A 57,671-nucleotide genomic window follows, 5' to 3' on the forward strand; every position below is an offset into this window, starting at 1 on the left:
TAGTTGGCAATCCCCTGAACTCCCTCGTGCTCTGCACGGCACGGAGTGCTATGAATACTCCACAGCTTCAAGCTGTGGGGGGCTAGAAGGGAGAATCCCCCGGTTTCTAACCGGGGGAGTGTCAACCCCCTGGGAAGAATTTTGGACTTCAGCTGACATGGCTTGGTCGCTTGTGCAAATGGTGGGCAGCCTGAGGTCAGACAAGAATGCTAGTTACGTTCCCCAGCAAGAGATGAGCTGCACCGGTCGGGATCCTCTCCACCCTTCATACCCAGGGCTAAGGCAAGGTTCATCAAGGTATGGCGCAGCTGATCGAGGTTCTCGCCTGTGGTGGAGGAGACAAAGAGGGCCTTGGGATAGAGCAAGCGCACATCCTCCAGCCATTCCGGATCCACCCGGTCAATTTTGTTGAAGACCAGTTGTCTTGGCCCGGTTGCCAGCGGCATCTCATCCAGCAACTTCTCGACGGCTGCGATCTGGCCCTCCCAATTGGGGTGAGAGAGATCCACCACATGCAACAGCGCGTCGGCTTCGGTAACCTCTTCCAAGGTGGCTTGAAAGGCATCCACCAGTTGTTCCGGCAATTCTGTCAAGAAACCAACGGTGTCGGTGAGCAGCACCGCCTGATGATTGGGCAGATTTAAGCGCCGAGTGGTGGGATCCAGGGTGGCAAACAATTGGTCTGCCGCATAAACCTCGGAATGGGTAAGGGTATTGAGCAGCGTGGACTTGCCGGCATTGGTGTAACCCACAATCGCCACCACCGGAATTTGGGATCCCTCCCGCCGTTGCCGCAGCCGTTGCCGATGGTTTCTCAGCTCTTGCACCTGTTGCCGCAATTTGCTGATGCGCCGTTGGATGGCCCGCCGTTCCATTTCCAGTTGCGTTTCCCCAGGACCCCGGGTACCGATCCCGCCGCCCAACCGTGACATGGTTCGCCCTCGACCGGCCAAGCGGGGCAGCAAATACTCCAGCTGAGCCAACTCTACCTGCAATTTCCCGGCCCGGGTTCTGGCCCGTTGCGCAAAAATATCCAGAATCACCTCGCTGCGATCCACCACCCGCACCCCTACTGCTGCCTCTAGGCTGCGCACCTGGCTGGGGGTGAGTTCCCGGTCAAAGACCACTAGGTTGGCTCCCAAATCCTGCACCAGCAAAGCCAACTCCTGCACTTTACCGGAACCAATCACGGTCCCTGAACTGGGGCCTTCCCGCTTTTGCCACAAAGTTTGTAGAACCTGACCCCCGGCGGTTTCCACCAAGCGGCCCAACTCTGTCAAGACATCCATCAGGTCTTCGCTGCTTTGTCCCGATTCCTGGAGACCCACCAGAATCGCGCGATCCTGATCCAGATCCACCTGACGGACAGTCAATTGGCGCCGAAACTGATCTTCAAGAGCCTCTACCAGCTCCTGCAGATCTTGCTCCGCCAGAAGGCCCAAGGGCAAGGGATCCGATACCAACCAGCGGCTGTCTCCATTCGGTAGCAAATGGGCCAGATAGGCGCGCTCGATAAATCCCGTGGCTGTACCCCCCCGACGCAGATGTCCGCTGGATTTGGAGACGGAGAGGGTAATCAAGGCATCCAACCGCTGCAGAGCCATAGCGGTGAGCGCCTTTTGTCCTGGCCCTTCCAACCCGGTTTGGGTGGTGATACAGCGAATGCCCGAGAGTCGTTCCGCTCCTTGGCGGGGCAGCTCCCAGGCGGGAATCTGGGTTTCAAAGGGGGATCCCACCCCGACTCGAATCACCTGGCCGCGTCGGTTCAGGTAGACGCTGATCGGTTGATAATCCAGCTCTTGGCAGATGGATCCCAGCCGTTGGGCAAACTCAACCGTCACCAGGCTACTGGGGGGCAAGCGCAGTTGGTAAAGCCGTTGCAGTTGCTTTTGCTGGTAGGGCTTTAACCCTTTACCGTGGGCATTGGCGAAGCGTTGGCTAGGTTGGTTGGAAGCAGTGCTAACCCTGGGCATAGGGGCGGCAAGAAACCCAAAAAAGAGCTTTTATCTACCATACACGCCGGGGCTTGTAGATCCCGGAAATTCTGAGCCTCGGAGCTGTAGGGATCCCGTTACACAACTTGACTTACGACTTAAACAGTGTGACGAGGACAGAGACTGGTGCCCCGCAGGATGGCAGATTCCAAGTTCACCTCCGTCAGGTTGGTTTTGTGCAGATTGGCGCCGCTGAAGTTGGCATTGTCACAATGGCTCCAGCGCAGATCGGCCTCCGTCAGGTTGGCTTCGGTTAACTCTGCCCAATCCAATTTTGCCCCTCGCAAACAGGCCAGATTGAGCTGCGTATCCATGAGGTTGGCCCGTAACAAATTGGCTCCGGTCAGGTTGGCGGCGGTGAGATTGGCCCGCAAGAGGTTGGCCTCCCGCAGGTTAGCCCCAATCAGATTGGCCCGGTTGAGGTCAGCATCCGAGAGATTGGCCTGAATCAACTCTGCTTGTTCCAAATCTGCACCCTGTAGACGAGCAAAAGCGAGTCTGGCCTGGTTCAGAATCGCCCGAGAAAGGCTGGCCTCACTTAAATCTGCCTCCACAAGGTTGGCCTCTGTTAGGTTCACCCCTTTTAGGTAGGCTTTGTGTAGGTTGGCCCCGCTCAGACTGACAGCATGTAAGTTGGAACGACCCAAATTGGCTTCGGTGAGTAAGGCTTGATTGAGATTAGAACGCCACAAATTGGCCCCACTTAGGTCAATGTGATCCAAAGTGGCTGCTGATAAATTCGCACCGGTAATCTTGGCCCCACTGAGGCACGCACCCGATAATTCCACCTGATGAAGACAAGCACCATTCAAATCCGTGCCGACCAAAATAGCCCCATTAAGATTCGCCCCTGCTAAATTGGCTTGACTGAGTCGTTCTCCACTTAAATCCACACCCTGAAAATCCCGTTCACCGGAATCGTAGCGGAGCAAAAATTCTCTGGCATTCATCTGCTCTGGCTCCTTATTTGATCTTCTTTTTTGATCTTTTAAGCCATCCATCACAGACAGAATCCAACTCCTCTGCCCATGAAAAGGCTCTTTTATCTGTGAGATTCAAATGCAAAATTCTAAAAAAAGGCAACCTGATGACAGCTCGTTAAAAACCATCATCTTTTTGCTATAAAATTAAGTTTCATTCCATAACTTTATCCTGCCTCTCGGTGAAAAATCTCAGTTTTGCAATTCGTTTTCTCATTAGTTAATATATGTTTATATTCGATTGGCATGAACTGTGGAGGCAGCCTTTGTTCGGTGCTGTCAGGGATCTGGATTTCTGGGGGTTATCTAGATAACGGAAGCGCGTCGGTAAGAATAGAACTCAGCCCCCCTTCGAACCCCTAGTATGCTCCCTGAAGCTGAGATCCTCCGCATTGCCCGCGACCTCCTCTACAACCGTGCCATGGTTTACTACCAAGACAAGCCGATCGGCACCTTGGCCGCGATCCCTCAGAAAACCCATGCCTATGTGGAAGGCCAACTCAAAGTGGTGGGATCCAACCCCGACCTCAACTATCACGAAGTCTTCATCCGGGACAATGTACCGACGATGGTGTTTTTTCTGCTGGATGGACGGGCAGACATCATGCGCCGATTTTTGGATACTTGCCTCAGTTTACAGAGCACACATCCTCAAACGGCAGGCACTTTCCCCAGCAGTTTTACGGTAGAGGGGGATCGCTTGCTGGGGGACTATGGCCAGCGGGCCATTGGACGGGTCACTTCGGTGGATGCCACGCTTTGGTGGCCGATCTTGGCTTATGTGTATGTGCAACGCAGCCAAGATGAGGATTGGGCTCGGCAGCCACAGGTACAAAATGGCCTGCAACGCTTTTTGGATTTAATTCTGCATCCAGGGTTCCGAGATGCGCCGACCCTACATGTGCCAGATGGAGCCTTTATGATTGACCGCCCGATGGATGTCTGGGGCTGCCCGCTAGAGATTCAGGTGTTGCTCTACGGGGCTTTGTTGAGCACGGCAGCCTTGATCCGGTTGGATTTGAAAACCAAAGAGGGCTGGAGAGCGGATCCCTTTGCCCAAAAACAAGCGTGGCAAATTGAGCAGGTGGTGAACTGGGCTAGACGACTGCGGCGCTATTTACTGAAACATTACTGGGTCAATACTCATACGGTGCAGGTTTTAAGGCGGCGACCGACTGAACAGTACGGGGATGCAATAAGTAATGAATACAACATCCAAACCGAAACCATCCCCCATTGGTTGCAGCACTGGCTGGGATCCCGTGGGGGGTATTTGATTGGCAATGTGCGCACAGGCCGCCCAGATTTTCGTTTTTTTTCGTTGGGGAACTGCTTGGGGGCGATCTTCGACGTGCTTTCTCGTGCGCAACAACGGGCTTTGTTCAGCCTGATTTTGCACAACCGGGGTGAGTTAATTGCGGAAATGCCCTTACGCATTTGTCATCCACCTTTGGATGATGCCGACTGGCGTAACAAAACTGGCTACGACCCGAAAAACCGCGCTTGGTGTTACCACAATGCCGGACATTGGCCTTGCCTGCTTTGGTTTTTGATTTTGGCGGTACTCCGTCATCAACAGGGATCCGGTCCCGATTTCGGTTTGCGCAGTGGTTGGCTCTACTTGCCGATGCAGGATCTGTTGCAGGAGTCTTATCAGAAGTTGCTGAAACGGTTGCCAGAACAGAAATGGGCAGAATACTTCGATGGCCCAACGGGAGTGTGGATGGGGCAACAGGCACGGCTCTACCAAACCTGGACAGTGGCAGGGTTGCTGCTGGCTCATCATCTGCTCAAGGTGAACCCGGAGGATGCCAATGTGTTTAACCTGCCCAAGCTCGGATCCCTGTATCGAGGTTGTCAAGAAGAGGGATTTGGGCAAAGTTCCAAAGCCTAGTCCCTGAAGCGAGCCGGGCAAGGTCTTGGAAGGTGACACAGCAATGTGGTTTTGGATCGGTGCTCATCCGGTGATCATGATGAGTAAGAGCACTCTATGGATGAGATCTGAAGTTGCTATGCCGATCGAGATTGTTCATGTGAGCTAGGTTAAGGCTCAGCAAGAGATGGTTTGGAGTTTAGCCTTGATTTTGCACATCGTTTTGGTTGCTCCGGAAATCCCCGCCAACACAGGAAATATCGCCCGTACCTGTGCCGCCACCAACACACCTTTACATTTGGTGGATCCCTTAGGATTTCGCCTCTCGGATCGCTACCTGAAACGGGCGGGGTTAGACTACTGGCAGCATGTGCAACTCCATCGATACCCCTCTTGGGCTGCTTTGGTGGAAACTCATCCAGAGGCACGGTTCTGGTGTTTTAGTGTGCGCGGTAAAGCCCTCTATACCGAAGTAGCTTATCAACCGGGGGATTGGTTGGTGTTTGGCAGTGAAAGTCGGGGATTGGATCCCATGTTTCTGGAAAACTATCCCAGTGTGCGGATCCCGTTGAGTGGGCCGGTACGCAGCTTAAACCTGAGTAATGCCGTAGCGATTGCTTTGTTTGAAGGATTGCGTCAACAGGGATCTCTATCCTCACTGCCGATTCACCCCAAGTAAACACGATCACGCCCCAACCTACAGTGTCTAGATTGTGCAAATTAGGAGGTTTTACTGGGTCAGTTTCTATCGTGAAACCTTTTAATCCCTTTGGTTGATAGCCGTTACGGTTGTCCAGACTCGATCCGTCACCCGGAGAAACCCTGTATCCTGGAGATCAAGAGGCTCCGGCAGAAATCAATAGACCGGATTTGGGCCCTCTCCGTGGTAGCTTATGTTGACTTGGATTCCATGAGTGCGCTTCTCTCCCCGGCGACTGATTTGCTGGATGAGTTGCGAGAGCTTTTCCCTTTTGCGCTGGATGACTTTCAGATCCAGGCCATTCAAATCCTGGCCGCAGGGGAATCGGTGGTGGTGTGCGCCCCAACGGGATCCGGCAAAACCTTAATTGGGGAATATGCCATCTATCGGGCCCTCGCCCAAGGCAAGCGGGTTTTTTACACCACCCCGCTTAAGGCCCTTTCCAACCAAAAATTCCGGGATTTTGGCCAGCAATTCGGCGCGGACAAAGTGGGTCTGCTAACGGGGGATATCTCCATCAACCGAGAAGCCCCGATTTTGGTAATGACCACCGAGATTTTTCGCAATATGCTCTACGGCACGCCCATCTCGTTGGCAGCCCTAGCTGAGGTAGATGCAGCAGAGGCCCTAACAGGGGATCCCTTGCAGGATGTGCAGGCGGTGATCCTAGACGAATGCCACTACATGAACGACCAGCAGCGGGGCACCGTCTGGGAAGAATCGATCATCTATTGTCCCCCCACCATCCAGCTCATCGCCCTTTCCGCCACCATCGCCAACAGCGACCAACTTACCGATTGGATGAACCATGTGCATGGCCCCACCCATCTCATCGACTCCGATCATCGCCCCGTTCCTTTACAATTTCACTTCGCCAATCACAAAGGGTTGTTTCCATTACTGGAGCAAACTGAGTCGGGCCAGTGGGTCCGCAATCGTCGCTTGAGAAGCAAACGGCCCAACCCCCACGAGCGTTCCCGAGCAGGGGTACCCGATATGACGCAGGTGTTGGAAAACTTGCGTCAGCGGGATATGCTCCCCGCCATCTATTTCATCTTCAGTCGCAAAGGCTGCGATATGGCAGTGGCCAGTGTGGGTGCTCTCGATTTAATGGCCAATGATGAAGAACGACAACGGCTGGCCCAGCAGATCGACCAGTTTTGTCGGGAAACGCCGGAAGCCGTGCGGCAGGATCACCTGGATGCCCTTTATCGCGGCATCGCCGCCCACCACGCTGGGATGTTGCCCGCCTGGAAAGGGTTGGTGGAGCATCTGTTTCAGCAGGGGTTGGTGAAGATCGTCTTTGCCACGGAAACCTTGGCCGCCGGGATCAATATGCCCGCCCGAACCACGGTGATCTCGGCCCTCTCCAAACGCACCGATACGGGCCATCGTCTCCTGACGGCTTCTGAGTTTATGCAAATGTCGGGTCGGGCCGGACGACGGGGCAAGGATGTGCTCGGCCACGTGGTGACGGTGCAATCTCCCTTTGAAGGGGCACAGGAAGCCGCTCGACTGGCCACCGCCGGGCCGGATCCTTTGGTGAGCCAATTTACCCCCACCTATGGCATGGTGCTGAACCTGCTACAAAAGCATTCGCTAGAGGCGGCTCGGGATCTGATCAACCGTAGCTTTGGCCAGTATTTGCTCTCGTTGCAAAAGTTGCCGGAGCAGCAGGAGCTCCAACACACCCGCACCGAATTGGAGGAGTTGGATCGCACACTGGGGGAAATCTCCAGCGAGGATGTTACCCGCTACGAAAAAATGCAGGCCCAACGGCGGGAGGAACGGCGCATTTTGCGCTACCTGGTCAAACAACGGGAAGCGGAGCCGGATCCGACTCTACGGCTGTTGGCCTTTCCCCACATCCAAGCGCAAGAGGAAAAAATTCGTGCCTTGGAAAGCCAGATTCTGGCCAATCCCGCCCACAAAGTCGGTAAAAAACTGCTGGGTTTGCAGGAAAAGCGACAACGGCTGGTGAAACGCTTGGAGCATCTGGAGCGCCAAAGTGGCTCGGTACAGGAGTTGCGCTGGCAGCAGTTTATGGCTTTGGTGCAGGTTTTGCAGGACTTCGACTGTTTGCAGGGTTATCAACCCACAGCCAGTGGAGAAGTGGTGGCAGCTCTACGGGGGGACAACGAATTGTGGCTGGCGCTAGCCTTGCTGTCGGGGGAATGTCAGGGTTGTGCTCCCCATCATTTGGCCGGGATCGTCGCTGCTTTGGTGACGGAGTCGCCTCGTTCGGGTACCTACAGTCGGCTGCATACTTCCGGGCTGGTGGAGGACGTGTTGCACGGGTTACGGGGGTTGCGACGGCAACTGTTTCGCAGCCAACGGCAACATCAGGTCTTTCACATGCCGATTTGGTTTGAACCGAGTCTGGCGGGGATCGTCGAACATTGGGCGCAAGGGATCCCTTGGGAAACCCTGGAAAGCCATACCAACCTCGATGCCGGCGATTTGGTGCGCCTGATCCGCCGTAGCCTGGATTTGCTCTCCCAGATTCCCCATGTGCCTCACCTACCGCAGGAGCTGCGGGAGAATGCCCGCCAGGCCCAGAACATGTTGGATCGCTTCCCGGTTAGCGAGTTGATCTGAATCTCACCTGGAATAAACCCGAAACAAAGATTTACAGTCTGACTATTGCAACTAATTCTCAAATAAGCGTACCCTAACTTAGGCGGTCTTATTGAGTTGGCTTCTCATTTAGTGCCTTTTAAGACCAAGATTTGCTGCCTCTATTTCTGTCAGAGGTTGTTTTTTATCGACTATCTGGACGGGTTTTCACCCCAAAGAGGGAGAAAGGCCAGCTTTGGTCAAAGGATTGGGATCCCTCAAAATTGACACTAGCTACCATTAGGAGTTGTTACCATGCAAACCTACGACAATCCGCAGGTCACCTATGAGTGGTACGCGGGCAACGCTCGTTTCGCCAATTTATCGGGTCTGTTCATTGCTGCTCATGTGGCTCAAGCTGCTCTGACCACCCTTTGGGCTGGGGCTTTTACCCTGTTTGAGATCTCTCGCTTCAATCCCGAACTGCCGATGGGAGAGCAGGGGTTGATTCTGCTGCCCCATTTGGCCACGTTAGGCTTTGGGGTTGGTGAAGGGGGGCAGATCCTGGATACCTATCCCTATTTCGTCATTGGGGTGTTGCACCTGATCTCCAGTGCTGTTTTGGGGGCAGGTGCCCTCTTTCACACCATCAAAGGGCCGGAAAACCTCAAAGACGCCGAGGGCAGAGCCAGACGGTTCCATTTTGAATGGGATGACCCAGCTCAGTTGGGCATGATTCTGGGCCATCATTTGTTGTTTCTCGGGGCCGGTGCTTTGTTATTGGTGGGCAAAGCCATGTACTGGGGCGGATTGTACGACTCAACTCAGCAGGTGGTTCGAACCGTCGCCCCCACCTTGGATCCCTGGGTGATCTATGGTTATCAAACCCACTTCGCCAGCATCACCCGTTTGGAAGACTTGGTGGGGGGCCATCTCTTTGTCGGGATCCTGCTGTTGGCGGGCGGCATTTGGCATATTCTCACCCCTCCTCTTCCCTGGGCCAAGCGGGTGTTGATCTTCTCGGGTGAAGCGATTTTGTCTTATGCCTTGGGAGGCATTGCCCTGGCCGGATTTGTTGCTGCCTACTTTTGCGCCGTCAATACCCTGGCCTACCCGCCGGAATTTTATGGCCCTCCTCTGACGGTGAAGCTGGGCATTGCACCCTATTTTGCGGACACGATTAAGCTGCCCCTGGGGGCTCATACCGCCCGTGCTTGGTTGGCCAATGCTCATTTTTTCCTGGCTTTCTTCTTCTTGCAAGGGCATTTGTGGCATGCGTTGCGAGCCATGGGTTTCGACTTCAAACGAGTGGAGCGAGCGTTAAATGCAGCAGGGTCAGCTTCCTCTTGAGGGTTAACCCTTAGGGAGCAGGTGTTTTTGAGGATGGGGGTAAAGCAGCTGTGGATCAGTGGGATCCCTGTCCTCTGCTTTTTTTACTGAATCTTTTACTGAATCGGAGTTATGGGTATGAGTTTGAGCTTGATTGAACCCAGGCCAGCAGGGGTGTTGTGGTTAAGTGTGTCGCCCAGCCTGAAACTTTTTGATCAGCCACTATTACAGGACTTGCGAACCTCTTGCCCTGTTGCCCACTGGGAGTATCACCAAAACCAGGATGAGCCCAGCGGTCTAGAACCTGCCCTAGTCTTACTGGGTGAGTACCTACACACTTTGCCGCGACCGGTTCATGTGATTGGGCATGGCTTGAGTGGGGTACTGGCCTTACTGTTGGCGGCTCGGCACCCGGAAAGGGTACGTTCCTTAACGATGCTAGCGGTAGCTGGACAGCCGATGGCCACTTGGCATGCTCATTTCTATGTGCAGCGGCAGTTGTTGCTCTGTAGCCGAGAACAGTTGCTTATCCGCACCGCAAAAATCCTTCTGGCTGAGCAGGGGTGGGAACGGGTACGGCCGCTGGCCATGGCTCTGGCCAAAGAGTTGGATACTTCTCCCGTGCCTCATTCCGTGTTTCGGGTGGTGGGGATCCCTGTTCCCCGGGTTGCCGTGCCCATGTTGGTGTGTGGCAGCCAAGATGACCCGATTGTGGATCCGGTTGGATTGGCCCAGTGGCAGGATCACCTAAAGCAGGGGGATCATCTGTGGAGCTGTCCGGCGGGTCGGCATTTTTTCCACTATTTCTTCCCCCACAGGGTGGCATCGCAGGTACTAGAGTTTTGGCGTGGGTTGGGAGAACTCCCTTTAGCCCACTCGATGAATCCTTTGGCTTCTGAGGGATGATATGACGTCTCTTCCACCTCCCCTGAGCATGATAATCGCCTGGCTGTTGCTGCTGCTGCCCTTGTGGACGATTGCCAGAGCGGTTGCTGCCATTCTGCATCAAGCCCAACAAATGCACCGCATCCCCTGCCATCACTGCCGGTTTTACAGCGGGGATCCCTACTTAAAATGCACGGTACACCCTCGTCATGCCTTGACCGAATCCGCGATCAATTGCCCTGACTTTAAGAGGTAAGAGTCTTTAGGGGAGCGTCGGGAGTCTGTCACCCGGATGGAAGGAACTAGCGTCCGAGACGATGAGAGACAAGCTCTACTGGAGAAGAACACATCTAAACTAAAACTGTGGTTCATGCCAGTGGCCCCTTGGAGCCTCACTCAAGCAACTTGGCTCGTTGAAGCGTCAAAAACTGCCGGCTCCATAGCAGGTGGCAGTCCATGCTATCGATTTGGAGAGACCCCGATGCAGCAAAATGGCTTCTTTTGGAAACGGCGGCAGGTATTGGCCTCTTTAGGGCTGGGATCCCTTGGGGCTTGGGCTTTGGGGCAGCGGCCTCTTTTTGGCCAAGTTTCTGCCCAAGAGAATCTCGGATCCCTGACCTGGGCGGACATTCTGGCACAAGCCCGGGGTAGCCAGGTGAATTGGGCGATGTGGAGCGGGAGTGAAGCGATTAACGGCTTTGTGGATGGCTGGGTCAAAACACAGTTGCGGGAGCGCTATGACATTCGTTTGAATCGGATCCCGTTGACCGACACTGTAGAAGCCGTGAACAAAGTGATCGGAGAAGTGCAAGCCGGATTGCGCAGTGGCGGTAGCATCGACCTGATCTGGATCAACGGCAACAACTTTCGTACCCTCAAACAGGGAGATTTGCTCTATGGCCCGTTTGCGGAGAAATTGCCCAGCCTTGAGTTTTACAATCCTGACGATATTGCCACAGATTTTGGTTTGCCCATCGAAGGCTATTCTGCCCCCTATACGGGCAACTATTTTGTGATGGCCTACAATGCCGAGCGCGTTCCCAATCCGCCGCGTAGCTATGCTGAATTGCTGACCTGGGCAGAAGCCAATCCGGGCCGTTTTACCTATGTGGCCCCACCCGATTTTCACGGTAGCCGCTTTTTGTTGGGGGCATTTTATGGCGTTACGGGGGGGTATGCCCAGTACAGTGGCCCAGACTTTGATGCCGATCTATGGGCTAAGCAATCCCCTGCTGTGGTGAATTATCTGAAAGAGCTGGATCCCTTTTTGTGGCGGCAAGGACAAACTTATCCGCCTACATTTGCCCGCTTAGCGGAGCTGTTTGCCAATGGCGAAGTTTGGCTGATTCCTACTTTCATCGATCAAGTGATTTTGCGTAAAAACAATGGACAATTTCCCGCCAGTACCACTCCCTACGGGATCCCGGGCACCAGCTTGATCGATCCCTCTTTTACTGCCATTCCTGTCAATGCCGCCAATCCCTTTGGGGCAATGATCTTGGCAGAGGTGTTGGCCAGCCCGGAAGGTCAACTGGAGAAATTCAAGCCAGATGTCTGGGGAGATTTACCCCTCATCGACATCAGCCGTGTGCCTGCCGAGTTCCAGACGCAATTTGCCCAGTTAGAAGCTGCCGCCGGGATCCCGATTCAAGAGGCGATTGCCGGGGCTGTGCCGATTGTCAATTCTGAATATACGGTGCAATTGGAGGAAGCTTGGCAGCGCCAGGTGTTGCCCGGCTAGAGAAGTTAGGGGTTGGTTGTTAGGGGAGTAGCTGTTGTTGGCAAGCTTAGGGGCAGCCAAACACGAAAGTGAGTCCACCCCTCCAAGCTGGCGACCGAGATGTTTCCCCCCATTTCCACCACCAGTTTTTTGACCAGAGCTAAGCCCAAGCCCGTGCCTCCATGTTTCCAGCGATCCGATTGCGGGATCCGATAAAACTTGTCGAAAATTCGCGGTAGCTCCGCTTTTGAGATCTCGGTGCTATTGCTGAGGGTAAAGAGGATCCCTTGTTGGTCGGAAGTGAGGCGGAGGTGAATTGCTCCTTCGGGGGCCGTATATTTCACCGCATTGTGGAGAAGTTCCCGTAGAACGCGGCTGAGACTGTTGGGGTCAGCCCATAGGGTAGGGATCCCTTCAGTCATGTGCAATTGTAGGTGTTGGTTTTTGAATTGGGCCAAAGGTTGGATCCCGCTCAGCAGTTCTGGCAGGTAGCGAACCAAGTTGATCTCTTCTGGATTAAACAAATAGCCTTCCACTTCTAGCCGCTGCATATCCAGCAAGTCATTGATCAAGGCAATCTGTCGGTCACATTCTTGCAAAGCTGTGGTGAAATAGTGCTGCCGTTTCTCAGGGGTGTTGGCAATTTGTATCATTCGGAGCGCCATGCGCACATTGGTCATGGGGGTGCGTAATTCGTGAGAAACGGTGCTGATAAAGTCATCCTTAAGTAAATTGAGTCGTTCCAATTCCGTCACTTGGGCCTGAGCTGCCTCATACAAACGGGCCTGACGAATCGCCAAAGCACACAAATTGGCTACCTGCTGAACCAACTGAATTTCCTGCTCCGAAAAAATCTGCTCAGGTGCGCGTTCCACATTCAATGCCCCTAGCAGCTCATCTTCATCCAAAATGGGACAGTTGAGGAGGGTCACCCAGAGACTATCTATTGAGTCGTAGAAACAGCACTGAATCGCTTGTCCTTGCCCCAGAGAATTTAAAAGGAAATCACCTATTTCTCGAATAGGATAGCTTCGACCAACTACAGAAGGTGAAATACGGGAACATGCATAGCGTGGGATGAAAGTGGAAAAGTCATCTGAGAAAAAGCCAATGTCGCAACCTAGTAAATCTAGAGCTGCCATCATATCTTGAACAATAGAGTTAAGAATCTCTGCCTCATCTAAACTAGCCACAACTTTGTTGCTGATGGAGCGTAAAAACCCCTCAAAATGCAATGACTGTTGTAACTTGGCTGTGCGCAGTTCTACCTGTACTTCCAAGTCATTATTTAGGTTTTGTACCTGTTGGTAGAGCTGAGCCTGTTGTAGGGCAATGGCCAGTTGTTCAGATAGCTGCATTAGGATCGATTTTTCCCAATCTTGCCACTGACGCAGTCCCCGGCACTGATGCGCAATTAACAAGCCCCAAAGGTATTCTTTGTCTTCTTCAGTATGAGTTTCTAAATCCGGACTTTTGGATTGCCAAATCGGCACAACCAAATTAGCACGTACCTGTATATTCCTGAGGAAATTGGCATGACAAGGCTGGATTGGAGCATCTTCGATATCTGCAATAGAGCGCACTTTCCTCCGAGCAAATGACTCCCGATTCAGTTGGGCTAAACAGGGATCCGCAATTGTTTGATTCAAAATTGAAAACTCTGGCCGACTGACAGATTCCACTTGAATGTAGCCACTATGATTGGACTGTAAGCGGTAGATCACCACCCGATCTGCTTGCAACAACTGTCGTACTTCTGTGACCGTAGTTTGCAAGATTTCCATCAGATCCAAAGAGCGGCGGATACGCTCGGTGATCCGACTCAGTAAACGTTCCCGGCCCGCCTGTAGGCGCAGCGTCTGTTCGGCTCGTTTCAGAGCTTCTTCCGCTTGTATGCGCAGGGTGATATCGGTGAACGTGCAGATCACTTGCCAGACTTGTCCCTGTTCATCCAGCCTTGGCTCCGCATTCACCAACAACCAGACCCGATCCTGCAAACGCGGTCGATAGACTCCCATCACCACATCCCGCACCGGTTGGCCGGTAGCAATGGCTCTGGGTACAGGGTGCTCCGGCCCCGGGAAGGGTGATCCATCCTCATGAATCACATTCCATTCGGGATCAAAAGAAGAACGTCCTAGCAATTGCTCCTCGGTCAAGTCCAACAATTCCAGAGCTTTGGGGTTGCACAACAGCATTTCGGCTTGTCTGCCCTGCAGCAGAACCCCGACATTGAGATCTTCAATTAAAGTGCGGAAGCGTTCTTCGCTCTCTTGGAGAGCCAAATCCGCCACTTTCTTTTCAGTGATATCTCGTCCAACCGAAAGAATTTCTACCAATTGTCCCCGCTCGTCAAAAATGCCCTGATCAACCCAGTTTACGTATCGCTTTTGCCCTTCTGAGTTGAGATAGGTGCGTTCGGTAGTGCGGGTGGGCTGGGTGGGGTTGAGGGCGGCCAATTCTGCTAAGAGGGGATCCCGTTCTGCTTCGGGTAGAGCATCGATCCAAGGCTTCCCCAGTACTTTATCCCGCTCCAAACCAAAAAAGCGCAAATAGGCTTCATTACAAAATCGAAGACGGGTATCGAGGTCATAGCGGCAAATCAGTTCCGACTGCTGTTCTACGACGTTTTGATATTCCTGTTGCTGTTGCCGTAAACGATGCAGCACCTCTTGGTGGGCGGTTGCCATCCGCTGCCAAGCAGAGGCGAGCGTTTGCACCTCCTGAATCGGGCCGGGATCCATCCGGGGCCAGGGATGGGATCCATCCGGGATAAATTCTTCGGCAGTTTGTTTGAGACGGCGAATCGGGCGGGCGAGCCATTCGGTTAAACCCATGCCTATCCCCAACAAGCCCAATAGGATCCCACCCCCAAGCAGTCCAGCCTGTTGAGCAGAGCGGTTGACTTCTCCCAAAATGTCTGATTCTGGGATCCCGCGTACCAAGTAAAAGGTTGGGCCCCATTCATCGGGTATTGGTTCCACCTCAATTAAATGGGTTTGTCCCTGAACAGGTAAGCGGAAGAACGCCTCAGAAGTGACCGCTGACAACGATCCAAACTGCTTCTCAAGAACTGGAATAACCACCTGTAAAATCGGGTGCCTGCTTTCTAGATCCTCCTGTTCAGCAATCAAGCTGGCTCCATTGTCCGCAAGCACCTGCCCTCGTGAATTCAATAAAAAACTCGTACCAGGATTGTTTTGATCCAGAGTATCCAGAAGGGCTTGCAGATTGTCAACGGAAGTAGCAGCAGCCAAACTCCCGTACAGGGTGCCGTTTTCGCCGGTTAAGGGTAACCCCGTCAGAATTAAAAGCTGGGGTTCAGAAAAAAAACGACTGACAACCTGACTGCGAGCCATGCCCTCTGTCTGGACAATCTCAGCGAACCAAGGTTGTTGTCGTACATCTGAGAAGCCCAACGTGCGAGTATTGCCGGTGGGATCCCCAGTTTTGGGATCCAATTCCCGCCCTCGCACTTCCCCTGGTAAAGCTCCTTCCGTGTGGTAAACCCAAATCGTTTGATCCTGAAGGCGATGCGCCATGACAAAGCCACCACCGGCGGACACAAAACCGAGATAATCCACTTCAGGAAAGCGCTGTAGTTGTTGAGCGAAGTAATCTTCTAAAAAAAGGAGATCGGTAGAACTTAGACTGAGCAGATTAGGCAAAAGTCCCCAGCGCACTGCGTCCCGATTCATGTGATTGATTTGAACCGGTGCCCGCAAATAGCCCTTCAAGGTGTCTTCAATGCGGTCATTGACCGCACGGTTAACCTGTTGGGCCAGTTGTAGCGCTGTTTGCCGTCCAGACCGCCAAGAAAGATACCCCACGCCGCCTACACCTACGCCCACCGCCAGCAGCATCGGTAGCAGCAGGGCAGCCCGTAAGGGAATGCGTCTAGAGGCGGAAGCAGAAGGCTGAGGTAAGAATTTCATCGTTAGGCAAGTCGAGCAAGCAGGTGCAGAAAAATTAAGCTTGCGGGGGCTGCAAAGCGCGTTGCAAAGAGCTAAGACTCACCTCCGCCACAATGGCTAGCAGAGCCACTGGGATCGCTCCCACCAGAAGGATAGCGTTATCGTAGAGGGCAAACCCTAATGTGATAAAAGTTCCTAACCCCCCCGCACCAATGAATGCGGCCAAGGTGGCACTGGCGATGACCTCAATCGTGGCGGTTTTAATGCCAGCTAAGACCACGGGTAATGCGAGAGGAATTTCAATTTGCCGCAAGACTTGACCAGAGGTCATGCCCATCCCGAAAGCTGCTTCTCGAATGGCTGGCTCAATCCCCCGAAATGCAACATCGGTGCTGATCAAAATGGGGGGCATGACCAAAGCGGTTAGGGCAATCACGGCAGAGCGAAAACTAAGACCAAAATAAGGGATCGCCAAAAATAAAATTGCTAAGCTAGGGATCACTCTGAGGCCATTAAAGCCATTGATGACCACTAATGAAAACGCCTGTGACCGAGAACTGAAAAAGCCCAAAGGCAACCCAAAAATCAGACCAATGACCAGAGGCACGGCTACCAATTGTAGGTGTTGAACAAGAGCCTGAAGCAGCATCTCGCTGTTGTTTTGGGCATAGCTGAGGGCGCGATTCAAAAGAGCCATAAGACATTAAAAATAAGAAAGATCACCAGATTGCATCCATTCGTTATCTACGTTATCTGGCCAACAAAGGGTGTGACCAGGATAACAGCCCTAGCATAGCACTTGAAGTAAAGTTAAAAAGCAGCTTGAAATGTTCAAAACTGTGAAGCTGAGATACAGATGGGATACAGACGTTATTGGGTTACTTTCTATGACACCCCGTGGCTTCAAACCTAAAGTTGGGCAGAACTCCAACCGCAGGGATCCCTTCCCCGATCCCAACTCCTCCACCATTAGCTTGGCTCCCTATGTGCGCACTTTACCGGTGGTCATTGATGCCATGTTAGATCTGGCTCAGGTGGGAAGTGAAGATACCCTCTACGACTTGGGCTGTGGGGATGGTCGGGTGCTGATACGGGCGGCCCAACGGTTCGGGACGCGGGGGGTAGGAGTCGATATCGACCCGGAGCGGATTCTCGAGGCTGAGCAACAGGCCCAGGCAGCAGGGGTACAGGATCGGGTGAACTTTCTTCAACAGGATCTGCTCACCTTGGATCTAGCCCCAGCGACCGTGGTGAGTTGTTATCTGCTGCCCCGCTCCAACCTATTGATTCGAGACAAACTCCGCTCGGAATTACAGGCTGGCGCTCGTCTGGTTACCCATTCGTTTGATATGGGGGATTGGATCCCGACCGCCACCACCACCGTATCGGATGTGATCAACACCTACACCATCTATCTTTGGCAGATTGAATCCCAACTCAGTCCTGGGGATCCCAATCCATAGCCTGCCAGAAGGCCGGGGACGGTTGGTGCAACACAATGCGGTTACCCTCGGGATCCACAAAATCCACCTCCTGCCCGTGAAAGTCCTGCCGAATCGGAGAAACAGCAATCCGATGGTCTTCTAGCAGCGCTTGGATTTCCGACAGGGATCCCTGGAGATCCTCCACCTGCAAACATAGACTCACAGCTCCCGCCTGGCCCACAAAATCCGGATGATGACTGCGATACAGGCCCAACCGCAATCCCGGTAGCCGAAACTCCACATAGACCGGATCCCCTGACGTGGGCAATTGAACCTGCGGCGGGATCCCCAGCAAAGACTGATAAAAGTGACAGAGGCGGGGCAAATCGGGGGTGGCCAGGCTAGTCAAAGCCGCAGGGATCCGCATCACCAGGAGAGTATCAGAGCCCCGATTCTAGCCCAATAGCTCGCCCACCTATGACCTGACTCGGGTGGCTACTGTTCGGCGAAAATTGAATGTGAATTGGAAACGCATCTCAATGCTGTTGCAGTTCTGTTACATGCAGCTTGCCTTCGTCGCAAGACCGATGTACACTGCGAGCACTAAACTCTAAAAGCCGACAGATTTACCGTAGAATAGAGGCTCAAATGCAAATGCCTATGTCTGCCCGAATCCCTGCTGCTCGGCCATCTGCTTGGGCTTCATCTCGGTCTGTTCCCTCCCCCGTTCCAGAGGCTCTGTATGGGATCCCTGGACTGGGGCAACAGCTATCCTTTCGGTCTTTGCTCTGCTGTCTGTTGGTTTGTCTGTGATGCGTTTGCGAGGTTGGTTCTGATGTCTTTCTCTTCAATGCTGCGCACCGCTACGCGATCGGTGCGCTCCTGGGTGACCCGTCACCTACGCCAGCTTCAGGCGGTACTCTTGGTTCTCCCTGTGGCTCTGCTGGGTCTGTCTCTAACTCATGCTCCTGCTCAACCTGCCAAAGCCGCCAGCGGGGTAGGGATCCAGTTTGTTTCCCCCGACTGGGTCAGTGCTCACGCCGAGGATGCCAACCTGCGCATTTTGGATGTGCGGATTGCACCTTTCGCCTATTTCAGTGGCCATATTCCCGGGGCGGTTCACATTCCCGACAACGCCTTCCGCGGCCCCGATGGCAAGTTGCCAGTGCAGTATTGGCCCAATGACAAACTGCAAAGCCTTTTCCAGCAGGTGGGGGTGACGGACGATAGCCAGGTGCTGATTTACTCCGATGGCAATGATGTCTTGGGGGCAACAATGGTGGCTTACTTGTTGGAACGGGCTGGACACCCAGGGGCGGCGGTGTTGAATGGTGGCTTTAAGGGCTATCAGGCGGCAGGCTTGCCGGTGACCAAGGAGTTCCCTGCTTACGAGCCGGGACGTTTTACCCTGAAGGATGATCCCTCCCTGCGGGTCACCTTGGAAGAGGTAAAAAATTTAATCGGCAAAGCAGGGGTGACCTTTGTGGATCCGCGCCCGGCGGATTTGTTTGCGGGTGATGTGGATATCTGGGCTCGCAACGGCCACATTCCCGGCGCTAAAAACATTCCCTGGCCCACCTTCACCATCGGCGAAGAGAACTTCCACCAGCTCAAGCCACTCGCGGAAATTCAAGCCCTTTTGGATGAACGGGGCGTGAAAAAAGAAGACCAAATCATTGTCACCTGCTCCACCGGACGGGAAGCGACTCTGCAATACGCGGTGCTGAAGTATCAGCTCGGCTACCCGAATGTGCGGGTTTATGAGGGATCCTGGACGGAATATCAACAGTCCGGCTTGCCTGTGGAAACCGGGCCTGGGGCTTAGGGCACTGGCCTCACTGAGCTTATGGATCGAAACAATCAACGATCTAAGCTGAATCCAGTGAATCCAGTCATGCAGCCAAGCTGAGGGGATCCCTTCGGCTTGGTTTTGCTTCGAAAGGTTGTGATGATAGCGGAGGTGAAATGCGGACACAATCGCTGACGAGATGGGTTTGGGTGGGCCTGTTGGGACTAGGACTGACCCTGGGTTGGGGGATCCCGGCACAAGCCAGTTGTAGCTACATTCCCGACTACAGCACCCAAGAGTATCGCCCCCTCCCTACCGTCACACCTGACCCCAGCGATCTGGATCCCGGTTTGGAGGCTCCCTCCCTCTCCGAGGATTCGGCCTCTGAAAGCAGGGATTCTGTCCCCCTGACGCGCAAGGAGCAGGGCAATTGGCTGCAACGACTCTGGCGTAACCTATTCGGCTAACCCGGTTTTGGGTTTCTCAGCCTCTTCTCAGAGGTATCGAGGAAGCTAGAACAGGTGGCGCTTTTTTGATCCTGTACCCCCCTTTTGCATTTCTTTTGCATGTAAGTTGGCAACCATGGTTTCTCTACAACTGGGATCCCCAGAGCGTTCTTCTCAGCCCCGGCCTCAGCGACGCGGTGTGATGCTGTTGCTGAGCGTGATGGTGGCTTTGAGTTTGGGCTTAGCCTCTTTCTATACCTGGCGACAGGGCAGTCTCTTTGCGATTGGCTGTCTGTTTGGCCTCACCCTCTATCACTCCAGTTTTGGTTTTGCTTCTTCTTACCGCAAGCTGATTGTGAGCGGACAGATCCAGGGCGTTTTGGCGCAGCTGCTGATGTTGGCGCTGGCCTCGCTGTTGTTTGCGCCTTTTTTGTTGACCCGATCTGCCCAGGGGGCAGTGGCTCCGGTGGGGTTACAGGGAGCGGTGGGTGCTTTCCTATTTGGGGTTGGTATGCAGTTGGGCAGTGGCTGCGCCTGTGGCACCCTCTACACGATTGGGGCTGGCAGCAGCATGATGCTCTTTACCTTAATTAGCTTTTGTCTCGGCTCTTTTTGGGCTTCTTTGCTGGATGGCTGGTGGAGCGGTTGGCCTCGTTTACAGCCCCACTCGTTTTTGGGGGATTGGGGGTTACCGGGGTTGTGGGTGCAACTGCTGCTGTTGGCAGGGATTGCTTGGGCTCTCTGGCAGTGGAAACGGCAAACTGCGCCCACTACTGAAACGGGATCCCTGCCCGAAGCAGAATTTAGCCTAGAGGCTTCGTTACCCCGCTGGCAACAGTGGATCTACGGCCCCTGGCCTTTGGTGGTGGGCGGTGTGGTGCTGGCAATTTTGAATACCCTCACCCTGTGGATTGCCGGTCGGCCCTGGGGCGTGACCTGGGGTTTTACCCTCTGGACGGCGAAATTGGCCCAGGCTTTGGGTTGGGATCCCCGTTCAACCACCTTCTGGAGTCAGGGATTTCCAGCTGAGGCTCTGCAACAAAATGTGTTTGCAGACATTACGTCTGTGATGAACCTGGGCATTATCCTCGGCTCCGCTTTGGCGGCCACTTTGGCAGGACGGATGGGGGTGCGCAAACCGCCCTCCCGCTTGGGGGTTATCGGTGCATTGTTGGGCGGGATCCTGATGGGCTTTGGGGCGCGGATGGCTTTTGGCTGTAATGTAGGGGCTTACTTCAGTGGCATTGCCTCCACCAGTTGGCACGGCTGGTTGTGGATCGGCTTTGCTCTATTGGGAACCCTACTCGGGATCCGGCTGCGTCCTTGGTTTCGTTTGCCCGGGTGACCTTGGATTAAGGGCAGGATCCATAGCAGACAAGGGGGATATCTCTCTAGCCCTGAATACCCACCGCTTCTGGCAGCGAAACTCGCAGGGCACTGAGAAAGTCTTCACTGCTGCATACCCAGCCGAAAAACTTCTCAACATTGGTCAAGGCCGTCTCCTTGAGAAGGGGTGGCCCCACTTGTGTTGTCGAGTCCGACAGCAGCAAGCAGAAGTACTCGCGGTGAAAAGCCTCCCGCAGAGTCGATTCCACACAGACATTGGTGGCAATACCCGTAAAGATCAGATTGCGGATCCCCCGTTGCCGCAGCAGCATGTCGAAGTCGGTGCCCGCAAAGGCGCTATAGCGAGTTTTCTGGAGGATGATATCCCCAGGTTGGGGTCTTAGGGCTTCGACAAAATCGTAGTCCCAGGTGCCCTTAATCAATAGCTGCCCAGACAATTGCGGTTGCTGACGCATCAGCTTCAGGGCGTTGGATTTGTACCAATTGGGGGATCCCGGCCCGCCCGCCTCTTGAAGTTGGGGATCCCAGCCATTTTGGGTAAAGATGATCGGTAGCTTCAGGGGGCGAACAGCCGCCAATACCCGACGGATCACCTCAATGACTGCGGGAGCCTCGCTGAGGTCACTGCCCAAAATATCTACATAGCCGCCCTTACTGGCGTAGGCATTTTGCATATCCACCACAATCAGGGCAGTCTCTTCCAGGTCGAAGGTGACGGGATCCGGTCGGCTGGGGATCACAATCGGGGTGGGCATGGCAAAGCTCCAACTGGGTTCACATATCGGGCATCGATCAGGCATCGATGTGGGCAATAGCAGCAATTTCCACCAGCAAATCCGGGCGCACCAGGTCTGCTTTCACCACGAACCGGGCCGGCAATACCCCTGGGAAATACTCCTTATAGACGGCGTTCATGCCCGGATAGTTGGCGTAGTCGGTCAAGAAAATATTGCAAAAGGCGATGTCCTCCATGGTTCCACCCGCTTCCGTGACCACGCTTTTGATCAGCTCCATCACCAGGCGAGTTTGGGCGCTAATGTCGGATCCCACGGTTTTGCCCTCCGGATCTAGAGCCAAGGTACCGGAGATATAGAGGGTGTTTCCCACCTTCACCCCCGGAGAATAGGGAGCAATGGCCGGATAACCGGCTGGGGCAATGGCAACCTTGGGCATAAGGGATCCCGAATCACGACAGGATCGCACTTTAGCGGGGCTTGGGATCTTCTACCGTTGGCTGGGATACAACTGCCGTTGATCAAAAAGGGAGAACACCTTTAACCTTTGTTTCATCGTGATCCCTGCTACCGGAAGGAACCCACCTCATCCCAGAAGATAACCGATGGGATCCGTCCAGAAGACGTTGGCAGGGCAAGAGAGCACATGGCATGGCAGAAGCAGACTGGGCTACGGGTGGTTTCACAGCATATCGGCTTATGAATCCCTTAATTCTTGTGTGTGGATTGGGCCGCACCGGTTTGAACATTTTTCGGCTTTTGCAGCAGCAGGGGGCACAGGGATCCCTGGTGCGAGGCATTAGCGATGTGCCCATCGAAGGCGAGAGTAATATCGTAATTGGGGATCCGCGACGGGCAGAAACCTTGATTGCCGCCGGTATTCAGCGGGCCCATACACTGGTGCTAGCGGGGGCGGATCACACGCTAAACTTGGCCATTCTCACCCAGGCACGAGTCCTGAACCCCCGTATCCGCATTATTGACCGCATTTTGGATGCCCACCTGGGGGAACACCTGGACCAGATTTTGCCGGATCATTTCACCCTCAGTGTCGCCGCTTTGGCCGCCCCCATTTTCACCTTTGCTGCCTTGGGGAGCCGAGCGATTGGGCAATTGCAACTGTTTGACCAAACCTGGCCGATTCACGAGGAGGTGATCACGCCAGATCATCCCTGGTGTGGACGACGCATGAACGAGTTTTGGGACAACCGAGAGCGGATGCTAATCTACTATCTCTCCACTCGGGATCCCATCGATTTGGTGTCGGCGGTGATTCAAGAACGGGTTTTGCAACCGGGGGATCGGCTGTTGGTTGGCAATAAGCCCGCACAGGTGTTTCGTCGTCGGCCCTGGCAAGAACGCCTGCGCAAGCTCTGGAAAGGGATCCAACGGCTGCAACACCACGACCAACCGATCCTGGCGGTGACCCTGACCCTCTTGCTCACCATTTTCCTGGCTACCTGTACCTATCTGGCGGTGAACCTGGATACCTCGTTTGTGGATGCCTTGTATTTTTCGGTGGGGATGATCACCGGAGCCGGGGGCAAAGAAGAAGTAGCGGAAGCGGCTCCGGCGGGGATCAAAGTCTTTACAGCTGTGATGATGTTGGTCGGGGCAGGCATTATCGGCATTTGCTACGCCCTACTCAACGATTTCATCTTGGGATCCCGGTTGCGGCAGGTGTGGGATGTGGCGCGGGCGCCTCAGCGGGGCCATTTCATCATCTGTGGCCTGGGGGGGATTGGCATCAATATTGCCAGCCAGTTGCAGTCCAGCGGCTATGAGGTGGTGGTGATCGAGCGGGATAGTGAGTGTCGCTTTTTGAGTAGTGCGCGGGAGCAACGGATCCCGGTGTTCATTGCCGATGCCAGTTTGTCGGATACCCTCAGTGCGGCCCATATTCAACAGGCAGAAGCCCTGATCGCCGTCACCAGTAACGATACCGTGAACCTGCAAGTGGCTTTAGCAGCGAAGGGGTTGGCACCGCGTATCCCAGTGGTGGTGCGCACTCACGATCCAGACTTTGCTCGGCAGGTGCAGCAGGTGTTTGAGTTCGAGGCGGTTCTCAGCCCAGCGGAGTTGGTGGCACCGACCTTTGCAGCGGCAGCTTTGGGGGGCAAAATTTTGGGCAATGGTTTGGTGGGTAACCAGCTTTGGGTAGCTTTGGGCACATTGGTCACCCGCAACCATAGCTTTTTGGGCCGGCAAATTAAAGAGCTCGCGGCAGCGGTGGATCTGGTGCCCCTTTACATTGAACGGGCCACAGGCCATATTCATGGCTGGGAATTGCTGATCACGGCTTTGCAAGAAGGGGATGTGCTCTACCTAACGATCCCGGCAGCGCAGTTGGATCATCTGTGGCGCTCGACCTCCAGCTCAACCCATCCTCAGCATCGAGAACGGGATCCCCAATTTTTCAGTCAAATGGAGGGTTTGGCTGAAGCTTGACGGTCTTCAATCCGAGAGACTTACATCGACTCGGGGGCGCTTAATCCGAGAATGCCCGTGAGCAAGTTAAACAAAACTTGGCGAGTGGCCTGAACCAACTGAATTCGGGCCTGTGCCAAAACGGGATCCTCCTGCAACAGCGGCAAAATGCGGCAGTTGTCGTAAAACTTATTGAAATCGGTAGCAACCGCTTCTGTGTAGCGAATGATTTTATGGGGAGCACGTTCTTCGGCAGCGGCAATTAATTCATCCGGCAAAGCCAGCAGGCGCAGCAACAGGGTGCGTTCTTCCGGTTCTTTGTAGGGAAGTCGTGCTTGCTCGGTTAGAGATACCTTCTCGCTCAGTTCTACTTTTTCTTCTTCTTGTAATCGCCGCAACAGGGTACAACAACGGGCATGGCTGTAGTGGACGTACACCACTGGGTTATCGAAAGTTTGTTTGACAGCCAAGTCCAAGTCGAAATTGATCGGGCTATCCATGCTATTGCTGAGCAAAAACCAGCGGGTAGCATCTGCTCCCACTCCAATCTCAGGATCCTCAATCAGATCATTTAAGGAGACAAAGTTGCCGGTGCGCTTGGACATGCGCACTTCGGTTTTCTCACCTGTTTCTGGATCCGTCTTAAATAACTTGACAAATTGACCGATTAAAATCTCCAACTTAACATCCAAGCTAAAAGCTCCCACCGCCGCATTCAAGCGGCCCACATATCCATGGTGATCGGAGCCGAGGATGTTGATCAGTCGTTGATACCCCCGCCGTACTTTGTCTCGGTGATAAGCAATATCTGCCGCCAGATAGGTTACGGATCCATCCGCCTTTTGCACGACCCGATCTTTGTCATCCCCAAACTCTTGGGTCTTGAAATAGAGGGCTTCTTCAGCATCGGGTTTGGGCTCCTCACCGCGGGGCGCTTTGGCCCTGTAGAGAAAGCCATACGCTTGCAGCTCTTGCAAGGATTGTTGAATGGCACTGAGGCCCGTCTCGGGATCGGGGGTATGTAGGCGGCGCTCGCTAAACCATTGTTCAAATTCCGTTTTCAGTTGCCGCAGGGTCTCTTTTTGCCAAGTGAGCATTTCTCCATAGGCAAAATCGGTATATTCCTCCAAGGTGGTGGGTAGGGAGCGGATCCCGGCTTTCACTTGATCTAGCAGCCGCTGCGCCACATCGATCAGATAAGTCCCCCGATAGGCATCATCGGGCAATGGGATCGCTTCTCCCTGGAGTTGTTTCACCCGCACCGCCAAGGACTTACCCAAGATCTGCATTTGGTTGCCGGCATCGTTGATATAAAATTCCCGCTCCACCTGATGCCCTGTCCAGCGCAGCAGATTGGCCAACGTAGAACCCACAGCTGCCCAGCGCCCATGGCCCACATGCAAAGGCCCCGTCGGATTCGCGGAGACAAACTCCAGCAGGATGCGCTCCGGGTGAGGTGCGGGGGTTTTGCCAAACTCTCCTCCCAGCGTGAGTAATTCCTGTAAGCGCTCGGCCAAAAAGGGATCCCTAAGGCGGAAATTGATGAACCCGGCTCCCGCCACGCTGGTTTCGATGTGGGGTAAATCAAGATGCTTACAGAGGATATCGGCTATTTGGGCCGGAGCCATACCACAGAGCTTCTTCATGCCCAGGGCGGTTGGACAGGCATAGTCGCCGTAGCGGGTATCGTTGGGAATCTGAATCACCGGTGTGATTTGGACGGTTTGGTCGCAAGTCAGGGATCCCAGTTGGCCGGCTTCTGCCGCCCGTTGAATGGCTTCTGAGACCGCAGCAGTGAGAAACCGAATCAGAGAGGTGGACTGGGGTTGAGTTGCCATAGTGAACAAGTTAAAAGGGGATGGAGGAAGAAAAGATGCCAGCCTGCATGCTGCGGACTTCCATCAGCGTCTCAGTTAGGGTGACTTCCATTCGTTCCAGCCTATTTTCGCTCATGACAGTAGTGTCCTCCGTTTTTATTCCCCTCACTTTTGTGGCTGGGGTCTACGGCATGAACTTTAACCCTGAGCGCTCCCCCTTGAATATGCCGGAGCTAGATGCCTACTGGGGATACCCACTTTGCCTACTGGCCATGGTCTGCATGGGTGGACTACAGATCTTCTGGTTCTGGCGTAAGGGCTGGTTTGAAAATTTCTCTGCCCCCAAGCGGGATCCCTCAACCTAAAGGATCGGATCCCCTGGCTTGCAAGGAAGGATCATTCTCTCACTGCACAAAGGTATCCCTGAATACAAAAGTCTGGCTGCACCCTGCTAAGTTTACTGTTTGTTATCGTTGACTCATTTTTTGCCGCATTTCCGGTGCGGATCCCTCCTGAGCTAGGTACTGTGGAGCTTACCGATATGTCAATCCCGAAATCGTCGCGTCGCCAATTCATTCAATCTGCTGCTGCGGCTGCCTCTCTTATTGCTGCTGGAGGGTACGGCTTACAAGCTAAGGCCCAGAGCCGAGGCCCTGTTCTTGTTTCCCAAGGACTGGCCCCGCTAAAGTACACCCTCTCGTGGCTGCCCTCCTCCATGGACACTCCCCTCGTCACTGCGATCACGAAGGGGTACTTTGCCGATAACGGTGTTGAGGTAACCTACGAGCGTGGCTTTGGGTCTGCCGATTCCATCACCAAGATTGCGGCAGGTCAATACGATTTGGGAGAGGGGGATCCCTACTCCATGATCGAGTTCAATGCCAAGAACCCCGATGTGCCTTTGGTGGCCATTTACGTCCATTTCAACCGCTCTCCCTTCGGCATCTACACGCTAGAAGGCAGGGGTATTACAGAACCTAGCCAACTCGTCGGCAAGAGGTTGGGAGCTCCGGCGGGGGATGCGCCGCGGCGTCTCTGGCCTGTGTTTGCCAGGCAAGTTGGCATTGATCCGGGCTCGGTGGAATGGCTGACCATGGAGCCACAACTGCGGGAGCCGTTCCTCATTCAAGGTCGGGTGGATGCCATCAGCGGCTTTATGACCTCGGCCATGCCCAATCTTGTGCGGGGCGGTGTCAGCCTAAATGATATTACTCCCTTCTTCTACAATGACTATGGCCTCGATTTGTATGGAAATGCCATCATCACTCGGGTTGAATTGCTACAGGAGAAACCCGAAGAACTGAAAGGCTTCTTGAATGGGTATGTGAAGGGCTGGCAAGATACCATCCGCGACACCGACCGTAATATGTTTGCCCTTTTGGATAAAGCCAAGGCCGATGGGCAGGTACTGGATACCACCATCGAGAAATTGCGCCTCACCCTGGCGATGCCCCGATTGTTCGTAACCGATGAAGTGCGGGAAATTGGTCTAGGAGATGTGGTGCCCTCTCGTATGGAATCCTCCATTGCCCAAGTGGTGGATGGGTTTGGTTTGCCCACTAAGCCCTCTCTTGAGCAGGTGTTTGATGGTAGCCTGTTGCCGCCAAAATCAGAACGGATGATCAGCTGATTTCAAGTCGATTTCACATTTGATGCAAATGGGTTGTCAGGTTAGCATCTACCTCAATCTTTACCAACTTGAGGTAGATGCTTTGCCAGATCACTAAACCACAAAGTTGACCAATTTTTTGGGTACCACGATCACCTTTTTGGGCATCGCTCCATCCAAGTATTTCTGGGCAACTTCTGATGTCAGAGCTAGCTTCTCCTGTTCCTCTTGGGTCACCTCTGAAGGGGCTTCAAAACTGCCGCGCAATTTGCCATTCACCTGAATCACAATTGTGACCGTATCGGCGATCAAGGCCGCCGGATCGTAACTGGGCCAGGTTTGTTTGTGCACCGAGTCCGTACCGCCTAGCTGCTGCCACAATTCCTCGGCAATGTGAGGGGCAAAGGGGGCCATCAACAAAACGAGGGTGCGGATCCCGTCGGCATACACCGGTGAGTCCAAAATGGTTGCCTCATTGAGGGCATTGCTCAGCTTCATCAGCTCAGAAATGGCGGTGTTGAACTGATAGCCCTCCTCAATATCCTCACTAATTTCTTTGATGGCGGTGTGTACGGCGCGGCGTAGATCTTTTTCCAGTTTGTTTAGGGTGGTGGGGGTAATCTCAGCTTGGAGCAAATCCCGGAAGTTGGGCTGTTCCACAAAGTCATGAACGATTCGCCAGACGCGGTTGAGAAAGCGAAACTGACCCTCCACATCTGCATCATCCCATTCCAAATCTTTCTCGGGCGGAGCCTTGAATAGGATGAACATGCGGGCGGTATCGGCGCCGTAGTGGGCCAGCACATCCTCGGGATCCACCCCATTGCCCTTGGATTTGGACATGGTGGCGTAGATGACTTCCAAGGGTTCACCCGTTTCCGGATCCCTGGGATCCTCGGGATCCTTCACCAGGGCAGCAGGGATCCATTTGTCTTTGCCCCCCTTGTTGGGGTTGAAATAGGTGAGGCCCTGCACCATGCCCTGGGTGAGCAGGCGGGAGAAGGGCTCATCAAAATCCAGCAGCCCCCGATCCCGCAACACTTTGGTGAAAAAGCGGGAGTAGAGCAAGTGCAAGATGGCGTGTTCAATGCCGCCCACATATTGATCGACGGGCAGCCAGCCATTCACCTGGTCCTTGCGGAAGATGGCCTGGTCATTGCGGGCATCACTGAAGCGGAGGAAATACCAGGAGGAGCAAATGAAGGTATCCATCGTGTCGGTTTCCCGGCGGGCATCCCCACCACAGGTGGGGCACTTCACTTTGACCCACTCCTCCATCTGGGCCAAGGGGGATCCACCGCGACCGCTCAACTCGACATCTTCCGGCAAAAGCACTGGCAGATCCTCCTCTGGCACGGGTACAATGCCGCACTCCGGGCAGTGAATCACCGGGATCGGGCAACCCCAGTAGCGTTGCCGTGAGATTAGCCAGTCCCGCAGGCGGTAGTTGATCTGCTTTTCTCCTAGACCCTGCTCCTCCAACCAAGCAATGGCTTTTTCCACGCTTTGGCCGGGGCCTTTCCCGGCAGGGATCCCGTTGAGAGGGCCGGAGTGGATCATCACCCCTTCCCCCGGCCAGGCGGTTTCCAAATCCTCGGCTGAGGTCAGCGAACCATCCGGCGGCTGCACCACCAGCTTGATGGGGATACCAAATTTGCGGGCAAAGTCGAAGTCCCGTTGGTCGTGGGCGGGGACAGCCATGATTGCGCCGGTGCCATAGCCCATCAACACATAGTCCGCAATCCAGATGGGGATCCGCTCTTGGTTGACCGGATTGATGGCATAGGATCCCGTCCACACCCCGGTTTTTTCCCGGTCTTCGGCGGTGCGATCGATCTCACTTCTGGCGGCAGCTTGAGCTTGGTAGGCTTGGACAGCCGCGGCTTGCTCGGGGGTCGTGAGGCTCTCCACCAGGGGATGCTCCGGCGACAACACCATGAAGGTGGCCCCCCAAAGGGTGTCGGGCCGGGTGGTGAAAACGGGCAGCTCGTCCCCTGCTTCGGTTTTGAAAATCACCTTGGCTCCAACGGACTGGCCGATCCAGTTCTCCTGCATGGTGCGCACCCGCTCCGGCCAGCCGGAGAGCTTCTCTAAGTCGGCCAAGAGCTGATCGGCGTAGTCGGTGATTTTGAAAAACCATTGCTTCAACATCCGCTTTTCCACCAGAGCCCCGGAACGCCAGGAGCGGCCCTCGGCGTCCACTTGCTCGTTGGCCAGCACGGTTTGATCAACAGGATCCCAGTTCACCGCTGCTTCTTTTTGGTAGGCCAGACCGGCGGCCAAAAATTGCAAGAAGATCCACTGCGTCCACTTGTAATAGTCGGGGGAGCAACTGGTGACTTCGCGCTCCCAGTCATAGGAGAGGCCGAGGCGCTGCAACTGATCCCGCATCTGGGCAATATTCTCGTAGGTCCACTTAGCGGGCGGGATCCCGCGGTCGATGGCGGCATTTTCGGCGGGCAGCCCAAAGGCATCCCACCCCATCGGGTGCAACACCGCATAGCCCTGCATCCGTTTGTGGCGGGCGATCACATCGGTGATGGAATAGTTGCGCACATGCCCCATGTGCAACTTGCCGCTGGGGTAAGGGAACATCGACAGGGCATAGAATTTGCGCATCCCCTCTTGCAGCTCTGGGGTGCGATCCAGACCCGTTTCACGCCAATAGGCTTGCCACTTGCTTTCAATGGCTTGGGGGTTGTATCGCGCGTCCACTTTCAATACTCCTGTGGAAAAAGGCTCTCCGGATCCCTACTGCAGGGGATAGAAGCATTGTAACGGTTGCACCCGGCCCTTGCGGGGATTCTCAGGCTCACCTCAATGCCCATCCAGCTTCCCCATGGACAAGAGCTTTAAGCCCAAAAAACTCCCCCAAAATGAGGGAGCTAAGGCACAACATTAAGGGTTAACAATCAAAGGAGGATCCCTGAGTCAAGATCAAGCAAGATCAACAGGTCTATTAATAAGTCTCCTCGTGCCATCTATCCGCTCTCTTCAGCTCCTTCTGGAACTTGCTCCAGTCCTGCCCGGCTTGTTCTGCCAGAGGGGCCATGAAGCTATTGATACCGTCTTCCATGCCCTTGAGGCCACAGATGTAGGTGTAGGTATTGGGCTTTTGCAGCATCTCCCACAGCTCCGACCCATATTCCGCCATGCGGTTCTGCACGTACATCTTTTTGCCATCGGCGGTTTGCTGCTCGCGGCTAATGGCGTAATCCACCCGGAAGCGATCCCCATATTGAGCTTTCCAGGCTTCTAGATCCCCTTGGTAGAGCAGAGTGGAGCTGGTGGGTACCCCGAAGAACAACCAAATGTTGCCCTGGTAGTTGGGATCCTCCTCAAACAGGTGCTTGATAAAGGCGCGGAAAGGGGCAATACCTGTACCAGTGGCGATCAGGATTAGGTTGGCAGTCTCATCTTCGGGCAACAGGAACGTTTTCCCGGAAGGCCCTGTGATCATTACTTCGTCGCCCGCTTTCAGATCGGTGAGGAAGCCAGAACAGACGCCAACTCCGGGTTCCCCGGTGTCTTTGTCCACATGCTCGGCCCGCTTTACACTCAGAGAAACGGTGCGCCCTTGGCCATCATCCCCAAATCGGGTGGAGGCAATCGAGTAGAGGCGAGGCTTGTGGGGTTTGCCTTTGGCATCTTCGCCAGGGGGGATAATGCCAACGCTTTGGCCTTCGAGATACTTGTATCTGGGATCCGGCAAGCTCAGCACGATATGTTTGGTCAAGCCGGGTGCCCCTTCGCCCACGATGGAGTAGGTCTCCACACATTGGCCGATCATGGGCGCGTTGGGACGGTACAGATTGACAACAATCTCTTGCTTTTCTGCGCTAGCAACCATAACTGCGATCTTCTCCTGGCTTTGGGAGGAAATTCCATAGCAAACACCTTAGCAGCCTCTTTGCCGCAACGGATCTGAAAGAGGCCAGCACGAACGAGGCTAGGACAGCCGCCATCTGTCGATCCTGAGAGGGAGAATCCTGAAGAAAGCCCTCTTGACCCAATCCGCCAGCAGAAAATATGCATTTTTTGTTAAATTATTCCTTAGGGCAGTTCCCCCTCTGGCCCGCAAGTGGGTTGTGGTGTAACGGCTTGGTTTGGTATCATGCAGAACCGTAACAGAGCGTAACTTTTTTGGCGATTCTTCTCATTTTTGCCCTGCCCATCCCCAAGGAGTTCTCATGGCAAGCAGTCCTGATCGCGTTGTGATGATTGGTGTCGCCGGAGATTCTGGCTGCGGTAAATCGACGTTTTTGCGTCGGCTGGGGGATTTGTTCGGTCGGGACCTGATTACGACAATCTGTCTAGACGACTACCACTCCTTGGATCGCTATCAGCGCAAAGAGAAGGGTATTACGGCACTGGATCCCCGCGCCAACAACTTCGACCTGATGTACGAGCAGGCTAAGGCCCTGAAAAATGGCCAAAGCGTGATGAAGCCGATTTACAACCACGAGACCGGCCTGATTGACCCGCCGGAGTTGGTGGAGCCGAATCACATCATCGTGCTGGAAGGTTTGCACCCTCTGTACGATGAGCGGGTACGGGAGCTGCTGGACTTCAAGGTGTATTTGGATTTGGCCCCTGAAATTAAAGTGGCCTGGAAAGTGCAACGGGATATGGCGGAACGGGGCCACACCTACGAGGATGTGTTGCGCTCGATTGAGGCGCGTCGTCCCGATTTTGAAGCTTATATCGATGTGCAGAAGCAGTATGCCGATGTGGTGATCGAAGTTTTGCCAACTAAGCTGCTGCCGGAGCTAGATCCAGAGCACAAGGTATTGCGGGTACGGCTGATCCAACGGGAAGGGGTGAACTACTTTGACCATGCCTATTTGTTTGACGAAGGCTCTACGATCGACTGGATCCCTTGCGGCAAGAAGCTGACCTGCTCTTATCCTGGCATTCGACTCCACTACGGTCCTTCTAGCTATTTCGACCATCCCGTTTCGATTTTGGAGATCGACGGTACCTTCGACAAACTGGAGGAAGTGGTCTACATCGAGAATCATTTGAGTAATCTTTCTACCCACTACTACGGTGAGCTGACGGAGCTGCTGCGCAAACACCCGGAATATCCGGGATCCCGTAATGGCTCTGGATTGATTCAGGTGTTGGTGGGTCTGAAGCTGCGCTCGGTCTATGAGAAAATTCGGGCGGAAGAGAAAGAGCTGGCGGTGGCTTCCTAGTTCTCATTCCTCTCTCCTCCCAGGGACTTCTACAGGTACATTGGTGCGGGTCGGTGGGTTGTCCCCCAAAAAGTCTGGAGGGTCACTGGCGGGGATCCACGACAAGGGGTTGGGCTATGCAGGGGTTCCAGTTGGAGATCTTCCCAGAGGGATCCGCGTTTATTCAGCGAGCCATCCAGATCTGGCAGCAGCTCGCGGCCACAGCGATCCAAGAGCGGGGTCGTTTTATGGTGGCCTTGGCGGGAGGAAGCACCCCCAAGAAGCTGTATGCCGCCTTGGCGGAAACCGACGGGATCCCTTGGCAGAACATTTGGCTGATTTGGGGGGATGAGCGCTACGTTCCCCCGGATCACCCGGATAGCAATTACCGCATGGTGCGGCAGGCCCTGTTGGAACGGGTGGGGATCCCGGCAGAGCAAGTGTTGCCTATGCCCACTCAGGCGGGGGATCCGGCCCAGGATGCCAGCCAGTACGAGGCTCAACTCAAGCAGGTATTCCGTCAGGAATCCAGCGGAGATTGGCCGCAGCTGGACTTGGTTCTGCTAGGCATTGGGGAAGATGGCCATACGGCCTCATTGTTTCCGGGCACAGAGGCTCTCCAGGTGCAGGATCGCTGGGTCACGGTGGGTCAAAAAGATGGGGAGCCGCGTTTGACCTTGACCTACCCTGTTCTCAACCAAGCGACACAGGTGGTGTTTTTGGTCACGGGAGCCAACAAAGCCCCGATCTTGAAAGAGGTGCTAACCACCGAGGCTCATTTGCCCTGCCAGGGCGTGAATCCTAGAGGACGCTTGCTGTGGTTGTTGGATGCGGCGGCAGCGGCCCAACTGCCCCTGCAAATGGCTTTGAGGAAGGCTTGAGAGGACAACCAACTCGGCTTGTTTATCCCATCGACTGGAATCTGGCTGACTTCGGGAGGGGCTAGCTCTTTGGAATGGAGCCAGATGAGGAAGAAGGGGATTTCTCTTGAGGGGCTTGTTCTTTATCCACCAGGGGTTTGGCCGAGTAAAGGGTAAATGATTTTACGGAAGAAAGGGATCCCGCCCCAGCTTTTTGGATGAGTCGGGATCCAATCATGCACAACTGACACATGGCTAGACCTTTAGTTTTTCCGAATCACATAGTAATCATTCATGATGTCGTGGGGCAATTCATGGAGAATGACCGAAGTGAACCCTGCCTCCTGTAAAAGTTGCTTGGCCTGTTCCCGTCCCCACATGGTTCCTAAGCCTACTCCTCCTGCTGCCAAAGACACTGACATGCAGTGCATACAGGAAATGGTGTAGAGAAAAGGCGCAAGCGGGTGCTCCATATTGCCATCCACCTGAGTGGTAGCTCGGATGTCTTGCATCAGATAAACTCCATCGGGGCGAAGCGCGCGGTAGATCCTTTTCAGAACTTGATCGGGTCTTGCTTGATCATGAACAGCATCAAAAGTGGTGATGAAGTCATAGGACTCTGGCTCATCGAACTGAGTGGTGTCCTGGACCTCATAACGAACGTTGGTGGCATTCACGCGTTCGGCCTCAGCATTGGCAAACTCAATTGCATCCGAGTTTAAGTCGTAGCCCCTAAAACGGCTGTTGGGGTAAAGACGAGCCATTTTCAGTAGGGCTTTGCCACGTCCACATCCCACATCCAATACATCAATACCCTGTTGCAGAGCTGTTTGAACCTCCGGAATCAGAGGCAAAATATGCTCTTCAAGAGCTTCTACAATATTCAGATTGCTATCTTCGGCCATAACCTGATGAAAGCGGCCATATTCTGAGTAGTTAACACCCCCTCCTTGATGGAAACAAGTGATGATCTTCTCCTCAACTGAGGCTAGGACAGGAATATATTGGGCATAGGTTGCAAAGTTAGCAGCTCCAGCAGCACGAGTGAGAAAAGCGGCATGTTCTGGGGGTAGCAAATAGGTGCGATCCAAGCTGTCATACTCGACAACTCGGGCGGTTACCAACGCATTCAACCATTCTCGGACATAGCGTTCCTGCAAGTTGGCGGCATCTGCGATCTGTTGGCTAGAGGATTTGGGCAGGGATCCCATAATGTCGAATAGCTGCGTCTGATGGCCAACCGACATCATTAAAATCAAAGCTGCATGATTGAGTGCGGTGAGAGCATGTTCTGCAAAAGCGTCTGCTTTCTCTTGGGCAAAAGCAACTTGAGTATCGGACATGTTGACTCTCCTATTGGGATGAATTGGGACAGGATGCGGTGAACCTTGATGGCTATGAAGCACATCGAGTTTCCGCAAAAGTAGGAAGTTTCCTGAGGACGTCGGTAGCACGTAAACCCATAGTGATGCACGTCAGAACGGCCATTGAGGGCAGGGATCCTGTTGCACAGGGCTAGGGGGTGAGTGGAAAGTTGTTTATACCAACTGGTTTGTATAGTATCTGGGATCCTCTCGTCAGATCAAGGCTTTTGGATAAAGAAATGTAAATCGCGTCCATTAGCTCCTCTGTGGAAGGGTTTTTTGGGCTGTAGTTGCCTTCTCCGGCAGAAGACCCATCTTGAACAGACTAGATGGTTTGTATGGTAGAGTGGGACTGAGGGGATCCCGATCGGGTTTGGGAGTGCTCCTGCGACCTGAATGGGCGGGTTATGGTTTCTGCCCGAATCCGACCGACACCCCAAGCTCTGAATTGCAGGTGTGAGGTTGTCAATCAGCAGCTGACTTTTCAAAAACTATTGATTGGCGAACTCAAAAGCGAGAAATTGACCGATGGCAAAAAATGGCGCTCAAACCAAAACCACCATTTTGGATGCAGCTCATCAGTTGGTACTGGGGTATGGGCTGGCTGGCACTTCCATTGATATGGTTTTGGAAAAAGCTGGGATCACCAAAGGAGCTTTTTTTTATCACTTCAAGAGTAAGATCGAACTAGCGAAAGCTTTAGTAGATCGCTACGCCAATCAGGATGCCGCACATTTGGATAGTCAGCTGGAGCGGGCAGAAAAGCTCAGCCGGGATCCCTTGGAACAGGTACTGATTTTGGTGGGACTGTTTATCGAAGAAGCTGAGCAGATTTCTGAGCCAGGGGCAGGATGTCTGTATGCCTCTTATGTCTATGAGTTTGAGGGGTTGGATGCTGAAATCCGTACCCTTTCTGCTCATGCGCTGCTGCGTTGGCGAGACAAATTGGGTCGAAAATTTGAGGAGGTGATGGCGCTTTATCCACCTCGGCTACCCGTCAGTGCTCAAGATCTGGCGGATGCATTGGTGTCTGTTTTTGAGGGATCCTTTATTATGATCCGGGTTTTGCAGGAACCTCAGCAAATGAAGCAGCAACTCACCCATTATCGCAATTATATTGAGTTGTTGTTTCGTCCCACCCTGGCCTCGTAGTGGATTTGAAAAAACCTTTCCCCACCTGAGGGTCAAATAGGATCAATAGGATCAATATGAACATTCCCTCTCTGAACAAAGAGACGATTGATGCCATTCTCAGCGGCGAGTTGCCTGATGACACTGTCAATGCCCTAGTGCTGCAATCCCTGGGCTTTCGGTATGACAAAGCCCACCAAACCTGGGATCCCTCGGAGGCTGATCCTGCTTGGCAAGGGGAAGGGATCCCGCACGTTATCAAGAACCGCCCCGACAGCGTGAAACTGACCCGTTCCATCGCCCCGGAAAACAAGCAACTGCTCAAGGAGGTGTTAGGCTTTGCGGGCTACAAAATTCATGAGCTTACCCCTCAAAAGACACGCCGTGCCACGGCTGCGAACTGGCTGCTGGGGGTGTTATTGGCTCAAGGTGAGACTTCCCAATCTGATTTTATGGGTTGTGAGGGGCAGTTACAGGGAACTGTAGAGAAAGACCTAGACATGAAAAGGGATCACCAACAAGGGAAGCAATGCCAACCCGAACCAGGCCCATCCCCCCATTCTCAAGCTGGGTGAGGGTTCCTCTGGGGCCTCCTGTAATAGGGCATCGATGCGTTCCTGCAGCCGTTGTCCGAAGTCGGGTTGCACTTCCAGGGCAAAACCTACCCACCCGGCTGTCGAGGGTTCGATGACACCATAGCCCACCACCTGCAACAGGGCCTCTCCCAACACCAAGGGATCCACCCGTTGCGCCGCCCAGCGATCCGCCCGCAACTCCCGCAAGGTCAGCAATTCTTGCCAAAGGGCCTCAGTATGAGGTAGCCACTGAGTCAGTCGCCGCAACCAACCCAACCCAAACATCCACAGGGTATCGCGGTAATAACGATGGGCTTCTTCATGGGCCAGTACCGCCTGCAAGTGTTCCTGATCCAATTGTTGCAATAGGCCACGACTCACCACCAGCTGGGATCGCCATACCCCCACCTGAGCGGCAAAGGGGGCCTCCAGATCCAAAACATAGGCTGGGGATGGGGATCCCTCAGATCCCTGCAAGTTGAGTTCAGTCAGGGCTTGTAGGCGGGTTCGCCGACAGGAGCGTCCGTACTCCCAAACCCAGTGCAGAGCGACGCCCGCCGCCAACACCAATAATGCTAGAGCACAGCCATAGCAAAACCAGCCGCCAGTACCTGCCATTTGCCCCCACGGCCCCATCCAAGCCAAGGCCAGGGCCGTCATCACCAAAAACAAAGGGGGCACCAGAAAATGAATCCAAGCCCACTGCCAGCGCTGTGACCAAGTGCTGCGAGAATCGATGCGCACCTGGGCTCGCCACAGCCAACTGAGGCCCAACCCCAACAGCAACATCCCCAAATGGATCATTGTGGATCCCTCCTGGCCTGACGGGCTGCCCGCAACCGTTCGGCAATGGCCTGCAACTGAGACACGCTGGCCTGATCCAGGCTATCGGCAAAAGCAGCGACGGTATCGGGATCCCCGACCGCCAAAAACTCTTGCAACTGGGTAAAGGCTCTGAGGCTGGTGGCTTCTTGACGGGAGAGCCGGGGCCGCCACAACATTGGCAAATTCCGCCCATCGGCATCGGTACGGCGCTCGCAACTCACCCAACCCTTCTGGCTGAGGCGCTGCAAAACTGTGGTCACAGAGGCATAAGCCAGTTCTCGATCCGGATCGGCCAAAATCTGCTCGTGAATCTGGCGGGTGCTGGCGCTGCCCAACTCCCACAAAATGTCGAGTATTTCCGATTCTAGGGGACCTAGCGAAAGCTGTTTGGGTCGATGCTTCGGCAACATGCACTCTGCCCATCAGGGATCCCTCCTAGAATAACCCGTTGGCCCTGAATCCCTGAGGCTATGGGGATAAGTTAAGCTCAAGAATGGCTGTTCCCATTTTCCTGCATGTCTGCTCCGACCTACCACACGATTACCTTCGGCTGTCAAATGAACCGAGCCGATAGCGAACGGATGGCCGGGATCCTAGAATCTCTGGGCTATGTGGCCACTGACGATGAGCGGCAAGCGGACTTGGTTCTCTACAACACCTGCACCATCCGGGATAACGCTGAACAGAAGGTGTATTCCTACCTGGGCATTCAAGCGCAGCGCAAACGGCAAAACCCGGCCATCAAGCTCATTGTGGCCGGCTGTGTCGCTCAGCAGGAAGGGGAAAAACTGCTGCGGCGGGTGCCAGAACTGGATTTGGTGATGGGGCCACAATACGTGAATCGGCTAGGGGATCTGCTGGCTCAGGTGGAAGCCGGACATCAGGTGGTGGCCACCGACCCAATCGAGATCCCGGAAGACATTACTAAGCCCCGCCGCGACAGTCAAGTCACCGCCTGGGTGAATGTGATCTACGGTTGCAACGAGCGCTGTACCTACTGCATTGTGCCCAGTGTGCGGGGTTTGGAGCAATCCCGCCAACCGCAGGCGATCCGGGCCGAAATTGAAGAGGTTGCCCAAGCGGGCTACCGTGAGGTGACTTTATTGGGGCAAAACATTGATGCCTATGGGCGGGATTTGGATCCCAAAGTCAACTTGGCTCAGCTGCTGCGCTACATACACGATGTAGAGGGGATTCAACGGATCCGCTTTGCCACCAGCCACCCCCGCTACTTTACTGAGGAGCTAATCGCCACCTGTGCTGAGTTGTCCAAGGTGTGTGAACACTTCCACATCCCCTTCCAAGCGGGAAACAATGAAGTTCTGAAACGGATGCGGCGGGGTTACACCCGCGAGCGGTACCGCCAGATCATCGACTTAATCCGCCAATATATGCCGGAAGCGGCCATCAGTGCCGATGCGATTGTTGGCTTTCCGGGGGAGACGGAAGCCCAGTTTCAAGAAACGCTGCAACTGGTGCAAGAGATTGGTTTTGACCAGCTCAATACGGCGGCCTACTCGCCGCGTCCGGGTACTCCGGCTGCCGATTGGCCCGATCAAGTTCCCGAAGAGGAAAAAAGCGATCGCCTGCAACGGCTCAACCGCTTGGTGACCGAAGTGGCAGCTGCCCGCAATGCCCGCCTCTTGGGTCAAGTGCAAGAGGTGTTGGTGGAGGGATCCAACCCCAAACAGCCGGGCCAAGTAATGGGGCGTACCCGTGGCAATCGCTTGGTGTTCTTTGAGGGGGATCCCGAACAGCTGAAGGGATCCCTGGTGCCGGTCAAGATTACCGCTACCCGTGCGTTTTCCTTAACCGGTGAGGCATGGCTCCAGCCCCCGCAAGGGGTGGAGTTCAAACACCACTCGCTCTACTTCTCCCACTCGTAGAAGTGAGGGACTGACGCGGTTTCGTTCAGGTGAAGATTAAACCGGCAACGCCTGTTGGTGTTCGCGTCAGCGGTGCAGAGCACTTTGTTGCTGTAGCCGTTCGGGGGACAGTGGGCCTTGAATGTGATCCCAAGGCAAGGGATCCCCAGGGATCCAATCGCTGTGAACGTAGTATTCCAAAGGGGGAAGCTGCCCCTTGAGTTCCTTAAAAGCCCGTTTATAGCTCCCCAAAGACTCCCCAAACTTGCGCACCAAGGTCAACACTTTGCCTACCCGGCGATCCCCCCTTGAGATCAAGGCTTGAATCACCGACCAACTGTAACTTTCTGGGCGAAACTCTATCCCAAGGGGGCGCAACTGTTTTTGGAAAAACTGCAATTTTTTCTCCGCTTGCGGATCCACGCCATACCACTGAAAGGGGGTATGGGCCTTGGGGACAAAGGTACTGCAACCGAAGGTGAAGCGCAGGCGGGGAGCAACCTGCTTGAGCGCTTTGAAGAGGGCCACGGTTTGCTCCAAATCCGCTTGCGTTTCTGCCGGGATCCCGACCATGCCGTAGAACTTCATGCCCCCTAACCCACCCGCCTGTGCATGGGTTGCCGCCGCTAGGATCTCCTCGTTGTGGAGCTTTTTATGGATGATTTGCCGCAGCTGCTCTGAGCCACTTTCAATCGCCACCGTAATGGACTTGCTGCCCCGACTGGACAAGACTTGGGCTAGGCGAGAGGTCACCGTACCCGTCCGCACCGAGGCCAGGCTGAGGCGAACGTGGGCCAAGCGATCTTGAGCCAAATACTCCAACACCTCCTCGAACTGCGGATGCTGGGTAACCGAAGCCCCCAACAGGCCAATCCGGTTCGTTACTTGTAGCCCCCGTTCCAATGCTGGCAGCAAGTGCCCCTCTACATCGGCCACGCGAAAGGGCAAGGTCAGGTAACTGGCTAAGCAAAAGCGGCACATCTCCGGGCAACTGCGCACCACCTCCAGCATGTAGATGTTTTCCCAGGCGGCTTTGGGAGTGACCACCGTGGAAACCGAGAGGGTATTGCCGCGAAAGGTGTGTTTGCGGATCGTATCCGGGATCCCTGCTTCCTTCGGAAGGATCCTCTCCACAGGGCCGGTTGGTTCCTGATAATGGGGTTCGTAAAGGCTGGGCACATAGATCCCCGGCACCTGAGCCAGAGCCTGTAACTTTTGAGTCCGGGATCCCCCCCGCACCCGTTGGTAAGCCTGGATCAAGGCATCGACCAATCCTTCCCCATCCCCCAACAGGATGACATCGAAGAAGTCGGCAAACGGTTCTGGATTGGCGGTTAAAACAGGGCCGCCCCCAAAAATCAGCGGATCCGACTCACCCCGTTCCTGCGCCTGAATCGGGATCCCATGCTGTTCCAACAGGGCGAGAATATTCACATAATCCAGCTCCCACGACAGCGAAAAGCCAAACAGCTCCGGTTGTTGGGGCAAAGACTCGGATACATCCGTGAACAGGCGGCTGACGGCCACATCCCCACGGCTGGCCAGCAGGCTCCAGATCACCTGATAGCCCAGACTGGTAATGCCCACCGAATAGGTATTGGGAAAGGCATACACCAGCGGCACCGCATCCGCAGCCGGTGTGGCAGGGGTAAACAGGAGGTGTTCAAAGTCAAACTCTGATCTGGCCAAGGGATCCCACTGCTAATATTTCGATTCCGTTTCGATTGGCTTGCCTTTTCTACCTTAGTCCCAGTTTCGAGGGTTGATGGGACTTTCCAATGGCAGGATCAAAGAGAATCCCCCTGAGACCCCATTCCCAAGAGCCAACCCATGACCTCCGCCCTCAACCAGCGCATTCGCAACTTTTATGATGCTTCTTCGGGCCTGTGGGAGCAGGTGTGGGGAGAGCACATGCACCACGGCTATTACGAAGCGGGGCAAGCGGGCAAAGGACGGCGGCAGGCGCAAATAGCCCTCATCGACAAGGTGATCGAGTGGGGCCAGATTGGGGATCCGCAGCCGCCCAAGCAGATTCTCGATCTCGGCTGTGGCATTGGCGGCAGCAGCCTAGTCTTGGCACAACGCTTCGGTGCCCAAGTAACGGGTATTACCCTCAGTCCTGTCCAAGCCCAGCGGGCCCAGGAACGGGCCAAGGCGGCTGGATTCAGCTCACAGGTGCAGTTTCAGGTGGCGGATGCTCTGCACATGCCGTTCGCGTCCGACACTTTTGATCTGGTGTGGTCTTTGGAAAGCGGCGAACACATGCCGGATAAGCGGCAATTTTTGGCGGAATGTTGGCGGGTGTTGCAACCGGGTGGACAGGTGATGGTGGTTACTTGGTGCCACCGTGAGGGATCCCTGAGTCCGCAGGAACAACGCCATTTGCAGAAAATCTACGATGTCTACTGCTTGCCCTACGTGATCAGCCTGTCGGAATACGTTCACCTGGCTGAGCAGGTGGGGTTTGGGCAAATTCGCCAGACCGATTGGTCGGAACGGGTGGCTCCCTTTTGGGATGAGGTGATCACCTCTGCTCTTGATTGGCGCTGGATCCCGGGCTTACTGCGGAGTGGCTGGGGTACCCTCCGGGCAGCCCTGGGGTTGGGCCTGATGCGTCGCGGCTATGCCAGTGGCTTGGTGCGCTTTGGGCTCCTGAGCGGATTCAAACCGGAACGGTAGGCTATTTCACTTTGCTGAACCATCAATCTGCTGATGGGTGACAGAGATGGAGTAGTCCTCCAGGATCCGATAGGCTGGATCCACCCTCAAGGTGTCGGCTGATGGCTTTGCAAACTCCAACGCTGTTGCTAGTCGATGGGCACTCGCTGGCCTATCGCTCCTTTTACGCCTTTGCCCATAGCCGCGAGGGAGGGTTGCGCACCTCCACCGGGATCCCCACCAGTGTCAGCTTTGGTTTTTTGAAATCGTTACTGGAGGTGCTGGACAAACAGACACCGACCCATGTCGCCGTTGCCTTTGATACCCGCCAGCCCACCTTCCGCCACGAAGCCGACGACACCTACAAAGCCGGTCGTCTTGAAACCCCACCGGAATTTATTGAAGATGTGGAAAACCTGAAGCAGTTGTTGACGGCGCTGCGGATCCCCATCTTGATGGCACCAGGGTTTGAGGCGGATGATATATTAGGCACTCTCAGCACAGTAGCAGCCAAAGACTATAAAGTCCAAATTTTAAGTGGGGATCAAGATCTTTTTCAGCTTATTGACAACGATGGGAAAGTCCGGGTTTTACACTTAAATAACAAAGATCGCATTAGTGAATTTGGCCCGGAGCAGGTAAAAGAAAAACTGGGGATCTGGCCCTGGCAGGTGGTGGACTACAAAGCTCTGTGTGGGGATTCTTCCGACAATATTCCAGGAGTGAAAGGGATCGGCCCCAAGCGAGCCGTAGAACTGCTGGAGCGCTATGGCAGTCTGACGGAGATTTTTAACCATCTCCCTGAAATCAAGGGCAAAGTTCAGCAATACCTACAGGAAGGGATGCAAGCGGCTCAGCATTCCCAGTTTATGGCCAAAATCAAGGTGGATGTACCTTTACCCCTGGATTGGGAGAGCATGAAACTTACAGGGTTTGACCAAGAGGAGCTGATCCCTCTTTTGGAAAAATTGGAATTTCAGAGTTTCATTCATCAAGTTCGTAAAATCCAGACTTCTTTGGGCGGGATCCAAGCAGAATTAGGGGATCCCAGCGAAGGGGATAACTCAATTGCTGCAGAAGAAGTTGTAGACAATGACGAAGCCCTTTGGTTTGATTTTGCCTTAACCCCCACCAGCACCTTACCCGCAGTGCGAATCGTGGATACGCCTGAAAAATTAGCTGTATTGGTTCAGGATTTGCTGGCTTGTGAGGGAATCGTAGCTTGGGACACAGAAACCACCAGTTTGGATCCGCGAGATGCGCAATTGGTGGGTATTGGCTGTTGCTGGTCAGCACAGGATATTGCCTACTTGCCCATTGCCCACAGCAGTGGCACCAACCTGAATTGGGAACTGGTTAAATCAACCCTCCAACCCATCTGGGAGGATCCCCAACGACCCAAATGCTTACAAAATTGCAAATATGACGTGAGCATCCTCCGGGCGCATGGGATCCGACTGCAAGGGATCCAATTTGATCCGATGTTGGCCAGCTACGTTTTGGATCCGGAAGCCAGCCACAACTTGGGGGATCTGGCTGCCACTTACCTGAATTTACCCACCACCCGCTATCAAGACTTGGTTGGGAAAAAGGGATCCATCGCCGATGTTGCCATCCCTCAAGTGGCGGAATACTGCGGATCCGACGCCTACTGTGCCTACCAACTGGTGCCCATACTCACCGCAAAACTCCAAGAAACCGATCCCCGTCTTTGGGATCTCTTCACCCAAGTTGAGTTACCTCTGGCGTTGATCCTAGAAGAAATGGAGTGGCTGGGCATTCGTGTTGATACAGAATTTCTCCGTCAGTTCTCTCAGGAATTGCAAGCAGAATTGGAAGCTCTAGAAAGCACCGCTTATATCCAAGCTGGGGAAACCTTCAACCTCAATTCCCCCAAACAACTGGGATCCCTGCTGTTTGAAAAACTCAAGCTGGATGTTCGGAAAACTCGAAAAACAGCCACAGGCTATTCTACAGATGCCTCCGTTTTGGAAAAGCTAGAAGGAGATCATCCGCTAATTGCAACCATCCTCCAACACCGCACCCTATCCAAGTTAAAATCCACCTATGTGGATGCCTTGCCTGCCCTTGTGAGAAGCGATACGGGTAGAGTCCACACAGACTTTAATCAAACCGTGACTGCGACGGGCAGGCTTAGTTCCTCCAATCCTAACCTGCAAAACATTCCCATCCGCACCGAGTTTAGTCGTCGGATTCGACAGGCATTCATTCCTCAAGCGGGTTGGCTATTGGCTACTGCCGACTATTCCCAAATTGAACTGCGCATCCTGGCCCATCTGAGTCAGGAACCGACCTTGGTACAGGGTTTCCAAGCAGGAGAAGATGTACATATTCTCACAGCTCGTTTGTTGCTAGACAAGACAGAAATTTCCAGTGAAGAACGGCGATTGGCCAAAACCATTAACTATGGGGTGATCTACGGCATGGGGGCACAACGCTTTGCCCGTACGGCTGGAGTTTCTCTGGCGGAAGCGAAGCAATTTTTGCAACGATTCAATGAACGCTACGCCGGAATTTTCACCTATATGCGCTCTACGGAAGCCTTTGTGGAAGAGCATGGTTATGTGGAAACGATTTTGGGCCGCCGCCGCTACTTTCCCAACTTGTCTCGATTAACGGGCTATCGCAAACAGGCAGAGTTGCGAGCCGCTGTCAATGCCCCCATTCAGGGATCCGCCTCCGACATCATCAAGGTAGCGATGGTGCGCCTGCACGAGAAGCTCCAGAGGTTTCAGTCGCGGCTGTTGCTGCAAGTGCACGATGAATTGGTTTTTGAGGTTGAGCCTTCTGAATGGCAGGAGTTGCAGCCCCTGATCCGTTCGGAAATGGAGGGATCCCTCCCTTTATCCGTACCCCTCACGGTCGATCTGCAAATCGGTCAGAACTGGAAAGAAGCCAAGTAGGCACGGTTGACTGAACAAGCCCAGGGATCCCTGTCCAGTAAAAGTGTTAAGATGTGTAAAAGCATTCTTTGATCCTGCTATGGCTGTTGAAATCTACACTTGGCGCTTCTGTCCCTTTTGCATTCGAGCAAAGCAGCTTCTGGATCGCAAAGGTGTGAAATATACAGAGTACGCCATTGATGGAGACGAAGTGGCACGGGCGGAAATGGCTAAGCGGGCCAATGGTCGCCGCTCTGTGCCGCAGATTTTCATTGACAACCAGCACATCGGCGGGTGTGATGATCTCTACTATCTAGATGCCCAAGGTCAGTTGGATCCTCTCTTGCAACAAGCCAGTTGAGGATGGTTTTTTCCTCTACTTCCGTAGCTGAGCGCGGGCCTGCTTCACCATCTCGATCAGGGTGTGGTGCGCATCTTCTGAATCCTTGAGGGGATGATCAAATGGGATCCGAACGGTTTGCTCTCCCCCTTCCCCCTGCACCCACAAATCCATGCCCTCAGAGTCGATGGCTTGCATCCGAGCTTGAGTAGCCCCCTGAACCTGCCCAAACACCAGCGCATAGAGGACCACGGCATCAGCATGGTCGTCATTCATGTGCTTGCAAATACGATCGCTAACTTGCGGGGTGAGAAGGTCAGGCATGGCAAGGGATCCCTTTTGGATCGGCTACAGCTACAGGTTTCAGTTTAACCCTGGAATTGCTTCAGCTTCACCGTTTGGGATCCCCCTTCATCTCATCGATTTCAAGCAAATTGATCAATACCCCCGTTACCGGGATCGCGAGGAAAACCCCCAGTAACCCTGCCAGAGTCCCGCCCACAAATAGGGAAAAGAACATCACCACAGGGCTGATATTCAGGGATCCCTGCATGACGCGGGGCAAAAGTAGGTTTTCCTCCACCTGCTGCAAAGAGATACAAACCACCAACACCTGGATCGAGAGCCACACACTTTGAGGCAACAGGATCAGGGCGATCAGGCTAATACCAATCGTAGCCCCAATACCTGGAATGAGATCGAACAAACCCGCGATCATCGATAAAGTCAAGGCGGAGGGGATCTGAAGGACTAGAAAAACCAAAAAGCTGGAAATTGCGAAGAAAAACGAGAGAACAACCCTCCCCCAAAAGAAACCTAAGAAATTTCGCCGCACTGTTTCAGTAATGCGGGTTTGCCACTCATCAGGAAAAGGCTTTAGGAATAGGCTCCACAATCGTTTTCCATCCAACAACATAAAAAAGGCAACAATAAAAATTAAAAACAAATTCACCAAACTCAGGAGCAAGCTGCGCAAAGTCAACACTCCGGATCCCAGCAGGTTTAAGGTTTGATCCTTAATCTGCTGCTCAAACTCCTGGATATCGATTTCGATATTGAAGTTGCCTAGCAGACGTTCTAGCTGGTCGATGGCATTAAAAACGGTATTCAAGAACGTGGCAATGCTCTCCTGAAGCTGTGGTAACTGGGAAATCAACGTTAGGCCCAACACCGCCGTCATGCTAGACAAGAAAATGACAGTAACAAAGGTAACCAGATAAACCGAAAAATTATGGGAGAAAAAGCGTGTCAGCCAACCGACAGGGTAACTGAGCAAGTAAGCCAAAATGGCAGCGATCACAAAAATGGTGATCACCAACTCGAAATAGGCCAGCACCTGAGACAAAGCCCACGCACAGGCCAAGAGCAGCAAAATGCGCAACAGCTGAGAGTTGTTCAATTTAGCCCAAACAGGCCAACGGGAAGGCTCAGGCATCAGGATCCCGTCTCAACAGTTTTCCTATCTTCTCTCATCCAGACAAAGGCTGCTCCACCAGGATCGGTGGTCGAAACTGCTCACTGCGCCGAGACCACCAGACAGCCCCTAAGCCGACTCCCCAATTGGCAATGCAGGCTGCCAAGAAAACGCCATTCACACCTATCCACTGGCTGCCCACATAGGCCAGGGGGATGTAAACCAGAAACATACGGGTCAGAGATAGGATCACAGCCGCCAGAGGCTTCCCCAAGGCATTAAAGGCAGCACTCACCGTCAGGAGCAGACCAGTCCCGGCATAGCTTAGGGGCACAATGCGCAGATAGGAAGCTGTGACCTCAATCACCTCAGGATTGCTATCAAACTGGGCCGCAATGGTCGTGGATCCCAGCCCCAACAGCACCGTCATCAAGATACCCCAGCCCAGGCAAAAGAAAAAACTCAGGCGCAAACTCTCCTGAACACGTTGATACCGTTTGGCCCCCCAATTTTGGCCGATAAAAGGAGCCACACTGGTGGAGAGGGCTGCTAGAGCAGACAGGGAGAGCAACTCCAACCGCGAAGCTACCCCAAACCCCGCCACAGCCTCTGGGCCAAACCCCGCCATCAAACTGGTGATGATCCCCGCTGAGATCGGGATCACCATGTTGGTTCCAGCGGCAGGCAACCCAACGTGCAAAATTCTTGACCAACAGCCCCGCACATCTTCCCAAGTGGGCAGAAATAGACTCAGCATGTGCTGGCGAAAATGCAAAAAGAGCAGGGCCAAAACCAGGCTCAAGGCCCGTGCTGCCACCGTCGCCAAAGCAGCTCCCTGCAATTCCAGTCGGGGAAACCCACCCAAGCCAAAAATCAACAACGGGTTCAGGCCAATATTGGTGATGGCCGCCAAGGTCATGATCAAGCTGGGAATCTCGGAGTTGCCAGCGGCCCGGATCGCGGTGTTACCCACCATGGGCACCACCAAAAACACCATGCCCAGGTACCAAATGTGCATGTACTCCCGGATCAGGGGCAAAATATCGGGCTCCGCCCCTAGCGCGGTAAACAAGGGATCCAACGTCAAAAACCCGAAGAGAACACACACCACCACAATCAGCAAAGACAGGAACAAGCTATTGGTGGTCAGACGTTGCACCCGTTGCGGGTTTCCTTCTCCAATCGCCCGGGCAATCACCGAAGAAGCGCCTACCCCCAAACCAATCGCCAAGTTGCTGAGCACCATCGTCACCGGGAAGGTGAAACTCATAGCCGCCAGCTCCAGCGTTCCCAGTTGCCCGACAAAGTAAGCATCCGCCAGCTCAATCGCCATCACGGCAAAAATGCCCCAAATCATCGGCAGGGTCAGGCGAATCAGCTGGGATCCGACCGGGCCTTCGGTGAGGGCTCGGCGTGGGCTAGGCTGTGACACGGAAGTTCTCAAGCAGGTGAGTCGTTAGGGATCTGTTCATTCATTTCCTAACTAAAACACATCCATTAAGGCACATCCCTCCCAGTGCTGTCGGTACAGGATCCTACCCCTTCCGGCGGGGGAGCTGACTTTCGGTAAGATAAGACGGGATCCCAATTCATTTAATAAAAATCTAAAAATCGCTAGATACAGCAGAAACAAGCGTGCAACAACAAGTCTTGGGGTTGGGGATTGCGGGGTTAGCAGCAGCCAGGCTCTTGCAGGCCCAGGGGCATGAGGTTCTGGCCTGGGATGAAAAAAACTCGGATCGGCTGCAACAGATTCGGCAAGAATTGCAGCAGGAAGGGATCCCGGTTCGGTTGGGGGAGCCATTTCAGCTCGGCCCAGGCGTAGAGCAGGTGGTGGTCAGTCCCGGCATCGCCTGGGATCATCCTCTGTTGGAACAGGCCCGCCAGCAGGGCATTGCGGTTATCGGTGAGGCGGAGTTGGCCTGGCAAAGTCTAGACTGTCTGCCCTGGGTGGGCATTACCGGTACCAATGGCAAAAGCACCACCACCGCGCTGATTGCGGAAATGTTTCAGGCAGCAGGACTGAAGGGGATCCCCTGTGGCAACATTGGCCTACCCCTTTCTCAGGTGGCTTTGCAAACCTTGCGGGGGGAGCTGCAACCGGATTGGATCGTGGCGGAGCTGAGCAGCTATCAACTGGAGGCCAGCGCTAGCCTGATGAGCAGCAGCGGCTCCAGCCCGACCCGCATTGGGGTGTGGACAACCTTCACCCCGGATCACCTAGAACGTCATGGCACCCTCGAGCGCTATGCCAGTTTCAAAGCCCGTCTGCTGGATCGGGTTACTTGGCGGGTGTTGAATGGCGAGGATCCCTATCTTTTGGGTCGCAGACAGGATTGGGCCAACACCTACTGGATCTCAATTCAGGATCCACTGGCGCCGGTCCATTTGCGCGGGGAGGAACTTTGGATTGATGGGCAACCTGTGGCCCACTTGGAGGCGTTTGGTGAACGGTGCCCCGGTCGCCACAATCTGCAAAACCTGCTCATGGCAGCGGCAGCAGCCCACCTAGCCGGGATCCCGAACAGGGCCATTCAACAGGCGATCCGTTCTTTTGGTGGGATGCCCCATCGCCTGGAGCGTGTTGCCCAGGTTTACGTCGGCTCTACCCCGATTTACTTTGTCAACGACAGCAAAGCCACCAACTACGATGCTGCCTGGGTTGGATTGAATGCGGTGGATCCCCCGATCCTGTTGATTGCCGGGGGCAAGGCCAAACAGGGGGATGCTCAAGCCTGGTTAAAGCTGATTCAAGCCAAAGTGGCGCAGGTATGGCTGATCGGAGAAGCTGCTCCGGTCCTTGCAGCCGCTCTGGAAGGGATCCACTATACTGGCGTTGAGATCGCGCAAACCCTAGATGTAGCGGTGGTTAGGGCTTTTGAATCGGCTCAATCCCTAGCACGGACCCTGACGGATCCCACCCAGCCGATTACGGTTTTGTTCTCTCCTGCTTGCGCCAGTTTTGACCAGTACCGCAGTTTTGAACACCGTGGCGACCACTTCCGCACCTGCTGCCAAGCCCTCCAGGGATCCCTGTCCTTGGAACCCTGAAGCCCGGTTGCTGCGCTGGCTAACCTTGATCTGGGTTGTGCTGGGATTGGCGATGCTGTTTTCTGCCTCCTACCCAGTGGCCCAGAGAATCACCGGAGATGGGCTGTATTTTTTCAAGCGGCAACTGATTTGGGTAGGCTTGGGAGCGTTCAGTTTTCTGGCTTTGGTGCAGATCCCGCTGCGTCGGTGGTTCCCTTGGGCTGGGATCCTCTGCCTGTTGGGGATTGGCTTGGTTTGGGCCACCCATGTGCCTGGGTTGGGGGTTTCCCGATTGGAGGCAAGCCGTTGGCTGGATTTGAAAGTCATCCCGATCATCCAACCCTCGGAATTTCTCAAACCCCTGCTGGTTCTGCAAGGCGCCTGGGTATTTGGGCGCTGGTTTTATCATCCCCTCTGGTTCCGCTGTGTTTGGGTGAGCATTTTCGCTGTGGGTTTGTTGGGTATTCTCACCCAACCCAATTTGGGTACCACCGCCATTTGTGGCCTCACCCTCTGGATGATGGCCTGGACGGCAGGGATCCCGGCGCTCACCCTCTTCAGCACGGCAGGCTTGGGGGCAGCAGCAGCGGCACTGAGTATCCTCAGCAAAGAGTACCAACGGCGGCGGATCTTAGCTTTTTTGGATCCCTGGGCCAGTGCGCAAGGGGATGGCTACCAACTGGTGCAAAGTCTTTTGGCGATTGGGTCGGGGGGATTGTGGGGCAAGGGCTATGGGTTGTCCCAACAAAAGCTGTTCTACCTGCCCATCCAGTATACGGATTTTATTTTTTCCGTGTTTGCGGAGGAATTTGGCCTTGTCGGATCCCTCTCCTTTCTGGGGTTGCTCACCCTCTACAGTGGGGTGGGACTACGGGTGATGTTGCGCTGTCAGGAGCTGCCGATTCGCCTGGTGGCCTGTGGTTGTGTGGTGTTTTTGGTGGGGCAATCGCTTCTCAATATCGGGGTGGTGACGGGGGCCTTGCCGACAACTGGTGTCCCTTTACCGCTGTTTAGCCACGGGGGCAGCTCCATTTTGGCGGGGCTGATGATGGCAGGACTATTGGTGCGGGCGGCCCGGGAATCAGAATATTCAGGAATGGCGTAAACCACCCACGCGTGAATGTCTCGTGAATGTCCACTGACAAGGGATCCGTTGTCGGCTTCCTCATTCCTAGAAATCTGTGCGGAAAAATGGGTTGACGGGATCCCATCCCAGGATTATCCTAAACAAGGCTGAGGAGATTCTTTAGTGAGTCTGCCGGCTTTGTATTGGTAAAAGCTCTTTCGAGGAAAACGATCAACAATGGACACTTCTGGTAGTAGTCCTTGCGCTACGGAACAGGAATTTGTCCTTTCGGATGAAGACCCTGACGGGCCATTTGCTGGCCTAGTCTGCCCTAATTCTAGCTGGGGGCATTGGGTGATCGGGTTAATGAGCTTGCTAAGTTAGTTTTTGGCTTGGGGAGTTCATCTCGGTCAGCAATGAACCTAGCGACTGAGCAAAGCTCCCCCAGGGACTTCCCTGTACGGGTTGTGTATGAAGGCCGAGCGGCCTGACTCTGTTCAGAATTGGGGCGACTTTGGGTGTTGTGGAGGAGAAGTTTTCTCTATCTGCGCACCTTGTTTGTTTTGGTACAAGCCATGAGGGGATCCCGTGGGATCACCAGTTACTGGTTTGTTCGCTTTCAACCCCACCCCTAGCCTTTCTGCGCATCTTTATCTGCGTTGGCCCTCCCTGTTGTGGGGTCTGCCAGCGACCCATTTTTGCGTGAAGATTGCCGTTCATCTTGGCAGTCTTCGGCTTCTTTTCGTCTTTTTCACCTCAATCTTCAGCCAAAGTATAGGGCTCCATTCTGTTCGCCGTTACCCGGCGAGAGATCGTTTTTGTGAAAGGACAAACCCATTCATCCTAACCCGAACAACCCATTGGAGGTACATCATGCGGCAAAACATTCTTCGGGATCTGCTCAATCCCATCTCTCTAGAGGCGGCCAAGCGGGAAGCCAACAGTGCTCCTATTGCTGAGCTGGTGCAACAACTGATGGAAATTTCCCCTCGGCAGCGAGTATTGGCCTTTCGGCTCTTGGAAAAGGACAAAGCCATTGCTGTGTTCGAATATCTGCGGGCCGAGGAGCAGGCGGATTTGATCCGTACCATGGAAAATCCGGAGGTGATCCGGCTGCTCGAAGCGCTTCCCCCGGACCGGCGGGTACGCCTGTTTGAGGAGTTGCCGGCCAAAGTGACCAAGCGATTGATCGCCAACCTCAGCCCCGCGGCCCGAGAAGCAGTCAACATCCTCTTGGGCTACCCAGAACGCAGTGCCGGTCGCTTGATGAACTTGCGCTACTTAGCGGTACGCGACAACATCACGGTCGGAGCAGCGCTGGCCAGTGTGCGGGACTCGCAACTGGGGGATGACGAGCTGGATGTGATCTTCGTGGTGGATGACCAACGCTTCTACCGGGGCTTGGTACGGACGGTGCGGCTGGTCAAAGTGGATCCTGACCTGCCGATTCGCGCCCTGCTTGAGGGATCCGACTGCGTGGTGCGGGTCACGGATCGGGATCTGCAAGCGGCCAAGGTGCTCAAAGATCATGATTTGCCTGCTGTGCCCGTGGTGGATAGCGAGGGTCGTTTGGTAGGGGATATCACCTTTGACGATGTGATCGATCTGGTACAGGAGGAAGCGACAGATGCTGCCTTGGCCCAGGCAGGGGTCGGGAATCTCCTCAGTCGAGACAAAGTCTGGAGTGAGCGCTTGGTGAAGGGATCCCGTTGGTATGCGATTCGGCTGCGAATTTTGTTTCTGATCGTCACCCTAATCGGCGGCATGTTGGTGGGGGGTGTGATCGAAACCTTTGAAGAAGTCCTGGAGGCCGTCACAGCAGCCGCTATTTTCATCCCTCTGGTCATGGATATGGGCGGGAATGTCGGCACCCAATCGACCACCGTTTTTGCCCGGGGCCTGGCCTGGAACCACATCGATGTGCAGAAGTTTTTCCCCTACTTGCTCCGCGAAGGCAGCATCGGCGCCATTATGGGTGTCATTTTGGGGACGGTCGCTGGAATCATCGCCTACTTCTGGCAGGGGGCACCGAACGGGATCCCGCAGTTGGGTTTGGCCGTGGGGCTGGCTCTAGCGGTGGTGATTACCTTGGGGGCTGTCTTGGGGGCGATTCTGCCCTGGGTGATGTTGAAATTGGGCTTCGACCACGCCCCTGGAGCGGATCCCTTCATCACCACCATCAAGGACTTCACCGGCCTCTGGGTGTATTTCATGCTGGTGGGCTGGTTGGTCGGCGTTGATGTGGAGTTCTGAGGGGCGTTCTGAACGGAAGTCGATGTGGTTTGTCTATCTAAGTTCTTAATTGTTCTTAATTTTCTTAATTGAGATGCAGTTGTTAACCCCAGAAAAATCAGGAGGTGTGCCATGACCTTAAAAGCCCTATCACCCCTGGCGACAACCTACTTTCAGGCACAGCTGCGGCAGTTCGCTCAGCGGGTCAGCATAACCTGCGCTTTAGAAACGGGTGGTAAGCTAGCCCCGGAAGTGGCCTTCCGCCAGTTGGAAACCCTCTGGCAAGCCCTGGAGCAGGAGGCTGTAGCCGTAGGGATCCCGGATGATCCTTCTGAGGAACCCTTGCCATGAAGAAGAGTCCAGCTAGGGACACAGGCATTGTCAGAGGCAACCCGTATAGGAGCAGTAGTCCCACCCCTCCCTCACGAGAACACGAGCATGACTTGGATGGATTTCACCTTGCGTTTGGCAGTTGCCTTTGCCCTGGGATCCGTGATTGGTCTGGAGCGGCAGTGGCGGCAGCGCATGGCGGGTTTGCGTACCAATACCCTGGTGGCAACCGGTGCAGCCCTATTTGTCATGCTCTCGGTTCTCACCCCTGATGAAGGCAGCCCGACTCGGATTGCCGCCCAGGTGGTATCGGGTATCGGTTTCCTAGCGGGGGGAGTCATTCTTAAGGAGGGGGCCAGTGTTCGTGGGTTGAATACGGCAGCAACCATCTGGTGTGCTGCAGCCGTGGGGGCCTTCTCGGGCTCAGGGTACATCCTGCAAGCGACGATTGGCGCTGGGGCCGTGTTGATCTCCAACATTCTCCTGCGGCCCCTGGGCTACCGTATTAACCAGCAACCCCTCAAAGGGACCGAGTTGGAGCTGGTCTATGAGTGCTCCTTTACTTGCAAAAGTCGGGAGGAAGCCCATATCCGCGCCTTACTGCTACAGGCCCTGGCTCCCAGCCATCTAAAGTTGCGGGCACTCTACAGCGAAGACTTGGAGGAGAAACCCGATCTGGTCAAGGTGGAAGCGGAAATGGTTACCCAAACCCGCGATGATCAGTCCCTGGAAATGATCGTCAGCCGACTGAGCCTAGAACCGGGAGTGATCGCCGCCAGTTGGCGCATTATCGAACAGGAGTTTGGCTAGGGTGGGATCCTTGAGCTATTTGAGCTAACTGAGTAGCTCCCAGCCGGTGAGCAGGGCAAACCCCAGGAACAGGGATCCGCCCATCCAATGGACTGCCCGTTCAGAAATGTGATTTGCCAAAAATCGACCTCCCACTACAGCCAATGCCACCATCAACCCATGCCCAATCGTCGCCCCTGCCAACACACTGAGACCAGGGTGTGCCGCCGCCAGAGAAAGCGTAGCCACTTGGGTCTTATCTCCTAGCTCCGCCACAGCCGTCAGGGTAAACGCTTCGGAAACAATCGCCCAAGCCCCCCCTCGACCCGCCCCTTTTTCTTCCGCTTGCTCCACAAGCTTGAGTGCTTCCTCCTCCTCTTCCATTTCCTGCTGGGGACTCATTTTGTAAGCTTGCCAGAGCATTTTCAGTCCAAAAGCGACAAATACCCCCGTTGCAAGAATCTGTACCCAAACTGCCGGGAACAGGCTGAACAGCAACTGGCCCACCGCCACCGCCAGCACCGTCATCATGGCTAAAGCTGCCCATGCCCCCAGAAAAACCCAACGGCGGGGATGTCGCATGGCCAAAATCAGAGGGGTAAAAAAAGTCTTATCCCCAAACTCCGCTACCGTGACCAACAAAAAACTCGACAGAAAACCTGCCCACATCTTTGTATCTCCAACCTCTCTTGCCTGTGCAGAATGGGTTCACGCATCAGGGCAAGGGCCGGAGAAGTCTGACAGACTCACCAAGCTCACTCCTGCGTGAACTTAGTGAAAGTCTCGTCACCAGAACGCCAAACTCAGTGGGTTCTGTCTTCTGCACCGGGCCATTGAAGCCAGTATGTCGATGCAGAGTGCGGCAAACCGCCCGACTACTCCCTTTCAGGATTGAATCGTAACACGTGGCTCTACAAGTGAACGCAGCGGAGTCTAATTATTTGGGGATAATGCCTTCTGGATTTCCTGAGCAGAGGTCGTCCAACCGACAATGCCTCCCTGCGCCCGAACCATGTCTAGGGTAGATTGCTTAAAGTGTGGGAAATAACTGGCGGTGCAATCTTCCACCATCAGACATTCGTAGCCCCGATCATTGGCTTCCCGCATGGTGGTTTGCACACAGACTTCCGTGGTGACTCCGGTGAAGAACAAATGGGTGATCCCCCGTTTCTGCAAACTATCTTGCAGTTCGGTCGCGTAGAAAGCCCCCTTGCCAGGCTTGTGAATGACAATCTCCCCCTCAATGGGGGCCAGATCTGGAATAATGGCGTTGCCTGCTTCTCCTCGAATCAAGATCCGCCCCATGGGGCCTTCATCCCCAATTGTCAGGGATCCTTTGCCGCGCTTGCGTTTGCTGATGGGGCAATCAGAGAGATCTGGCTGATGGCATTCCAGGGTGTGGATGACAGTTAGTCCGTTTTGGCGAAAGAAGTTCAGCAACCCCTTCAAGGTAGGCACAATCGATCCCAGTTGGGCAACATCATTGCCTAAGATCTCTCCAAACCCTCCGGGTTCGAGAAAGTCCCGTTGCATATCGATGATGACCAAAGCCAACTGAGACAGGTTAGGAACCTCATAGTCATAGGGCAAGGCCGGGATCCGAAACATAGTGCTCAGTCGAGAGGGATTAACAGATTACGTTAGCAGCTAACCTCCCCTTTTTTACACCCGATTTTCAGCTCCTCTACCGAAGATGTGGCTTTCAGTCCCCACCCTAAGCCCATGCCAAGAATGGGGAAAACGGCCCAAGTTATCCGTCCTGCGGTGAACAGATTAATCAAGGTCAAAAAAACACCGATCATCAAGTACTGGATCCCAGTTTGTCGAATTTTTGCTTGATGTTTACGGTGCTTCTCATTCAACAGAGGCTTAGGCTTTGAAGTCGACTCCAGGGGTTGCTCAGTATGAATGGCTTGTTCCAAAACATCTTGGGAAATTCCCAGTTCAGAAGCCATTTCCTGAAGGTCTTGTGCCGTAAAGGTTTCTGTTTGGGCACGTTGGGAAAGGGCACGGGTTAGGATTCGCTCCACATCCGCTTGTGAGTACTGTGTCATAATCACTCTCAGGGTTCAACTCAATTTTCAATCCAATAGTGCAACTCTCAGCATTGATGAACGGGGATTGATCAGGGATCCCCATTGAGATTTGTTAAACTTGTTTCTGCCCACAGACGGGCAACCTCTGGGGATAAATCATCCCAATGTACACCCTCCAAAGCCCCTTGCAGAGCATAGAGATAGTAGCAAATCGGAATGGTTATGGCGGGATTTTGGGCTTTCAATCGTTTGTAGGTATTGACCACGCCGACCGATTTCAAATCCCTAACGGTGACTATGCCGACTTCCGCTAGCTGCTGGGCAATGGTTGGGACAATGTTTTTGAGTCCTTTTAGAGGGGTAAAATCATTTATGGTGCCTCCTGGATGAAGTTGCCCTGGTGTGCGGGATCCCTCAGACATCATTCGAGAATAACTTAGAGAAAAACTCATTTCATTAACCCCAATTCTCGCCGAATTTCTTCTAAAAACAAGTGCCAATATTCCTCAAACGGATAAGCAAAAATCGGCTTACTCAAATGTGACTGCTCCCTTCTGTCGGATCCGCCATGCAATAGGCGGCCCACAATTCCTGGCCATCAATCCCCAACCTAGCCAAGGGATCCCAAATCCACCGAGAGCTTGCATGCATTGTGAGCTGACCCACGGGAAAGATCCTCTCGATCCGAACGACAAGGTTCTATTAGGCAACTTATTTATGCAACTGAGTGCATAGCTAGACTATATATACACCTTGTTGAATATGTCAAGAGGATCCCATTGGCCTTAACTCATGCGATTTTGGCGGCTTTACAGGAAGAGCCCTGTAGTGGCTACGACCTGATGAAACGGTTTGACGGCTCCGTTGGTTTTTTCTGGCAGGCCAGCCACCAGCAGATCTATCGGGAGCTCAGCAAGCTAGAAGATCTGGGCCTATTGCAGTCAGAGGCAATCCGACAAGCCCACCGGCCCGACAAAAAGATCTACCGTGTTACGGATAAGGGGTTGAATTATCTGCGTCAGTGGATCCTGGAGCCGGGGGCAGCTTCTCCAACTCGGGATGAACTGTTGGTGAAAACCTTTGCCGGACATTTGGTGGATTGGCCCGCTTTCAAAGCGCTACTCGAACAGCAGCGGGGACAACACCTGGAACGCCTAGCCATCTATCGCCGCATTGAAGCAACCTATTTTTCGGATCCCCAAACCTTGCCTCGTCCATACCGCTTTCAGTACGCCACCCTACGCAAGGGCATCCGCTCTGAAGAGTCATGGCTGGCTTGGTGTGAGGAGATCATGACCCTACTGCAGCCGGATTGATACAACTAAGGGGAAGCGATCTACATTGCCGTTCACCCAGGGGGATCCCATGACCGTACAACGTTCCGGCCCACCTCCTATTGTCTATATCTTGTTGCTGGGTTTGTTGGGGGGCGGCGGCTGGTATGCCCATCGTTCCGGCCTGTTGAATACTTGGCTCAATCGTCCGACCCCGACCCAAGCTGGGATCCCGGCTGTTTCTCCACAAACACCCAC

The 57,671-nt window shown here is 54.1% G+C and carries 49 protein-coding genes and 1 pseudogene (1 of these 50 running past the window's edge); 29 read left to right on the top strand and 21 right to left on the bottom strand.

All coding sequences use genetic code 11. From position 1 onward, the window contains the following. Positions 1-209 precede the first annotated feature (209 nt). On the bottom strand, positions 210-1,973 hold the full coding sequence (hflX, locus tag JX360_RS09465; RefSeq protein ID WP_244350415.1) for a GTPase HflX: 1,764 nt from the start codon (positions 1,971-1,973) through the stop codon (positions 210-212). Positions 1,974-2,092: 119 nt separating this feature from the next. Further along, on the bottom strand, positions 2,093-2,944 hold the full coding sequence (locus JX360_RS09470; RefSeq protein ID WP_244350416.1) for a pentapeptide repeat-containing protein: 852 nt from the start codon (positions 2,942-2,944) through the stop codon (positions 2,093-2,095). Positions 2,945-3,338: 394 nt separating this feature from the next. Between JX360_RS09470 and JX360_RS09475 the strand changes: the two genes are divergently transcribed. From JX360_RS09475 to JX360_RS09505, 7 genes are all read left to right on the top strand, one after another. Further along, positions 3,339-4,868, top strand: a complete 1,530-nt coding sequence (locus JX360_RS09475; RefSeq protein WP_244350417.1) for a glycoside hydrolase 100 family protein — start codon at positions 3,339-3,341, stop codon at positions 4,866-4,868. A 166-nt stretch (positions 4,869-5,034) separates the two neighbouring features. Next, positions 5,035-5,526: a tRNA (cytidine(34)-2'-O)-methyltransferase gene (locus JX360_RS09480; protein WP_244350418.1), complete on the top strand. Its 492-nt coding sequence runs from the start codon at positions 5,035-5,037 to the stop codon at positions 5,524-5,526. Positions 5,527-5,757: 231 nt separating this feature from the next. Beyond that, entirely contained in the window at positions 5,758-8,145 is a 2,388-nt protein-coding gene (locus tag JX360_RS09485; protein WP_244350419.1) for a DEAD/DEAH box helicase, read from the top strand. 273 nt (positions 8,146-8,418) lie between these two features. Beyond that, a complete protein-coding gene (locus JX360_RS09490) occupies positions 8,419-9,453 on the top strand; it encodes a chlorophyll a/b binding light-harvesting protein (RefSeq protein WP_244350420.1) in 1,035 nt (344 codons plus the stop codon). Between the two features lie 117 nt (positions 9,454-9,570). Continuing rightward, the gene (locus tag JX360_RS09495; protein ID WP_244350421.1) at positions 9,571-10,338 is read left to right on the top strand and encodes an alpha/beta fold hydrolase; all 768 of its coding nucleotides are present in this window, start codon (positions 9,571-9,573) and stop codon (positions 10,336-10,338) included. A 1-nt stretch (position 10,339) separates the two neighbouring features. Beyond that, positions 10,340-10,573 (top strand): hypothetical protein, encoded by a 234-nt coding sequence (locus JX360_RS09500; RefSeq protein ID WP_244350422.1) that lies wholly within the window; start codon positions 10,340-10,342, stop codon positions 10,571-10,573. Positions 10,574-10,798: 225 nt separating this feature from the next. Then, positions 10,799-12,058: an ABC transporter substrate-binding protein gene (locus JX360_RS09505; protein ID WP_244350423.1), complete on the top strand. Its 1,260-nt coding sequence runs from the start codon at positions 10,799-10,801 to the stop codon at positions 12,056-12,058. Positions 12,059-12,063: 5 nt separating this feature from the next. Here the strand turns inward: JX360_RS09505 and JX360_RS09510 are convergent, their stop codons facing one another. Next, complete coding sequence (locus JX360_RS09510) at positions 12,064-15,972, bottom strand: GAF domain-containing protein (RefSeq protein WP_244350424.1); 3,909 nt, start codon at positions 15,970-15,972, stop codon at positions 12,064-12,066. A 34-nt stretch (positions 15,973-16,006) separates the two neighbouring features. Next, the gene (locus tag JX360_RS09515; RefSeq protein WP_244350425.1) at positions 16,007-16,648 is read right to left on the bottom strand and encodes an ABC transporter permease; all 642 of its coding nucleotides are present in this window, start codon (positions 16,646-16,648) and stop codon (positions 16,007-16,009) included. Between the two features lie 190 nt (positions 16,649-16,838). Here JX360_RS09515 and JX360_RS09520 point away from each other — a divergent pair, with 190 nt between their 5' ends. Further along, positions 16,839-17,414, top strand: a complete 576-nt coding sequence (locus tag JX360_RS09520) for an SAM-dependent methyltransferase (RefSeq protein WP_244350426.1) — start codon at positions 16,839-16,841, stop codon at positions 17,412-17,414. On the opposite strand, the gene JX360_RS09525 is transcribed toward JX360_RS09520, so the two are convergent. Further along, positions 17,389-17,802 (bottom strand): VOC family protein, encoded by a 414-nt coding sequence (locus tag JX360_RS09525; protein WP_244350464.1) that lies wholly within the window; start codon positions 17,800-17,802, stop codon positions 17,389-17,391. The two genes, JX360_RS09520 and JX360_RS09525, sit on opposite strands and share 26 nt — an antisense overlap. Before the next feature lie 408 nt (positions 17,803-18,210). Between JX360_RS09525 and JX360_RS09530 the strand changes: the two genes are divergently transcribed. The 3 genes from JX360_RS09530 (at position 18,211) to JX360_RS09540 (ending at position 20,955) form a co-directional block, all read left to right on the top strand. Continuing rightward, the gene (locus JX360_RS09530; protein ID WP_244350427.1) at positions 18,211-19,200 is read left to right on the top strand and encodes a sulfurtransferase; all 990 of its coding nucleotides are present in this window, start codon (positions 18,211-18,213) and stop codon (positions 19,198-19,200) included. A gap of 140 nt (positions 19,201-19,340) precedes the next feature. Then, positions 19,341-19,631, top strand: a complete 291-nt coding sequence (locus JX360_RS09535; RefSeq protein WP_244350428.1) for a hypothetical protein — start codon at positions 19,341-19,343, stop codon at positions 19,629-19,631. Positions 19,632-19,746: 115 nt separating this feature from the next. After that, on the top strand, positions 19,747-20,955 hold the full coding sequence (locus tag JX360_RS09540; RefSeq protein ID WP_244350429.1) for a YeeE/YedE family protein: 1,209 nt from the start codon (positions 19,747-19,749) through the stop codon (positions 20,953-20,955). A gap of 46 nt (positions 20,956-21,001) precedes the next feature. Here the strand turns inward: JX360_RS09540 and JX360_RS09545 are convergent, their stop codons facing one another. Together JX360_RS09545 and JX360_RS09550 are read right to left on the bottom strand one after the other, a co-directional pair. Further along, the gene (locus tag JX360_RS09545) at positions 21,002-21,712 is read right to left on the bottom strand and encodes an isochorismatase family protein (RefSeq protein WP_244350430.1); all 711 of its coding nucleotides are present in this window, start codon (positions 21,710-21,712) and stop codon (positions 21,002-21,004) included. A 37-nt stretch (positions 21,713-21,749) separates the two neighbouring features. Next, positions 21,750-22,130: a Rid family hydrolase gene (locus tag JX360_RS09550; protein WP_244350431.1), complete on the bottom strand. Its 381-nt coding sequence runs from the start codon at positions 22,128-22,130 to the stop codon at positions 21,750-21,752. Positions 22,131-22,390: 260 nt separating this feature from the next. Between JX360_RS09550 and JX360_RS09555 the strand changes: the two genes are divergently transcribed. Beyond that, complete coding sequence (locus tag JX360_RS09555) at positions 22,391-24,139, top strand: NAD-binding protein (RefSeq protein ID WP_244350432.1); 1,749 nt, start codon at positions 22,391-22,393, stop codon at positions 24,137-24,139. A gap of 20 nt (positions 24,140-24,159) precedes the next feature. Here JX360_RS09555 and argS read toward each other — a convergent pair whose 3' ends face one another. Beyond that, a complete protein-coding gene (argS, locus tag JX360_RS09560) occupies positions 24,160-25,956 on the bottom strand; it encodes an arginine--tRNA ligase (protein WP_244350433.1) in 1,797 nt (598 codons plus the stop codon). 35 nt (positions 25,957-25,991) lie between these two features. Here argS and JX360_RS09565 point away from each other — a divergent pair, with 35 nt between their 5' ends. Together JX360_RS09565 and JX360_RS09570 are read left to right on the top strand one after the other, a co-directional pair. After that, positions 25,992-26,300, top strand: a complete 309-nt coding sequence (locus tag JX360_RS09565; RefSeq protein WP_244350434.1) for a CorA family divalent cation transporter — start codon at positions 25,992-25,994, stop codon at positions 26,298-26,300. Positions 26,301-26,476: 176 nt separating this feature from the next. Further along, positions 26,477-27,565 (top strand): ABC transporter substrate-binding protein, encoded by a 1,089-nt coding sequence (locus tag JX360_RS09570; protein ID WP_244350435.1) that lies wholly within the window; start codon positions 26,477-26,479, stop codon positions 27,563-27,565. 93 nt (positions 27,566-27,658) lie between these two features. On the opposite strand, the gene leuS is transcribed toward JX360_RS09570, so the two are convergent. Both leuS and JX360_RS09580 read right to left on the bottom strand, forming a co-directional pair. Next, positions 27,659-30,259, bottom strand: a complete 2,601-nt coding sequence (gene leuS, locus JX360_RS09575; RefSeq protein ID WP_244350436.1) for a leucine--tRNA ligase — start codon at positions 30,257-30,259, stop codon at positions 27,659-27,661. A 244-nt stretch (positions 30,260-30,503) separates the two neighbouring features. Next, positions 30,504-31,394, bottom strand: a complete 891-nt coding sequence (locus JX360_RS09580; protein WP_244350437.1) for a ferredoxin reductase domain-containing protein — start codon at positions 31,392-31,394, stop codon at positions 30,504-30,506. Positions 31,395-31,734: 340 nt separating this feature from the next. Between JX360_RS09580 and JX360_RS09585 the strand changes: the two genes are divergently transcribed. Then, on the top strand, positions 31,735-32,742 hold the full coding sequence (locus JX360_RS09585) for a phosphoribulokinase (RefSeq protein WP_244350438.1): 1,008 nt from the start codon (positions 31,735-31,737) through the stop codon (positions 32,740-32,742). Positions 32,743-32,858: 116 nt separating this feature from the next. Continuing rightward, on the top strand, positions 32,859-33,602 hold the full coding sequence (gene pgl, locus JX360_RS09590) for a 6-phosphogluconolactonase (RefSeq protein ID WP_279611402.1): 744 nt from the start codon (positions 32,859-32,861) through the stop codon (positions 33,600-33,602). A 242-nt stretch (positions 33,603-33,844) separates the two neighbouring features. Here the strand turns inward: pgl and JX360_RS09595 are convergent, their stop codons facing one another. Then, positions 33,845-34,924, bottom strand: coding sequence for a class I SAM-dependent methyltransferase (locus JX360_RS09595; RefSeq protein WP_244350440.1), 1,080 nt, complete (start codon positions 34,922-34,924; stop codon positions 33,845-33,847). 549 nt (positions 34,925-35,473) lie between these two features. On the opposite strand from JX360_RS09595, the gene JX360_RS09600 reads away from it, so the two are divergent. Together JX360_RS09600 and JX360_RS09605 are read left to right on the top strand one after the other, a co-directional pair. Beyond that, entirely contained in the window at positions 35,474-36,097 is a 624-nt protein-coding gene (locus tag JX360_RS09600) for a TetR/AcrR family transcriptional regulator (protein ID WP_244350441.1), read from the top strand. A 56-nt stretch (positions 36,098-36,153) separates the two neighbouring features. After that, positions 36,154-36,495 (top strand): annotated as a pseudogene (locus tag JX360_RS09605) (DUF1823 family protein); the annotation flags it as partial. A gap of 75 nt (positions 36,496-36,570) precedes the next feature. Here JX360_RS09605 and JX360_RS09610 read toward each other — a convergent pair. Both JX360_RS09610 and JX360_RS09615 read right to left on the bottom strand, forming a co-directional pair. Further along, the gene (locus JX360_RS09610) at positions 36,571-37,455 is read right to left on the bottom strand and encodes a M56 family metallopeptidase (protein ID WP_244350443.1); all 885 of its coding nucleotides are present in this window, start codon (positions 37,453-37,455) and stop codon (positions 36,571-36,573) included. After that, positions 37,452-37,886: a BlaI/MecI/CopY family transcriptional regulator gene (locus JX360_RS09615; protein ID WP_244350444.1), complete on the bottom strand. Its 435-nt coding sequence runs from the start codon at positions 37,884-37,886 to the stop codon at positions 37,452-37,454. The genes JX360_RS09610 and JX360_RS09615 overlap by 4 nt, the downstream gene beginning before the upstream one ends. Before the next feature lie 105 nt (positions 37,887-37,991). On the opposite strand from JX360_RS09615, the gene miaB reads away from it, so the two are divergent. Continuing rightward, the gene (gene miaB, locus JX360_RS09620; protein WP_244350445.1) at positions 37,992-39,362 is read left to right on the top strand and encodes a tRNA (N6-isopentenyl adenosine(37)-C2)-methylthiotransferase MiaB; all 1,371 of its coding nucleotides are present in this window, start codon (positions 37,992-37,994) and stop codon (positions 39,360-39,362) included. Between the two features lie 66 nt (positions 39,363-39,428). Here the strand turns inward: miaB and JX360_RS09625 are convergent, their stop codons facing one another. Then, positions 39,429-41,030: a B12-binding domain-containing radical SAM protein gene (locus tag JX360_RS09625; RefSeq protein ID WP_244350446.1), complete on the bottom strand. Its 1,602-nt coding sequence runs from the start codon at positions 41,028-41,030 to the stop codon at positions 39,429-39,431. 141 nt (positions 41,031-41,171) lie between these two features. Between JX360_RS09625 and JX360_RS09630 the strand changes: the two genes are divergently transcribed. The 3 genes from JX360_RS09630 to grxC all read left to right on the top strand — a co-directional run bounded on the left by JX360_RS09630 (position 41,172) and on the right by grxC (position 45,263). Then, complete coding sequence (locus tag JX360_RS09630) at positions 41,172-42,020, top strand: methyltransferase domain-containing protein (protein WP_244350447.1); 849 nt, start codon at positions 41,172-41,174, stop codon at positions 42,018-42,020. Between the two features lie 101 nt (positions 42,021-42,121). Then, on the top strand, positions 42,122-44,923 hold the full coding sequence (polA, locus tag JX360_RS09635; RefSeq protein ID WP_244350448.1) for a DNA polymerase I: 2,802 nt from the start codon (positions 42,122-42,124) through the stop codon (positions 44,921-44,923). A gap of 79 nt (positions 44,924-45,002) precedes the next feature. Then, positions 45,003-45,263 (top strand): glutaredoxin 3, encoded by a 261-nt coding sequence (grxC, locus tag JX360_RS09640; protein WP_244350449.1) that lies wholly within the window; start codon positions 45,003-45,005, stop codon positions 45,261-45,263. Positions 45,264-45,278: 15 nt separating this feature from the next. Here grxC and JX360_RS09645 read toward each other — a convergent pair whose 3' ends face one another. The 3 genes from JX360_RS09645 to JX360_RS09655 form a co-directional block, all read right to left on the bottom strand. Then, positions 45,279-45,566, bottom strand: a complete 288-nt coding sequence (locus JX360_RS09645) for a DUF2470 domain-containing protein (RefSeq protein ID WP_244350450.1) — start codon at positions 45,564-45,566, stop codon at positions 45,279-45,281. Positions 45,567-45,633: 67 nt separating this feature from the next. Continuing rightward, complete coding sequence (locus JX360_RS09650; RefSeq protein WP_244350451.1) at positions 45,634-46,677, bottom strand: AI-2E family transporter; 1,044 nt, start codon at positions 46,675-46,677, stop codon at positions 45,634-45,636. 34 nt (positions 46,678-46,711) lie between these two features. Next, complete coding sequence (locus tag JX360_RS09655) at positions 46,712-48,088, bottom strand: MATE family efflux transporter (protein ID WP_244350452.1); 1,377 nt, start codon at positions 48,086-48,088, stop codon at positions 46,712-46,714. A gap of 203 nt (positions 48,089-48,291) precedes the next feature. Between JX360_RS09655 and murD the strand changes: the two genes are divergently transcribed. From murD to JX360_RS09680, 5 genes are all read left to right on the top strand, one after another. Further along, positions 48,292-49,707 (top strand): UDP-N-acetylmuramoyl-L-alanine--D-glutamate ligase, encoded by a 1,416-nt coding sequence (gene murD, locus JX360_RS09660; RefSeq protein ID WP_244350453.1) that lies wholly within the window; start codon positions 48,292-48,294, stop codon positions 49,705-49,707. After that, a complete protein-coding gene (locus JX360_RS09665) occupies positions 49,646-50,791 on the top strand; it encodes an FtsW/RodA/SpoVE family cell cycle protein (protein WP_244350454.1) in 1,146 nt (381 codons plus the stop codon). The genes murD and JX360_RS09665 overlap by 62 nt, the downstream gene beginning before the upstream one ends. An 834-nt stretch (positions 50,792-51,625) precedes the next feature. After that, entirely contained in the window at positions 51,626-53,005 is a 1,380-nt protein-coding gene (mgtE, locus tag JX360_RS09670) for a magnesium transporter (protein WP_244350455.1), read from the top strand. Between the two features lie 111 nt (positions 53,006-53,116). Further along, the gene (locus JX360_RS09675) at positions 53,117-53,335 is read left to right on the top strand and encodes a DUF7219 family protein (protein ID WP_244350456.1); all 219 of its coding nucleotides are present in this window, start codon (positions 53,117-53,119) and stop codon (positions 53,333-53,335) included. Positions 53,336-53,422: 87 nt separating this feature from the next. Continuing rightward, entirely contained in the window at positions 53,423-54,124 is a 702-nt protein-coding gene (locus JX360_RS09680) for an MgtC/SapB family protein (RefSeq protein WP_244350457.1), read from the top strand. A 24-nt stretch (positions 54,125-54,148) separates the two neighbouring features. Here the strand turns inward: JX360_RS09680 and JX360_RS09685 are convergent, their stop codons facing one another. From JX360_RS09685 to JX360_RS09700, 4 genes are all read right to left on the bottom strand, one after another. Beyond that, on the bottom strand, positions 54,149-54,772 hold the full coding sequence (locus tag JX360_RS09685; RefSeq protein ID WP_244350458.1) for a TMEM165/GDT1 family protein: 624 nt from the start codon (positions 54,770-54,772) through the stop codon (positions 54,149-54,151). Between the two features lie 264 nt (positions 54,773-55,036). Further along, a complete protein-coding gene (locus JX360_RS09690) occupies positions 55,037-55,711 on the bottom strand; it encodes a cysteine hydrolase family protein (RefSeq protein WP_244350459.1) in 675 nt (224 codons plus the stop codon). 32 nt (positions 55,712-55,743) lie between these two features. Next, entirely contained in the window at positions 55,744-56,157 is a 414-nt protein-coding gene (locus JX360_RS09695; protein ID WP_244350460.1) for a 2TM domain-containing protein, read from the bottom strand. Between the two features lie 71 nt (positions 56,158-56,228). Continuing rightward, a complete protein-coding gene (locus JX360_RS09700) occupies positions 56,229-56,591 on the bottom strand; it encodes a TfoX/Sxy family protein (protein WP_244350461.1) in 363 nt (120 codons plus the stop codon). A gap of 327 nt (positions 56,592-56,918) precedes the next feature. Between JX360_RS09700 and JX360_RS09705 the strand changes: the two genes are divergently transcribed. Together JX360_RS09705 and JX360_RS09710 are read left to right on the top strand one after the other, a co-directional pair. Then, entirely contained in the window at positions 56,919-57,455 is a 537-nt protein-coding gene (locus tag JX360_RS09705) for a PadR family transcriptional regulator (RefSeq protein ID WP_244350462.1), read from the top strand. A 49-nt stretch (positions 57,456-57,504) separates the two neighbouring features. Further along, on the top strand, positions 57,505-57,671 hold the 5' portion of the coding sequence (locus JX360_RS09710) for a phosphate ABC transporter substrate-binding protein (protein WP_244350463.1). It continues 844 nt past the right edge of the window; only the first 167 of its 1,011 coding nucleotides appear in the window; its start codon is at positions 57,505-57,507; its stop codon lies off the right edge, out of view.

Source organism: Thermostichus vulcanus str. 'Rupite', assembly GCF_022848905.1.
In the GTDB taxonomy this organism is placed as follows: Bacteria; Cyanobacteriota; Cyanobacteriia; order Thermostichales; family Thermostichaceae; genus Thermostichus; species Thermostichus vulcanus_A.

Coding starts and splice junctions, on each gene's coding strand:
- JX360_RS09695 (WP_244350460.1), bottom strand. CDS start 56,157: ATGACACAGTACTCACAAGCGGATGTGGAGCGAATCCTAACCCGTGCC.
- JX360_RS09550 (WP_244350431.1), bottom strand. CDS start 22,130: ATGCCCAAGGTTGCCATTGCCCCAGCCGGTTATCCGGCCATTGCTCCC.
- JX360_RS09510 (WP_244350424.1), bottom strand. CDS start 15,972: ATGAAATTCTTACCTCAGCCTTCTGCTTCCGCCTCTAGACGCATTCCC.
- JX360_RS09600 (WP_244350441.1), top strand. CDS start 35,474: ATGGCAAAAAATGGCGCTCAAACCAAAACCACCATTTTGGATGCAGCT.
- mgtE (WP_244350455.1), top strand. CDS start 51,626: ATGCGGCAAAACATTCTTCGGGATCTGCTCAATCCCATCTCTCTAGAG.
- JX360_RS09480 (WP_244350418.1), top strand. CDS start 5,035: ATGGTTTGGAGTTTAGCCTTGATTTTGCACATCGTTTTGGTTGCTCCG.
- JX360_RS09645 (WP_244350450.1), bottom strand. CDS start 45,566: ATGCCTGACCTTCTCACCCCGCAAGTTAGCGATCGTATTTGCAAGCAC.
- JX360_RS09675 (WP_244350456.1), top strand. CDS start 53,117: ATGACCTTAAAAGCCCTATCACCCCTGGCGACAACCTACTTTCAGGCA.
- JX360_RS09470 (WP_244350416.1), bottom strand. CDS start 2,944: ATGAATGCCAGAGAATTTTTGCTCCGCTACGATTCCGGTGAACGGGAT.
- JX360_RS09485 (WP_244350419.1), top strand. CDS start 5,758: ATGAGTGCGCTTCTCTCCCCGGCGACTGATTTGCTGGATGAGTTGCGA.
- JX360_RS09680 (WP_244350457.1), top strand. CDS start 53,423: ATGACTTGGATGGATTTCACCTTGCGTTTGGCAGTTGCCTTTGCCCTG.
- grxC (WP_244350449.1), top strand. CDS start 45,003: ATGGCTGTTGAAATCTACACTTGGCGCTTCTGTCCCTTTTGCATTCGA.
- pgl (WP_279611402.1), top strand. CDS start 32,859: ATGCAGGGGTTCCAGTTGGAGATCTTCCCAGAGGGATCCGCGTTTATT.
- JX360_RS09570 (WP_244350435.1), top strand. CDS start 26,477: ATGTCAATCCCGAAATCGTCGCGTCGCCAATTCATTCAATCTGCTGCT.
- JX360_RS09475 (WP_244350417.1), top strand. CDS start 3,339: ATGCTCCCTGAAGCTGAGATCCTCCGCATTGCCCGCGACCTCCTCTAC.
- JX360_RS09500 (WP_244350422.1), top strand. CDS start 10,340: ATGACGTCTCTTCCACCTCCCCTGAGCATGATAATCGCCTGGCTGTTG.
- JX360_RS09685 (WP_244350458.1), bottom strand. CDS start 54,772: ATGTGGGCAGGTTTTCTGTCGAGTTTTTTGTTGGTCACGGTAGCGGAG.
- JX360_RS09520 (WP_244350426.1), top strand. CDS start 16,839: ATGACACCCCGTGGCTTCAAACCTAAAGTTGGGCAGAACTCCAACCGC.
- hflX (WP_244350415.1), bottom strand. CDS start 1,973: ATGCCCAGGGTTAGCACTGCTTCCAACCAACCTAGCCAACGCTTCGCC.
- JX360_RS09610 (WP_244350443.1), bottom strand. CDS start 37,455: ATGATCCATTTGGGGATGTTGCTGTTGGGGTTGGGCCTCAGTTGGCTG.
- JX360_RS09690 (WP_244350459.1), bottom strand. CDS start 55,711: ATGTTTCGGATCCCGGCCTTGCCCTATGACTATGAGGTTCCTAACCTG.
- JX360_RS09545 (WP_244350430.1), bottom strand. CDS start 21,712: ATGCCCACCCCGATTGTGATCCCCAGCCGACCGGATCCCGTCACCTTC.
- JX360_RS09495 (WP_244350421.1), top strand. CDS start 9,571: ATGAGTTTGAGCTTGATTGAACCCAGGCCAGCAGGGGTGTTGTGGTTA.
- polA (WP_244350448.1), top strand. CDS start 42,122: ATGGCTTTGCAAACTCCAACGCTGTTGCTAGTCGATGGGCACTCGCTG.
- JX360_RS09535 (WP_244350428.1), top strand. CDS start 19,341: ATGCGGACACAATCGCTGACGAGATGGGTTTGGGTGGGCCTGTTGGGA.
- argS (WP_244350433.1), bottom strand. CDS start 25,956: ATGGCAACTCAACCCCAGTCCACCTCTCTGATTCGGTTTCTCACTGCT.
- JX360_RS09505 (WP_244350423.1), top strand. CDS start 10,799: ATGCAGCAAAATGGCTTCTTTTGGAAACGGCGGCAGGTATTGGCCTCT.
- JX360_RS09650 (WP_244350451.1), bottom strand. CDS start 46,677: ATGCCTGAGCCTTCCCGTTGGCCTGTTTGGGCTAAATTGAACAACTCT.
- JX360_RS09565 (WP_244350434.1), top strand. CDS start 25,992: ATGCCAGCCTGCATGCTGCGGACTTCCATCAGCGTCTCAGTTAGGGTG.
- JX360_RS09630 (WP_244350447.1), top strand. CDS start 41,172: ATGACCTCCGCCCTCAACCAGCGCATTCGCAACTTTTATGATGCTTCT.
- JX360_RS09540 (WP_244350429.1), top strand. CDS start 19,747: ATGGTTTCTCTACAACTGGGATCCCCAGAGCGTTCTTCTCAGCCCCGG.
- JX360_RS09700 (WP_244350461.1), bottom strand. CDS start 56,591: ATGAGTTTTTCTCTAAGTTATTCTCGAATGATGTCTGAGGGATCCCGC.
- JX360_RS09585 (WP_244350438.1), top strand. CDS start 31,735: ATGGCAAGCAGTCCTGATCGCGTTGTGATGATTGGTGTCGCCGGAGAT.
- JX360_RS09515 (WP_244350425.1), bottom strand. CDS start 16,648: ATGGCTCTTTTGAATCGCGCCCTCAGCTATGCCCAAAACAACAGCGAG.
- JX360_RS09525 (WP_244350464.1), bottom strand. CDS start 17,802: ATGCGGATCCCTGCGGCTTTGACTAGCCTGGCCACCCCCGATTTGCCC.
- JX360_RS09580 (WP_244350437.1), bottom strand. CDS start 31,394: ATGGTTGCTAGCGCAGAAAAGCAAGAGATTGTTGTCAATCTGTACCGT.
- JX360_RS09530 (WP_244350427.1), top strand. CDS start 18,211: ATGTCTTTCTCTTCAATGCTGCGCACCGCTACGCGATCGGTGCGCTCC.
- JX360_RS09595 (WP_244350440.1), bottom strand. CDS start 34,924: ATGTCCGATACTCAAGTTGCTTTTGCCCAAGAGAAAGCAGACGCTTTT.
- JX360_RS09555 (WP_244350432.1), top strand. CDS start 22,391: ATGAATCCCTTAATTCTTGTGTGTGGATTGGGCCGCACCGGTTTGAAC.
- miaB (WP_244350445.1), top strand. CDS start 37,992: ATGTCTGCTCCGACCTACCACACGATTACCTTCGGCTGTCAAATGAAC.
- JX360_RS09615 (WP_244350444.1), bottom strand. CDS start 37,886: ATGTTGCCGAAGCATCGACCCAAACAGCTTTCGCTAGGTCCCCTAGAA.
- JX360_RS09490 (WP_244350420.1), top strand. CDS start 8,419: ATGCAAACCTACGACAATCCGCAGGTCACCTATGAGTGGTACGCGGGC.